Annotated in this window: 50 protein-coding genes, 1 pseudogene and 1 riboswitch (2 of these 52 running past the window's edge); of the genes and pseudogenes, 16 read left to right on the plus strand and 35 right to left on the minus strand. The window is 34.8% G+C overall.

What is annotated here, in order from left to right; genetic code table 11:
• Positions 1 to 1051: the 3' portion of an amino acid permease gene (locus A9G03_RS05520; protein WP_255307721.1), read on the plus strand. 398 nt of this gene lie to the left of the window's left edge; 1051 of the gene's 1449 nt are visible here — the last part of the coding sequence; its start codon lies off the left edge, out of view; it ends in the stop codon at positions 1049 to 1051.
• A gap of 122 nt (positions 1052 to 1173) precedes the next feature.
• On the opposite strand, the gene infA is transcribed toward A9G03_RS05520, so the two are convergent.
• From infA to bamD, 6 genes and pseudogenes are all read right to left on the minus strand, one after another.
• Positions 1174 to 1392 carry a translation initiation factor IF-1 gene (gene infA / locus A9G03_RS05525; protein WP_025315083.1) on the minus strand — a complete coding sequence of 73 codons (219 nt, stop codon included), beginning with the start codon at positions 1390 to 1392 and terminating at the stop codon, positions 1174 to 1176.
• 232 nt (positions 1393 to 1624) lie between these two features.
• Positions 1625 to 2281 (minus strand): nicotinate-nucleotide adenylyltransferase, encoded by a 657-nt coding sequence (nadD, locus tag A9G03_RS05530; protein ID WP_065798636.1) that lies wholly within the window; start codon positions 2279 to 2281, stop codon positions 1625 to 1627.
• Positions 2275 to 3279, minus strand: a complete 1005-nt coding sequence (gene holA / locus A9G03_RS05535; protein ID WP_065798637.1) for a DNA polymerase III subunit delta — start codon at positions 3277 to 3279, stop codon at positions 2275 to 2277. Before holA ends, nadD begins: the two co-directional genes overlap by 7 nt.
• 9 nt (positions 3280 to 3288) lie before the next feature.
• Complete coding sequence (gene lptE, locus A9G03_RS05540; protein ID WP_065634558.1) at positions 3289 to 3783, minus strand: LPS assembly lipoprotein LptE; 495 nt, start codon at positions 3781 to 3783, stop codon at positions 3289 to 3291.
• A gap of 34 nt (positions 3784 to 3817) precedes the next feature.
• A complete protein-coding gene (gene leuS / locus A9G03_RS05545; protein WP_065798638.1) occupies positions 3818 to 6400 on the minus strand; it encodes a leucine--tRNA ligase in 2583 nt (860 codons plus the stop codon).
• A gap of 281 nt (positions 6401 to 6681) precedes the next feature.
• A pseudogene (gene bamD / locus A9G03_RS05550) lies at positions 6682 to 7404 on the minus strand (outer membrane protein assembly factor BamD); the annotation flags it as partial.
• A gap of 93 nt (positions 7405 to 7497) precedes the next feature.
• Between bamD and rluD the strand changes: the two are divergent.
• Together rluD and pgeF are read left to right on the plus strand one after the other, a co-directional pair.
• A complete protein-coding gene (rluD, locus tag A9G03_RS05555; RefSeq protein WP_065634555.1) occupies positions 7498 to 8472 on the plus strand; it encodes a 23S rRNA pseudouridine(1911/1915/1917) synthase RluD in 975 nt (324 codons plus the stop codon).
• A gap of 13 nt (positions 8473 to 8485) precedes the next feature.
• A complete protein-coding gene (gene pgeF / locus A9G03_RS05560; RefSeq protein ID WP_082209410.1) occupies positions 8486 to 9256 on the plus strand; it encodes a peptidoglycan editing factor PgeF in 771 nt (256 codons plus the stop codon).
• A gap of 467 nt (positions 9257 to 9723) precedes the next feature.
• On the opposite strand, the gene A9G03_RS05565 is transcribed toward pgeF, so the two are convergent.
• Together A9G03_RS05565 and queD are read right to left on the minus strand one after the other, a co-directional pair.
• Positions 9724 to 10338 carry a 7-carboxy-7-deazaguanine synthase QueE gene (locus tag A9G03_RS05565; protein WP_065798640.1) on the minus strand — a complete coding sequence of 205 codons (615 nt, stop codon included), beginning with the start codon at positions 10336 to 10338 and terminating at the stop codon, positions 9724 to 9726.
• Positions 10335 to 10763: a 6-carboxytetrahydropterin synthase QueD gene (gene queD, locus A9G03_RS05570; RefSeq protein WP_065634552.1), complete on the minus strand. Its 429-nt coding sequence runs from the start codon at positions 10761 to 10763 to the stop codon at positions 10335 to 10337. The genes A9G03_RS05565 and queD overlap by 4 nt, the downstream gene beginning before the upstream one ends.
• Before the next feature lie 2 nt (positions 10764 to 10765).
• Positions 10766 to 10811: riboswitch (PreQ1 riboswitch) on the minus strand.
• Positions 10812 to 11568: 757 nt separating this feature from the next.
• Between queD and clpB the strand changes: the two genes are divergently transcribed.
• Complete coding sequence (clpB, locus tag A9G03_RS05575) at positions 11569 to 14139, plus strand: ATP-dependent chaperone ClpB (RefSeq protein ID WP_065635165.1); 2571 nt, start codon at positions 11569 to 11571, stop codon at positions 14137 to 14139.
• Between the two features lie 876 nt (positions 14140 to 15015).
• The gene (locus tag A9G03_RS05580; RefSeq protein WP_065798641.1) at positions 15016 to 15819 is read left to right on the plus strand and encodes a Cof-type HAD-IIB family hydrolase; all 804 of its coding nucleotides are present in this window, start codon (positions 15016 to 15018) and stop codon (positions 15817 to 15819) included.
• 37 nt (positions 15820 to 15856) lie between these two features.
• Here A9G03_RS05580 and A9G03_RS05585 read toward each other — a convergent pair whose 3' ends face one another.
• Together A9G03_RS05585 and A9G03_RS05590 are read right to left on the minus strand one after the other, a co-directional pair.
• The gene (locus A9G03_RS05585) at positions 15857 to 16618 is read right to left on the minus strand and encodes a DeoR/GlpR family DNA-binding transcription regulator (protein ID WP_065798642.1); all 762 of its coding nucleotides are present in this window, start codon (positions 16616 to 16618) and stop codon (positions 15857 to 15859) included.
• Positions 16611 to 17711: a hypothetical protein gene (locus A9G03_RS05590; protein ID WP_065635162.1), complete on the minus strand. Its 1101-nt coding sequence runs from the start codon at positions 17709 to 17711 to the stop codon at positions 16611 to 16613. The genes A9G03_RS05585 and A9G03_RS05590 overlap by 8 nt, the downstream gene beginning before the upstream one ends.
• Before the next feature lie 460 nt (positions 17712 to 18171).
• Here A9G03_RS05590 and A9G03_RS05595 point away from each other — a divergent pair, with 460 nt between their 5' ends.
• A complete protein-coding gene (locus A9G03_RS05595) occupies positions 18172 to 19779 on the plus strand; it encodes a hypothetical protein (protein ID WP_065798643.1) in 1608 nt (535 codons plus the stop codon).
• A 690-nt stretch (positions 19780 to 20469) separates the two neighbouring features.
• On the opposite strand, the gene A9G03_RS05600 is transcribed toward A9G03_RS05595, so the two are convergent.
• From A9G03_RS05600 to A9G03_RS05640, 9 genes are all read right to left on the minus strand, one after another.
• Complete coding sequence (locus A9G03_RS05600) at positions 20470 to 21009, minus strand: methylated-DNA--[protein]-cysteine S-methyltransferase (protein ID WP_065798644.1); 540 nt, start codon at positions 21007 to 21009, stop codon at positions 20470 to 20472.
• Between the two features lie 145 nt (positions 21010 to 21154).
• Positions 21155 to 21910, minus strand: a complete 756-nt coding sequence (locus tag A9G03_RS05605; protein WP_081297458.1) for a histidine phosphatase family protein — start codon at positions 21908 to 21910, stop codon at positions 21155 to 21157.
• 25 nt (positions 21911 to 21935) lie between these two features.
• On the minus strand, positions 21936 to 23270 hold the full coding sequence (locus A9G03_RS05610; protein WP_065798645.1) for an OprD family outer membrane porin: 1335 nt from the start codon (positions 23268 to 23270) through the stop codon (positions 21936 to 21938).
• A 131-nt stretch (positions 23271 to 23401) separates the two neighbouring features.
• Positions 23402 to 24202, minus strand: a complete 801-nt coding sequence (locus tag A9G03_RS05615; protein WP_065798646.1) for a histidine phosphatase family protein — start codon at positions 24200 to 24202, stop codon at positions 23402 to 23404.
• Positions 24203 to 24310: 108 nt separating this feature from the next.
• Positions 24311 to 25702 (minus strand): glycoside hydrolase family 1 protein, encoded by a 1392-nt coding sequence (locus A9G03_RS05620; RefSeq protein WP_065798647.1) that lies wholly within the window; start codon positions 25700 to 25702, stop codon positions 24311 to 24313.
• Between the two features lie 3 nt (positions 25703 to 25705).
• Positions 25706 to 27595, minus strand: coding sequence for a beta-glucoside-specific PTS transporter subunit IIABC (locus tag A9G03_RS05625; protein WP_065798648.1), 1890 nt, complete (start codon positions 27593 to 27595; stop codon positions 25706 to 25708).
• Between the two features lie 188 nt (positions 27596 to 27783).
• Positions 27784 to 28626 (minus strand): BglG family transcription antiterminator LicT, encoded by an 843-nt coding sequence (gene licT / locus A9G03_RS05630; protein ID WP_065633429.1) that lies wholly within the window; start codon positions 28624 to 28626, stop codon positions 27784 to 27786.
• Between the two features lie 181 nt (positions 28627 to 28807).
• Complete coding sequence (gene htpG / locus A9G03_RS05635; RefSeq protein ID WP_065633428.1) at positions 28808 to 30682, minus strand: molecular chaperone HtpG; 1875 nt, start codon at positions 30680 to 30682, stop codon at positions 28808 to 28810.
• Between the two features lie 300 nt (positions 30683 to 30982).
• Positions 30983 to 32350 carry a sodium-dependent transporter gene (locus tag A9G03_RS05640; RefSeq protein ID WP_218837095.1) on the minus strand — a complete coding sequence of 456 codons (1368 nt, stop codon included), beginning with the start codon at positions 32348 to 32350 and terminating at the stop codon, positions 30983 to 30985.
• Positions 32351 to 32813: 463 nt separating this feature from the next.
• Here A9G03_RS05640 and ubiG point away from each other — a divergent pair, with 463 nt between their 5' ends.
• The 3 genes from ubiG to A9G03_RS05655 all read left to right on the plus strand — a co-directional run bounded on the left by ubiG (position 32814) and on the right by A9G03_RS05655 (position 37152).
• Positions 32814 to 33530, plus strand: coding sequence for a bifunctional 2-polyprenyl-6-hydroxyphenol methylase/3-demethylubiquinol 3-O-methyltransferase UbiG (ubiG, locus tag A9G03_RS05645; RefSeq protein ID WP_065798649.1), 717 nt, complete (start codon positions 32814 to 32816; stop codon positions 33528 to 33530).
• 134 nt (positions 33531 to 33664) lie between these two features.
• On the plus strand, positions 33665 to 35131 hold the full coding sequence (gene guaB, locus A9G03_RS05650; protein WP_065633426.1) for an IMP dehydrogenase: 1467 nt from the start codon (positions 33665 to 33667) through the stop codon (positions 35129 to 35131).
• A 455-nt stretch (positions 35132 to 35586) separates the two neighbouring features.
• Positions 35587 to 37152 carry a hypothetical protein gene (locus tag A9G03_RS05655; protein WP_065798650.1) on the plus strand — a complete coding sequence of 522 codons (1566 nt, stop codon included), beginning with the start codon at positions 35587 to 35589 and terminating at the stop codon, positions 37150 to 37152.
• A gap of 354 nt (positions 37153 to 37506) precedes the next feature.
• Here the strand turns inward: A9G03_RS05655 and pgm are convergent, their stop codons facing one another.
• From pgm to A9G03_RS05670, 3 genes are all read right to left on the minus strand, one after another.
• Positions 37507 to 39144 carry a phosphoglucomutase (alpha-D-glucose-1,6-bisphosphate-dependent) gene (pgm, locus tag A9G03_RS05660; RefSeq protein ID WP_065798651.1) on the minus strand — a complete coding sequence of 546 codons (1638 nt, stop codon included), beginning with the start codon at positions 39142 to 39144 and terminating at the stop codon, positions 37507 to 37509.
• A gap of 83 nt (positions 39145 to 39227) precedes the next feature.
• On the minus strand, positions 39228 to 39740 hold the full coding sequence (locus A9G03_RS05665) for a hypothetical protein (protein WP_065798652.1): 513 nt from the start codon (positions 39738 to 39740) through the stop codon (positions 39228 to 39230).
• 22 nt (positions 39741 to 39762) lie between these two features.
• A complete protein-coding gene (locus A9G03_RS05670; RefSeq protein WP_065798653.1) occupies positions 39763 to 39957 on the minus strand; it encodes a hypothetical protein in 195 nt (64 codons plus the stop codon).
• Positions 39958 to 40125: 168 nt separating this feature from the next.
• Here A9G03_RS05670 and A9G03_RS05675 point away from each other — a divergent pair, with 168 nt between their 5' ends.
• Together A9G03_RS05675 and gloA are read left to right on the plus strand one after the other, a co-directional pair.
• Positions 40126 to 40626 carry a glycine zipper 2TM domain-containing protein gene (locus tag A9G03_RS05675; RefSeq protein WP_065633421.1) on the plus strand — a complete coding sequence of 167 codons (501 nt, stop codon included), beginning with the start codon at positions 40126 to 40128 and terminating at the stop codon, positions 40624 to 40626.
• Positions 40627 to 40869: 243 nt separating this feature from the next.
• The gene (gloA, locus tag A9G03_RS05680; protein WP_065633420.1) at positions 40870 to 41277 is read left to right on the plus strand and encodes a lactoylglutathione lyase; all 408 of its coding nucleotides are present in this window, start codon (positions 40870 to 40872) and stop codon (positions 41275 to 41277) included.
• Between the two features lie 154 nt (positions 41278 to 41431).
• Here gloA and gmk read toward each other — a convergent pair whose 3' ends face one another.
• The gene (gmk, locus tag A9G03_RS05685) at positions 41432 to 42055 is read right to left on the minus strand and encodes a guanylate kinase (RefSeq protein ID WP_065633419.1); all 624 of its coding nucleotides are present in this window, start codon (positions 42053 to 42055) and stop codon (positions 41432 to 41434) included.
• A gap of 733 nt (positions 42056 to 42788) precedes the next feature.
• Between gmk and A9G03_RS05690 the strand changes: the two genes are divergently transcribed.
• On the plus strand, positions 42789 to 44234 hold the full coding sequence (locus A9G03_RS05690) for a uroporphyrinogen-III C-methyltransferase (protein WP_065798654.1): 1446 nt from the start codon (positions 42789 to 42791) through the stop codon (positions 44232 to 44234).
• 10 nt (positions 44235 to 44244) lie between these two features.
• Positions 44245 to 45144, plus strand: coding sequence for a heme biosynthesis HemY N-terminal domain-containing protein (locus tag A9G03_RS05695; protein WP_065633417.1), 900 nt, complete (start codon positions 44245 to 44247; stop codon positions 45142 to 45144).
• Between the two features lie 48 nt (positions 45145 to 45192).
• On the opposite strand, the gene A9G03_RS05700 is transcribed toward A9G03_RS05695, so the two are convergent.
• The 11 genes from A9G03_RS05700 to A9G03_RS05750 form a co-directional block, all read right to left on the minus strand.
• Complete coding sequence (locus A9G03_RS05700) at positions 45193 to 45516, minus strand: AzlD domain-containing protein (RefSeq protein WP_065798655.1); 324 nt, start codon at positions 45514 to 45516, stop codon at positions 45193 to 45195.
• The gene (locus A9G03_RS05705) at positions 45513 to 46208 is read right to left on the minus strand and encodes an AzlC family ABC transporter permease (RefSeq protein ID WP_065633415.1); all 696 of its coding nucleotides are present in this window, start codon (positions 46206 to 46208) and stop codon (positions 45513 to 45515) included. The genes A9G03_RS05700 and A9G03_RS05705 overlap by 4 nt, the downstream gene beginning before the upstream one ends.
• Positions 46209 to 46772: 564 nt before the next feature.
• Complete coding sequence (locus A9G03_RS05710; protein WP_065798656.1) at positions 46773 to 47141, minus strand: hypothetical protein; 369 nt, start codon at positions 47139 to 47141, stop codon at positions 46773 to 46775.
• A 112-nt stretch (positions 47142 to 47253) separates the two neighbouring features.
• Positions 47254 to 48051 (minus strand): DUF3304 domain-containing protein, encoded by a 798-nt coding sequence (locus tag A9G03_RS05715; RefSeq protein WP_065798657.1) that lies wholly within the window; start codon positions 48049 to 48051, stop codon positions 47254 to 47256.
• Positions 48052 to 48163: 112 nt separating this feature from the next.
• Complete coding sequence (locus tag A9G03_RS05720) at positions 48164 to 48802, minus strand: DUF3304 domain-containing protein (protein ID WP_065798658.1); 639 nt, start codon at positions 48800 to 48802, stop codon at positions 48164 to 48166.
• Positions 48803 to 48974: 172 nt separating this feature from the next.
• Positions 48975 to 49694 (minus strand): uroporphyrinogen-III synthase, encoded by a 720-nt coding sequence (locus A9G03_RS05725; protein WP_065798659.1) that lies wholly within the window; start codon positions 49692 to 49694, stop codon positions 48975 to 48977.
• Positions 49691 to 50611 (minus strand): hydroxymethylbilane synthase, encoded by a 921-nt coding sequence (gene hemC, locus A9G03_RS05730; protein WP_065798660.1) that lies wholly within the window; start codon positions 50609 to 50611, stop codon positions 49691 to 49693. Before hemC ends, A9G03_RS05725 begins: the two co-directional genes overlap by 4 nt.
• A 108-nt stretch (positions 50612 to 50719) precedes the next feature.
• Complete coding sequence (gene purB / locus A9G03_RS05735; RefSeq protein ID WP_065633405.1) at positions 50720 to 52087, minus strand: adenylosuccinate lyase; 1368 nt, start codon at positions 52085 to 52087, stop codon at positions 50720 to 50722.
• Between the two features lie 47 nt (positions 52088 to 52134).
• Positions 52135 to 52782, minus strand: a complete 648-nt coding sequence (gene hflD / locus A9G03_RS05740; RefSeq protein ID WP_065798661.1) for a high frequency lysogenization protein HflD — start codon at positions 52780 to 52782, stop codon at positions 52135 to 52137.
• A 1-nt stretch (position 52783) separates the two neighbouring features.
• A complete protein-coding gene (mnmA, locus tag A9G03_RS05745) occupies positions 52784 to 53902 on the minus strand; it encodes a tRNA 2-thiouridine(34) synthase MnmA (protein WP_065798662.1) in 1119 nt (372 codons plus the stop codon).
• Positions 53903 to 54142: 240 nt separating this feature from the next.
• Positions 54143 to 54832 carry a LexA family transcriptional regulator gene (locus tag A9G03_RS05750; protein ID WP_065633402.1) on the minus strand — a complete coding sequence of 230 codons (690 nt, stop codon included), beginning with the start codon at positions 54830 to 54832 and terminating at the stop codon, positions 54143 to 54145.
• 152 nt (positions 54833 to 54984) lie between these two features.
• Between A9G03_RS05750 and A9G03_RS05755 the strand changes: the two genes are divergently transcribed.
• The gene (locus tag A9G03_RS05755) at positions 54985 to 55212 is read left to right on the plus strand and encodes a helix-turn-helix domain-containing protein (RefSeq protein WP_065633401.1); all 228 of its coding nucleotides are present in this window, start codon (positions 54985 to 54987) and stop codon (positions 55210 to 55212) included.
• Between the two features lie 47 nt (positions 55213 to 55259).
• Here A9G03_RS05755 and tpiA read toward each other — a convergent pair whose 3' ends face one another.
• A complete protein-coding gene (gene tpiA, locus A9G03_RS05760; RefSeq protein ID WP_065633400.1) occupies positions 55260 to 56024 on the minus strand; it encodes a triose-phosphate isomerase in 765 nt (254 codons plus the stop codon).
• A 100-nt stretch (positions 56025 to 56124) separates the two neighbouring features.
• Here tpiA and zapB point away from each other — a divergent pair, with 100 nt between their 5' ends.
• Together zapB and A9G03_RS05770 are read left to right on the plus strand one after the other, a co-directional pair.
• A complete protein-coding gene (zapB, locus tag A9G03_RS05765) occupies positions 56125 to 56370 on the plus strand; it encodes a cell division protein ZapB (protein ID WP_065633399.1) in 246 nt (81 codons plus the stop codon).
• Positions 56371 to 56451: 81 nt separating this feature from the next.
• Positions 56452 to 57671, plus strand: the 5' portion of a protein-coding gene (locus A9G03_RS05770) for a DUF2868 domain-containing protein (protein ID WP_065798663.1). The gene runs 85 nt beyond the window's last position; the window shows 1220 of its 1305 coding nt (coding positions 1-1220); it begins with the start codon at positions 56452 to 56454; its stop codon lies off the right edge, out of view.

Here is a 57671-nt window from a genome sequence, read left to right on the forward strand (position 1 = left end):
AAGTATCATCTTTTGTTTAAACTATATTTCTGTAAAAGGATTTGGTGAAGCCGAGTTTTGGTTCTCATTAATTAAAGTTGTCACAGTTATCGTGTTCATTGTGATTGGTTTGTTGATGATTGTTGGCATTTTAAAAGGGAGTGAAAACGCAGGTTGGCAAAATTGGACTATTGGTGATGCGCCTTTTGTTGGTGGTTTTTCATCGATGATAGGGGTTGCGATGGTTGTTGGCTTCTCATTTCAAGGTACGGAGCTAATAGGAATAGCGGCTGGCGAGTCAAAAGATCCAGAAAAAAATATTCCAAAAGCGATGAAGCAAGTTTTTTGGCGAATTTTACTGTTTTATATTTTTGCTATTTTGGTCATTAGCTTAATTATTCCTTATACAGATCCAAATTTATTACGTAATGAAGAAACTGACATCAGTGTCAGTCCATTTACCTTAGTTTTTCAGCATGCAGGACTATTATCCGCTGCGGCAATTATGAATGCGGTTATTTTAACATCGGTATTATCGGCGGGTAATTCGGGTTTATATGCCTCAACGCGGATGCTTTATGCATTGGCTAAAGAGGGGAAAGCCCCTAAAATCTTTTCAAGATTATCTTCATCAGGGGTACCTAGATTTGCACTTATCGCAACGACAATTATTGCTATGCTATGTTTTTTAACTTCGATGTATAAAGATCAAGAAGTTTATTTATGGTTGCTTAATATGTCAGGCATGACAGGTTTTATAGCTTGGCTTGGTATTGCAATTAGTCACTACCGTTTTAGAAAAGGTTATATTGCACAAGGATTAGATGTCAATAAGTTACCTTATCGTTCAAGCTGTTTTCCATTTGGTCCAATATTTGCTTTTGTTCTATGTTTGATTATTACACTAGGTCAAAATTATGAAGCATTTTTACAAGAGACTATTGATTGGAATGGCGTAATAGCAACATATGTCGGTTTACCACTATTTTTGGTAATCTATTTTGGCTACAAAATTGTGAAAAAGACCAAATGGGTTAAATATTCAGAAATGGATTTCTCACAAGTAAATTAATTAGCATAATAGTATTTAAGCTCTTTTTTCCGTCGACATAAGTCGACGGAATTTTATTAAAAAAGAGAATAAACCGTTTTAGATTTAATAATGATTAAATAACAATTCTGATGATAACGATATTAGCGACTACGGAATATGATACGTGCTTTAGATAGATCGTAAGGTGTCATTTCAACGGTAACTTTATCGCCAGTTAAAATGCGAATATAATTTTTGCGCATTTTACCAGAAATATGTGCAGTAACGACATGACCATTTTCAAGTTCAACACGGAACATCGTGTTTGGAAGAGTATCAAGTATGGTACCTTGCATTTCAATGTTATCTTCTTTTGCCATTGGGGCCTCTTATTAATAAATACAAATTAAATATACTCATATCATCATCCATTTATTCCCATATCATCTGGGGATAACGTGACAACTAAAAACTTTTTTAAAACTGCTTTTATCGACTTTTGTACATATAGATTAATTGACATTGAGTATAAGCTATAAAATCACTGAATTTATAATATATAAAGACAGCGGCAAAATAATGCCGAAAAAACTGACAGAAGTAAAGACCTTTCTAATTTTTCTTTGCATTATAAAGCCCTTGCTCACAAATATAATGCCATACTTTGGGTGGTAATAAATTTTTACAACTTTGTTGATTATGAATATTTTGTCTAATTTCTGTTGCTGATATATTTTCTAAAGGGGTATGTGCAAAATAGATGTAACCAGCTGGAAAATTATGCAAATCGTGAATATTGGTTGTTTGATGTTGAGTGATCCACGCTTGAAGTTCATTGTCAGTCGTATTTTCGGTATAACCTGGACGTCTACAAATAAGTAAATGGCAGTAATTAAGTAGTATTTTCCAATCTTTCCAGGTGGGTAAATTTAATAAAGAATCTTGTCCCATGATAAAGGCTAGACCAGAGAGCTTACCATGTTGGTGACGCCACTGTTGCAGTGTGTCGATAGTGTAAGAAGGTCGTGTTAAATTTTGTGGTAGTATTTCTCTGGTATCAATTGAAAATAACGGCATATCGCTTATAGCTAAATTCAACATAGCTAGGCGCTGTGTTGTTGTTGCTTCAGGCTGCGGTTTATGAGGGGGAATATGATTGGGTAATAAGCTAATTTTTGTTAAGCCAACCTCTTTTGCTAGCGCAATTGCTGGGTAAATGTGTCCATAATGAATTGGATCGAAAGTACCACCGAACAATGCTGTTAACATTTATTTAATCCCATAAATTGCATTGTTAAAGCCGATAGTGCATCCCACACTCGTAGTTGATTATCATGTTTCAAGCTGATTTCAATTTCAGTAAGTAGAGCCAGCGTTGAAAATAGATCTTTAATATCATTACGATTTAAATAATTGGTATACATTGCTCTTTTGTTTTGCCAAATTTTATATTCATCAAAAGTTTGTTTTAACGGTTTTGATGATAAACCTTTTTTTAGATTGATGATCAAAATCAGCTCACGTTGAATAATCCGGAGTAATATTAATGGTTCAAAATCATTCATCTTTAATTGCTGTAAAATGTGAGTTGCTCGCTTTGTTTTATGAGCAACCATTGCATCAATCCAGTGATACGGAGTAAATATGGCGGAATCATTAATATTACTTTCAACTTGATCATAAGTTATTGTTTGGTTTGTATAGAGTAACTTTAGTTGCTCAATAATTTGCGTTAATGCCAGTAAATTTCCTTCGTAATAATAACAAAGAAGATCGATAGCTTCAGGTTCAACCACTATTTGCTTTTGTTGAAGATGATTTTTAATCCATTGTGGTAATAAAGCTGTGTCAGGCGTAGTACAATTGACGACGACTAAATTATCGGATAATTTTTTATACCAAACTGCATTTTCCTGAGTTTTAGTAATTTTGGTTAAACTGATAATTAATGCAATATCAGGATTGAGTATTTCACTTAAACTATTCAGTTTCGAACTCGTCGCTGTATTGATTGTGTTTTCACCAAAATCTAAAAAAATAAGCGTATTGGTTGAAAATAGATTCATTGCATGACAACAATCATAGATAGGCTGCCAATCAGTTTGATTATCTATGCTAAATGTCAGTTGTTCATTAAAGCCAGCTTGTTTAAAAGCGGTTTTTAGCTGCGATTGGCTATAATATTGTAAATAAGGATCGTTGCCTAACAGTAGATAATAGGGCGATCCTAATTTTGTCGTAATTTGGTCTGCGTTGATTTTAATCATGTCAAAAAGTTAATTAACAGCATCAACCGATTTCAATTTTCGAATAATTTGCTTAGCTGCTTGTTTATACATTTCATCTTCAATTAAATCTTGCTCGGTTGTTTTAGCAAGTGCTGCTGTTGGGTTATCAAAAAATGTACGGAAAATACGAACACTAATTGGGTATACCTTTTCACTTGCAACAATAACTTGAGCGTCAACATTTAAGACTAATTGATATTCCGCCGCCTTACCATCTTGGTAAATAGATATCGTACTACGATCAATGGACTCTCTTATAATATTTAAAGAGGGATAATTGTGTGATACATCATTGTTAGCTAATGTAACTTTATTATCCTTTAATAACTCTTTAATATTTCTTGAAAGCTGTCCATAAGGATCATAACTGATATAAGCCATTGTTTTAAATCTTGCCGGTATTTCAGTTTCATTTTGTAGATGAAAACCACACCCCGTCAGTGATACTGCCATTAGCATAAATAAGGCTATATATTTTTTCATAAGTATTACCACCCATGTTTTAATTTTAACAGTATCAACCAACAACAAGATTTAATAATTTACCCGGCACATAAATAACTTTACGAATAGTAACGTCCGCTAAGTATTTTTGGATATTCGGTTCTTGTTTTGCTTGTGCCAATACCAAATCTTGGTCGGCATCAGCAGGTACGGTAAACTTACCACGTACTTTACCATTAATTTGCACAACAATCAGTTTTTCATCTTCGACCATGGCTGACTCTTCAGCTATAGGCCATGTCGCATTATCAATTGTTTCACTATGGCCTAAAGCTTGCCACATGACAAAACAAGCATGAGGCATCATTGGATAAAGCAAACGAACAATCGCATTTAAAGCTTCATCCATAAGCGCATGGTCTTGAGCTGATTCTTGTGGTGCTTTTTGCAAACGATTCATAAACTCCATTACCGCAGCGATAGCAGTATTGAAAGTTTGACGACGACCAATATCATCACTGACCTTAGCAATTGTCTTATGTAACTCACGTCTTAATGCTTTTTGATCGGCATTTAAAGCATTAACATCAAGTTTATCCGCACTGCCTTTTTGCGCATGTTCATAAACTAAACGCCAAACACGCTTAATAAAGCGATTGGCACCTTCAACGCCAGACTCTTGCCATTCAAGGGTCATCTCGGCTGGTGAGGCAAACATCATAAACAAACGTACAGTATCGGCGCCATATTTTTCGACCATTTCTTGTGGATCAATACCGTTATTTTTTGATTTAGACATTTTAGTCATACCGGCATGCACCAGCTCATTACCTTTGCTATCTACCGCTTTCACAATACGACCTTTTTCATCACGTTCGATTGTGACCTCCGTTGGTGATACCCAAATACGTTCATTGGTTGGGCTGGTATAATAAAACGCATCAGCTAACACCATACCTTGGCAAAGCAAACGCTTAGCCGGCTCATCTGATGATACTAGACCAAAATCACGCATTAACTTATGGAAGAATCTAAAATAAAGTAAATGCATAATGGCATGTTCAATACCCCCTACATATTGATCGACTGGCAACCAATAATTGGCAGCTTTTTCGTCTAACATGCCTTTGTCATAATGTGGACAAGTATAACGAGCATAATACCAAGATGATTCCATAAACGTATCAAAGGTATCCGTTTCACGCAATGCTGGTTGTCCATTAACTGTGGTTTTTGCCCAATTAGGATCGGCTTTGATTGGACTGGTAATACCGTTCATTTCAACGTCTTCAGGTAAAATAACTGGCAGCTGATCTTCTGGTGTAGGAATTGTGGTGCCATCTTCAAGGGTCACCATTGGAATTGGTGCGCCCCAATAACGTTGGCGAGAAACCCCCCAATCACGTAGACGGTAATTAACTTTACGTTCACCAATACCTAACGCTATGAGTTTATCGGCAATGGCATTAAACGCTTGCTCAAAATCAAGACCATTAAACTCACCCGAATTAAACAATATACCATGTTGAGTATACGCATTTTCGGAAAGATCCGGCGCTTTGCCATCTTGATCTAAAATTACCGGTTTAATTGGCAAATTGTATTTACTTGCAAACTCATAATCGCGTTCATCATGGCCTGGTACTGCCATTACTGCACCAGTTCCATATTCGATTAAAACAAAATTAGCAATCCAAACCGGAACTTTATCACCTGTTAATGGGTGAATAGCAAAAAATCCTGTCGCCATACCTTTCTTTTCCATGGTCGCCATATCGGCTTCGGCAGTTTTAGTATTTTTGCATTCAGCAATAAATTCAGCAATTTTGCTGTTATTTTGGGCTGCTAATTGTGCTAGTGGGTGTTCTGCCGCAACAGACACAAAACTCACCCCCATTAATGTATCAGGTCGTGTAGTATAAACTCGTAACTTATCCGCATAGTTTTCAACCGTAAAATCAAACTCTACACCTTCAGAGCGGCCGATCCAGTTACGTTGCATGGTTTTAACTTGTTCTGGCCAGTTTTCTAATGTATCTAAATCGTTAAGTAACTCTTCGGCATAATTAGTAATTTTAATAAACCATTGTGGGATCTCTTTGCGTTCAACGGGGGTATTACAGCGCCAACAGCAACCTTCAACCACCTGTTCATTAGCAAGGACGGTCTGATCGTTCGGACACCAGTTAACAGCGGATGTTTTTTTATAGACTAAACCTTTTTCAAACAATTTAGTAAAAAACCACTGCTCCCATTTATAGTATTCAGGACGGCAGGTTGTCACTTCACGATCCCAATCATAACCAAACCCTAATAACTGTAGTTGCTTTTTCATGTAAGCAATATTTTCATAGGTCCATTTAGCCGGTGCGGTGTTATTTTTCACTGCCGCACCTTCTGCCGGTAAACCAAAAGCATCCCAACCAATAGGTTGTAAAACATTTTTGCCATTTAAACGTTGATAGCGTGAAATGGTATCACCGATAGTATAATTTCGAACATGACCAAGGTGTAACCGCCCAGAAGGGTAAGGTAACATTGATAAGCAGTAATACTTTTCTTTTGAGGGATCTTCGGTAACATGGAATGTTTTATTTTCTTGCCAATGTTGTTGAACTTTGGCTTCAATCTCATCGGGGCGATATTGTTCTTGCATGACGAATTAATGTCCTATCTATTATTGCTAATAAAAATAATTTGCTAATTGTATTGGTTATTGTCACGTTTTACAAACGATATGTGAATGTATGAATAGATTTATTAAAGAGGATAATTTAGGCAACTCATTAATAAGATTAACAAACAGAGTAATTGCTAGCTAATAATTTTAGTGATGGGCGGGTAATTATCCCGCCTCTTACGGCTTTAGTTACCATTAAATACGCTGGTTAAGCGTGATAAAAATGAGCGCTGTTCTTCTTTAGGCATGTTTTCAAGATTTGCTTGAATAAGTGTATCGGTTTTTTGTGTTTCATTAGTTAAGCCTAGTTCATTATAGGCATCGCGCATTAACAGTAGACCTTGTTTAGTTGAATCAGTATCTGGAAATAACGCAATCATTTGGCTAACACGATTAATAACCGCAACATAAGCACCGCGCTGAGTATAATATTCCGCTATTTTAAGTTGATATCTTGATAGTCTATTTTTCAAAAATACCAAACGTTTTTGTGCATCAGCGGCGTAAATACTGGTTGGAAAACTTGAAACCAGATAAGTGAAATCTTTAAAAGCAGCGGTAGCAAAGTCAGGATCTCGGTCTGAACGATCAACATTGAACCAACCTTGGATCATATTGTTGTCTTGAGCCATATTGGCTAAACCACGCATATAAATAACCCAATCAATATTAGGATGAGTAGGGTTTAATTTTAAAAATCGGTCAACCGACGCGATAACTAATGGGAAATTAGCAGATTTATAATAAGCATAAATTAAATCAAGTTGCACTTGTTGCGAATAAGGACCAAATGGATAATTTTTATCCATTGCCTCTAATATAGTGATACTGGATTTTATGTTACCACTTTCTAGCTCGGTTTGAGCTTTGTTGTGGAGTTCTAATTCTGATACATTTTCAACATCAGGCTTTGTTGTTGTGCAACCAATTAACATGCCACTTAAAGCAATTGCTAACAAAGAGTGTAAACGTAGTTTCATTCAGTTCTCAATCCAAAATATAAATAAACATTAAAGTCTATGAATAGTATATAATACTCTAAAACATATCAGCTTAAAATAGATAAATTACATATGCTCGAGTTAAAATTATCAACAGAAATAGAACAAACACAACTCGGAATGCGTTTAGATCAAGCGTTATCCGAGCTTTTTCCTGATTATTCACGTTCCAGAATAAAAGAGTGGATTGTGAATAATAAAGTGACAGTTAACGGTATTATTGTTAATAAGCCTAAAGAAAAAGTACTAGGCGGTGAAAAAATTACCATTAGTGCAGAAATTGAGCAAGAAACATATCATCAACCTGAAAATATAAAATTGAATATTGTTTATGAAGATGATGATATTTTAGTTATTAATAAGCCGCGTGATTTAGTTGTCCATCCTGGTGCGGGCAATCCTAATGGCACCGTATTAAATGCATTACTTTATCATTATCCAGAAATAGCACGAGTTCCGCGCGCCGGTATTGTCCATCGCTTAGATAAAGATACCACAGGTTTAATGGTTGTTGCCAAAACAATCATTGCACAAACACATTTAGTTGAATCGTTGCAATTACGTGAAATTACGCGGGAATATGAAGCCGTTGCCATGGGCATTATTACCGCAGGTGGGACAATTGATGAGCCGATTACTCGTCATCCAACAAAACGAACACACATGGCGGTATTTCCAACTGGCAAACCCGCTGTTACACACTATCGGGTAATGGAAAAATATCGGCTCCATACGCGTCTACGTTTAAGACTCGAGACAGGACGGACACACCAAATACGTGTGCATATGGCTCATATTGCTCATCCATTAGTTGGCGATCCTCTATATGGCGGACGACCAAGACCACCAAAAGGTGCAAGCGAATCATTTATACAAACATTACGCGATTTTGATAGACAAGCCTTACATGCTGCTATGTTACGGTTATTTCATCCTATTACTGGAGAGCAGATGGAATGGCATGCACCTATCCCAGAGGATATGCAAAAGTTAATTTTAGCGCTTCAAGAAGATACCCAACAACATAAAGATGAATTAGATTGGTGAGGTGAGCATCATGATTAAATCGATTTCTCCTTATTGGCCAGCCCCGAAAAACATTCGGGCATTTACCACCACTCGAAAGGGTGGGGTAAGCCTAGCACCTTTTGAAAGTTTAAATTTGGGAAGTCGCACCGGTGATGATTTAGATCATGTTACGGAAAATTGTCGGCGATTAATTAAAGCAGAACAGATTCCCAGTGAACCTTATTGGTTAAATCAAACGCATAGTACAGTTGCACTAGATATTACTGAAGTTGAATTGCAACCTGCTATCGGCATTATTGCTAATGATAGGTTTGAAGCTGATGCGTCGTATACTCGGCAAGCTAAGCAGGTAAGTGTGGTGTTGACAGCTGATTGTATGCCAGTACTGTTTTGCTCGGTTAATGGCGATGAAGTTGCAGCGGCTCATGCTGGTTGGCGTGGACTTTGCAATGGAATTTTAGAACAGACTATTAAAAAGTTTTCATGTCCTAAAAATCAGATCCTTACTTGGATGGGGCCTGCTATTAGTGCAAAAAAATTCGAAGTGGGTGGTGAAGTGAAAGCACAATTTGAAGCAATTGATCCTCAAGCTGAACAGGCTTTTACATTGATTAACCAAACAGAACAAAAATACCTTGCGGACCTCTATTTAATCGCTAGACAAAGATTAACTGCTATGGGAATAAATAAGATTTTTGGTGGTAATTTTTGCACTTTTACTGAACAGGATTTATTTTTCTCTTATCGTCGTGAAAACAGAACCGGTAGGATGGCATCGATGATTTGGTTTGAAAATCCATAACCATCCTATAATTTCAAAAGCGGTAATATTGTGAATAATTATAATAATAAGGTATTAACCAGAATGATGAAATTTAATAATCCTCAGCCAAAAGCACGATAACAATTACAACAGAATTTCGAATTTGAAGATGTTTTAATGATTACCGAAAGACCTGTTACTTTTAGCTTTTTTGAACAAGATTGGCGATGTGCATAAACTAATTGCCTCCTTTTTTAAAATAGGATGATTCTTAGGGGGGGGACTCATTAGCGGCGATCTTTTTAGCGCATATAGCTAAGAAAATCATATATTGGATGAAAAAAGCGACAAAGTTTTAATAGAAAACTTTCTGACTCAGTCGTTATTCGTTGCGTGCAAGATGCATGAGATGATACAGAAATCTTTTGTAACAAAGCTTTAAATCAATACTGAAAATTCAAACAATATTACATTAATTTAAATAATTTAAAAAAATAGCTCATTTATCATTCGATATTCGCAAATTTATGGGTTTGAATGCTAAGTAACCATTTATTTTCCCTGCGCTGTTGATTTATTTTGCCGAGTAATTCAATGGTTTCAAACATGTTAAATTCACCATTTTTTTCACAAGGCGATAAAAAATAACGTTTGGCTTTGATATGTTTTTCCATGTAGCAGCAAAAAGGTAAAAATTCAGGGTGGTTTTCTGCCACAATTCGCACTTCATCTGCGGTGGATTGAACAATTTTTTGATAGCGTGTTTGATAACAGAACTTCGGGCTTAAGGCAATATAATCGATTAATGAATCGACTTTACCTAAACCATTACTTTCAATTGCAATAAAATAATTAGCTTGCTTAAGTGGTGCTAACAATTCGGGTAATGCTTTTACCATTGTTGGTTCGCCACCAGTAATAATAATATTTTTACTTTGGTAACTTTTTACTTTAGCTAATATGTCCGCTAACGTGTATCGTGTAAATTGACGGAAATTGGTATCACACCACTGGCAATTTAAATTGCAACCAGCAAAGCGAATAAAAATAGCTGGCATGCCTGTATTATAACCTTCGCCCTGTAAAGATTCGAAGATTTCAACAATGCGAAACTCTGTCATTTTTCGCTCCGATGATATTCACAATAAGAAGTGGGTGTTTCCCACAATTTAATCATCGAAACGGGTAGGTATTGTGACAAACAATCAAAAATAAATTTACTCATTGCTTCGGCAGTGGTCCGACAAGGAAAAGCAAAAGTTTTTCGATTCATTTCGTGTAATAAAGCCGCGATGCGACACTCATTATCATTATTTTGATTATAAAGATAAGCGTGATCGAGTGGATCAACAATATGCTGTTTGACAATTGACTTTAGATCTGCGTAATCCATCACCATATCAGCACTTGAACCATCGGCAATAAGGTTACCACTAATCTCAACCAACAATTTATAAGTATGGCCATGAAGGTTATGACATTTTTTATTATGCCCATCTAACATATGACAAGCATCAAATTGAAACTCTTTAGCTATTTTAAACATGTTTAATCCTAGTTTTTTTTCGTGGGATGGGTTACGAACCACGGTTAGATAATCTAACAAAATTGAGGGAAGCTAATATAAAATATTCCTACCGGTTTGTCATTTAAAATCATTATATTGAATAAACATGGTAAAGATTATATTTTTTATACTAGGTAAGTAACTTAAATAATATTAGTAATATAGATGCCAAAAATTTTGTTGGGTAATTAAAAATTAATTGTTATACCACTTCAGATTTTATAAAAAATAGCGCTAAATTATATTTTAATTAAAATTAATGCGTTTATACATCAGTCCTTAAAATTGTATTCAGAATTGAGAATAACTTTACGTTGTCGTATCAATAATTGATGTATAGAACGATTGTTGTGTTTTGTCGATTTAGTTAATTGGTAAAAATGTATCAAGTCGCATTGATTTTAACCCCGCTTTCCTTAATGATGATTCTTTTCTATACAATTTTAATTGTTTTCTGGTATTAATTATTCATTCAAATTGATGAGGTTGTAAGAGTACAACTAATCAACAAATTCTAAAAGCTAGTCTACCCAGCTAAACGAATAATATTAACGTTTATCACTCAATTTTTCTTAGTTTTTTCTTGGTCTGTAACAGGCGTGAATAAGGTTATTTTTATTTGAAAGTAATTTCATGATTTTTAACTTTTACTTTGATTTTAATCATATAAAAAAATTTTTTTTTAGCTCTTGAAATTTACTCTTCCACACTTATTTAGTGATCATGCAAATGGTTTAAATGTTTTATGCATTTATACCAAATTTATTGCTCAGGAGAGAATAATATGAGGTTAGATAAACTCACTAACAAGTTTCAACAAGCTTTAGCTGATGCACAATCATTAGCATTAGGTAAAGATAATCAATATATAGAGCCGGTACATGTGTTATCAGCAATGCTTAATCAGGAAGGTAGCAGTGTCAAACCATTATTGGCTGCAGCGGGAGCGAATGTTGCTGCTTTGCAACAAGAATTAACCCAAGCAATTGATCGATTGCCACAAGTACAAGGTGTGGGTGGTGAAGTGCTGCCTTCACAAGAGTTTGTTCGTGTATTAAATCTTTGTGACAAATTAGCGCAAAAAAATGGCGATAGTTATATTTCGTCAGAACTGTTTATATTAGCTGCTTTAGAAGAAAAAGGCAGTTTAGGTGATATTCTTAAAAAATCCGGTGTTACAAAAGACAGATTAAATCAGGCCGTCAGTCAAATAAGAGGAAGTGATAACGTGAACGATGCCAGTGCAGAAGATCAACGTGGTGCGTTGAAAAAATATACTATCGATTTAACCGAGCGTGCTGAACAAGGTAAGCTCGATCCTGTAATTGGACGCGATGAAGAAATCCGTCGTACAATTCAAGTATTACAACGTCGTACTAAAAATAATCCGGTGTTAATCGGTGAACCTGGCGTGGGTAAAACCGCAATTGTCGAAGGACTTGCACAGCGCATTGTAAACCGTGAAGTACCTGAAGGTTTACGTAATAAACGTGTGTTGTCTTTAGATATGGGCGCGTTAATTGCGGGTGCCAAATACCGTGGTGAATTTGAAGAACGTTTAAAAGCCGTTTTAAAAGATTTAGCCAAAGAAGAAGGGCGCATCATTTTATTTATTGATGAAATTCATACCATGGTCGGTGCAGGTAAAAGCGATGGGGCAATGGATGCAGGTAATATGTTAAAACCAGCATTAGCCCGCGGTGAATTACATTGCGTTGGTGCGACTACTTTAGATGAGTATCGTCAATATATTGAAAAAGATCCCGCTTTAGAGCGTCGATTCCAAAAAGTCTATGTGGCTGAACCAACTGTTGAAGATACTATTGCTATATTGCGTGGTTTGAAAGAACGTTATGAATTGCATCACCATGTACAAATTACAGATCCAGCAATTGTGGCAGCAGCTACGTTATCGCATCGTTATATTTCCGATCGTATGCTTCCAGATAAAGCGATCGATTTAATTGATGAAGCTGCATCAAGTATTCGTATGCAAATGGATTCAAAACCTGAATCATTAGATCGACTTGAACGCCGTATTATTCAGCTTAAACTTGAGCAACAAGCGCTTAAGAAAGAGTCTGATGATGCAAGTAAAAAACGACTTGAGATGCTAAACGATGAACTTGCTGAGAAAGAAAAAGAGTATGCGTCACTTGAAGAAGAGTGGAAGTCAGAGAAGGCTGCTGTTTCGGGTACTCAGACAATCAAAGCTGAGTTGGAAAAAGCACGTACTGAGATAGAACAAGCGCGCCGAGCTGGTGATCTTAATAAAATGTCTGAATTACAATACGGCAAGATCCCTGAGCTGGAAAAGAAATTAGCATCGGCAACACAGCTTGAAGGCAAAACCATGAAGTTATTGCGTAATAAAGTTACCGATAATGAAATTGCTGAAGTGCTTTCTAAATCAACGGGTATTCCTGTTTCAAGAATGCTTGAAAGTGAGAAAGATAAATTACTGCATATGGAAGATGCATTACATAAACGCGTGATTGGTCAAGACGAAGCTGTTGTCGCGGTTGCAAATGCAATTCGTCGTAGCCGAGCAGGACTTTCTGACCCGAATAAACCAATTGGATCTTTTTTATTCTTAGGACCAACTGGGGTAGGTAAAACTGAGCTTTGTAAATCATTAGCTAACTTTATGTTTGATAGTGAAGATGCCATGGTCAGAATCGATATGTCTGAGTTTATGGAAAAACACTCAGTGGCACGTTTAATTGGTGCACCTCCGGGATACGTAGGATATGAAGAGGGCGGTTATTTGACCGAAGCGGTAAGACGTCGTCCTTATTCTGTCATTTTATTAGATGAAGTCGAAAAAGCGCATCCGGATGTCTTTAATATTTTATTACAAGTATTAGATGATGGACGATTAACCGATGGACAAGGGCGCACTGTTGATTTCCGAAACACAGTGATTATTATGACATCTAACTTAGGTTCAGATTTAATACAAGGTCATGTTGAATTAAGTTATGACGAAATGAAAGCATTAGTAATGACCGTTGTAACGAAACACTTTAGACCAGAATTTATCAATCGTATTGATGAAACAGTGGTATTCCATCCACTTGGTCAAGAAAATATCAAAGCGATAGCTAGAATTCAATTGGCTCATGTGGAAAAACGTTTGGATGAACGTGGTTATCAATTGGATATCTCTGATGCAGCGTTAGAGCAACTTGCTAAAGTTGGTTTTGACCCAATTTATGGTGCAAGACCATTAAAACGTGCAATTCAACAGGAGATTGAAAACCCATTAGCACAACAGATCCTATCCGGTAAACTTGTGCCAGGTAAAACCATTCATTTGGAATTAGTTGGGGATAACATTGAAGCTAAACAATAATCAATTTTGAATATTGTTGAAAATAATACAATGTGAGCATATAAAAAGCCTGAAATTATTTTCAGGCTTTTTTATTTATAAATTAATCGTTATTGTTGAAAATTCTTTAAGTAAAGAGGGCTGATTTGAGAAAATTTAAAGATATATTCAGGCTCTTTTAATTTACCTTCTAAACGCATGCTTGATTCATAAATACAAATATCACTATCTTTAAAAAAATTACCTGAGAACTTAACTTTTGTCCTTTCTTTAAATTTGAAACTGTATCAAATAACGGTGTAGCAGGTTTAATTAATGTCTTATGAAACGAATATGAAAAAGGTTTTATTCTAAGTAGTAATATAAAATTTTTTTGCTATTTTAATTTTCAAAAGATCAAGAGCATTTTATTTAGACGTAATAGATTATCGTTCCAATCGATGTTTTGACTGTTAAAAGGGCGACATTGATATGCAGTTGTTCTATTTTTCAATTAACGCACTATTTTTTGCCTATTATCCGTTTTTGGGTTTGATTAATGAGCCGTAAACAAGCATTGATAAGCACGGTTTGATTAGCGGAATATTGAAGTATCGATTCAGGCTCTTTTCTATAATTGAATATCTTATTGCTTGTCATGCTCGATATTGATGCTTTTTATATGGCGGGTGATAATTGGTTTTTCGCTAACGTTTATTACATCTTTAGTTGCTTGTTAATGCTTATCATCTTATTAATTAATTTATAATTTATTAATCATTTTCTAAAAGGCTTTTTCAAGTGTGTTTTGATAAAGCTCAAAGTAAAAGCATTATTTAATCTTGCTAAATGCATCATAAAGCATCATACTAAATCAGATTGATAAAATATTCATTATTAGCATGAAAGGAAAAATATATGATTAAATTAATTATCAGTGATTTAGACGGGACTTTTTTAAACGAACAAGGTGATTATGATCGTCAACTATTTGCTAAAGTGTATAAGCAAATGACAAAAGAGAATGTCCATTTTGTTGCGTGTACCGGTAAACAGTGTGAGCGGGTCGAGGAACTATTTGGCGATTATAGTCAACATATTTGGATCGTTGGCGACAGTGCTACAGCAATTAAATTTAATGGAGAATTTGTCTATCGTTCCTTTTTAGCCAATGATTTAGGACAACGTATTATCAACACATTGGAACAAGCCAGCACCGATCATGTAATCATTGCCTGTACAGCAAAAGGGGCAGTGATTCGATCGGATTTACCAGCAAGATTAAAACAAAAAGTTCGTGGTTCTTATGCTTCCATTATTGAAGTTGATGAACTGAGTTCAATTTCTGATGATTTTATTAAAATCACGGTCTATGATGAAACAGGTCAATGCCCTCAAACGCGTATGCATTTAACCCCTTATGAGGATAACGTGTATATTGTTGTATCAGAAGCAAATTGGATTGATATCACCGATTATGATGTGCATAAAGGTAATACTATCAAGAAATTACAACACATGCTTAACGTAACTGTCAACGAAACTATGGCATTCGGTGATGGTTATAACGATATTGAATTGTTAGAACAAGCTGAATATAGTTTTGCCATGCGTAATGCATTTGAAGAAACGAAAGCAAAAGCAAATTTTATAACTGGCTATAATACTGATAGTGCCGTTTTGAAAACAATTCAATTGATATTAAATCTACAAGCAAAATAGCTAAAAAATAGATTCGGTCGACCTTCGAGCGAATCTATTAGGCGACCTCTATCTGTAAATCAACATGCTCAAAACCTTCAATTTTAGTTTCTCGACTGACGACAATGATATCAAGATCTTCACATGTTGCCACTTTATAACGAGCTATTTGTAACATTTTATCGGCTATTACAGCTGCGACAACTTCATTACTTTGGGCAATTACCTCTTTTTTAAAACAAGCATCTTCATAATAAACAGCACTTAATCCAGCTTGTGGATCAAGTCCACATACGCCAATAAATGTTTGATCAAAGACCATATTACGGATCTGATTTACCGTATCTGCACCCATGGTGCTGCCGGTTTGAGGATTCACTTTTCCACCAAGTAAAATAAGCTCACCCTGAGTTCGACTACTAAGTAGTGAAGCGATTTGAGGGGAATTTGTCACAATAGTCAACTCAATATTTGCAGGAATATAACTTGCCATTGTCAAATAGGTTGAACCTGCGTCAATAAAAATACAAGAATTGGCTTTGATCAGTTGAGCGCATCGTTTAGCAACCGATGATTTTTCACTAACGCTTTGGGTCATTCTGGTTTCAAAGCTTGCAGATTGTTTTAATTGACTGACCGCACCCCCATAAACACGTTTGCAGATACCACTGCGCGCAAGTTTTTGTAAATCGCGGCGAATCGTATGTTCTGATACACCAAGTAATTTAATTAAATCGGCATTGACTACTCGACCTTTGTCTTGTAATAACTGCTGAATATAAGATTGTCGTTGTTCAGGAAAAGCATCATAATCAATCATCTATCACTCCATCAATGAATTTACCTTTTTCCCACGCCATATTCTTGTGCAGTATATTATCTTCACCAATTACATTTGGATTTTCACGATTGATATTATTGCGGTTTAGTAAACAGGCATTATATTCGGCATCTAAACATTTTCGTTGGATTTTGTTGTCGATATTAATGATTTGACAACGATTTTTTTCAAAAATATATTGATAGTTTTTGTATTGATAAAAACTTTCTATTTTAGTCTGGAGCCTTTGTTGTTTATCATCCACGTCATAACAATTTTTGCTACCTATGGCAGATTTATCTTTGGGATTGAACTCTATATTACTACCCCATAGATGGGTTGGTGTAAATGTTCCCTTATCATTAATATAATAATCCAAGTTATCACCTTGCCTTGAACGGTATTTTTTGATAGCTAAATCAAGTATTCCATCAAAATTGATATCTTGTAAGTCGATGCTCATAAAACCATTATCACTATAGTTTAAATTTTCGATTTTTTGTAATAACCGATGGTTATTTTTCGCATAAACGTTAATGCCAACTAGTGTAATTTTATCCATTTTTTGTTTAGAAAAGACCGCAGTAAAATAGTGATGATCAGTTGACGCTAATTGTAATAATTCAACATTAGTAAATTGCGTATTACTATCTTTATCAATCACTAATTGTTGAGAAAGTTTTACCGGATATTGTTGATTATTGCTGCCATTAAACCAATAACCCTTTAATGTTCGATTTAACAATGTTGTTTCTTGATTTTGTGTTAGATGAATATCATTAAAGATAAAATAGTGACTTTGGTTTTTGGCTTTTATTTGTTGATTGTCAGGATCGATATAGAGATCGTGTGCATCATAAAGTTCTAAATTGGTTTGATTAGTTAACTGTGAACAGGAATTATTCAATTCACATCCATAGTTTAATTTATGCTGTATCTGTTTTGGATCATCATCATAAACCCAAAAAGCTTGACTTATCGGTTCTAGATATAAAGTCATTTGTTTATCTGCAATATTACCTTTATAAACATAGATAGTGCTAAATGCCGGTGAAGATACTATCAATAATAAAAGTAATATTATTTTTCTCATGCTTTTTATCTCTTAAATAATGTTGACTATGTAACATTCGTTATAATAGGGTTATTAAGGAATAAGTTTTTATCAACATATTACAAACTATTTTAATAATTGTAATGTAATTCTGCTTTTATGCAAAAGGATATAAACTAAATTAATATATCTGTATTTCAACTTAAAATCATTTTTTTAATTTTTGTATTATGTTATCTCTGAATCTATCAAGGATAGTATTAAAATTAAACGTCTAGAGTAAAGACAAATGTCACTCCATTTGAATGAGAACTTAACAATTCTTTACTGAAAAGCTCATTACAAACTCAATTAACTATCTTAATATAATACGCTAAAATTACTTTAGTATAAATTGATACTAAAGGTTTAGAGCAAAATTAATTGATGATTAAATTAAACTCAATCATATGAATTTTAAAGAAAAATTTAGATATTCACTACAAGGATTGGTAAAAATATGTTAAAATGTGGTCTTAATCGGGCATCGGGCATCGGGCATCGGGCATCGGGCATCGGGCATCGGGCATCGGGCATCGGGCATCGGGCATTATTAAATAGTCTAGTTACAAAAAGTCATCGGGCCAGCGAATTATCCTCGCACTTATCGTCTTTTAACTCTTTTATTTCATCTTTAAAATTTTTATATCCCTTCAAACACTTTTCGAGCAAAATTTCGTTAACTAATTCATATTTAATAGATTATTTTAAATTAATTCAATCGAAATTAACTCAAAGCTCATTATTCATATTTTTTGTTTTATTGACGATTCATCCAGTGCAAGCATTAAGTACAACAACAGCGAAAGCGATAGAAGGCAGTGCGCCAGAAGTGATAAATATCGATTTGGCAGCGAATAAACAAGGATTTACGGTTAATGGTATTTTTTACAGTGAAGCAAGCAACAATATCAAGGGTGATGTAGTTAAGGAATTTAGTGGTGATTTAAGCCCTGCTAATTTTGTCGTTAAGAATTTTTACTATAATTCATTGGATAACACATTAAATTATGCGGATAAAGATGGTGATGGGATAGATACATCAAAGCCATTTTTACTCTCATTTACCAGTAAACAGTGGTATGACGGTAATGGAAAATTAATTACAGATACTAGTAAAACGATGGGGTGTGGAAGTAATTATCCGATGCCACTAACGCTTGAAATAACAACACAGGTAAAGACCTATTCTAAATATGGTATCCCTCGGGAAAGTGATTATGTGCCAATAGTAAAACGTTATCAAATTTCTTCTAAACCTCAACTTTGTTATGCTAAACCTAATGCAACAATTGTTAACAAATCTAATCAATGGATTAGTTATAATGCTGATGGCAGTGGTGAAGCTTGGAATGATGTTAATCGTACCAGTCGTCATCCGATTCACGGTGGTGGTTTTACGGCAGATTATGTTCCAGATATGGGATTTAAGGTCAATCCTACTGTATCGAAAGCGACGTTTCCAACAACTGGTTTTCCTGGTGCTAAGTTTCAGTTAGTTATGTCAGGTGCACAAACTGATTATAGTTATAGTATATCAGCTAACCCTGGTGGGCAGGTTTCGGTTGATCCGCAAGGATTTGTTAAAATCAAAGATAAACCGACTGGTAATGTAACAGTAAGTATTGTCACCAAAAGAGATAACTCCAAAGTTTTTACTTATACCTTTAATCCAACAAGTATTTGGATAATTCCACAAGGTAGTAATTATATGGATTTTGAGAGTGCAAAAAATCGATGTGGTGGTATCCAAAATATACCGGCTATTTCACTGTTTACTAATTCACCACAAAATAATATAGCGCCTAATGTTGATTGGGATACTAGTATGAACACCTTTACACGGGCGATAGGACAAGGCGTGTTCCCAGAATGGGGATTTACAAATTTTGCTGCTTATCCGGATTCGCAATGGGGTAACTTTGTACAAGCTTTGGATGGAAAAGCATTCTATTGGACATCTAGTGTTCATCTTACTGGTAGTTATATGTTTGTTGCTGATGCAAGAGCAGGTAATGTAAATACTTATTCTGTTACTTATCAACATTTAGTTGCCTGTAAAGGCTAAATAATTTTTACAATGGTATATTTGATCTCATTATGATGGTTAGTGCCATCTACTAATGGGCTATGCAACTTACAATGGTAAGAAAAAAAGCATTGTGATGATTATATTATTAGAGAGAAAACAAAATTTTGTCTTGTCGCTAAGCGACAAGCAAAATTTTTTAAAATGAATGCATAAAAAATAAACAGATAACGGTGCTTTATTGATAACTTAGCAACAGTTAAAAGATATTTCAGTTGAGCGTAGATAATAATTATAGATAACTGTGCTAAACAGATAAATTTTTTAACTTAATTCACTTAAATTTATATTGGAATTAATCGCTAACTTTTTACCATTTTCATACAAAACTGCGCTATTTCACTATAACTATCTAACTACTAGGTAAATTTACACTATAGGTTATATAGTCATTTTATTCTTTAAGTTATGTATGATGAAAGTAGCGTATTGATAAATAATAGAATATTAATGCTGTTTTTAATTTGTAAGTGGGATTTTTAGTTCAGACTTTACCACAATAAATCAAGGCAAATGTTTAACAGGAAAGCGATTAAAAAGCACCATAATCTTCAAGCAATCATCGCGATAAATTAATGTTAATTTGATAGATAAGGTTATTTTTTCAACCATTAAAAACGGGGTAGTTTAGTCATCTGATTTATTTTTAGTTGATTATTATTTTAACTTTTAAAGGGCTGTACCTTTATTAGGATTAAAAAATTGTGTCATATCTAATCCTTCTATTTCAAGTAGTTTAATTTTTTTATCTATTCCACCAGCATAACCGGTTAAATTACCATTGGCACCAACAACTCGATGACAGGGAATAATAATGGATATAGGATTATGACCAACCGCACCGCCAACGGCTTGGCTTGACATGCTAGCCTTATTTGTTTGTAGTGCAATTTGTTTGGCTATATTGCCATAGGTGATTACTTGTCCGTAAGGGATCTGACACAAAATTTGCCAGACTAAGTGTTGAAAAGGGGTACCGTGTGGAGCGAGTTCAAGTTGCTTAATGTTAGGTTTTCTTCCTTCAAAATAATCATCGAGCCATTTTTTTGTCTGATTAAAGATGGGTAGGTTAGCATGATATTGTTTTTCAGCTTTTAGAATGGTACCGAAATATTTTTGTCCTTCAATCCAAACGCCAACTAATTTATTTTGTTGACTTGCTAGAGTGATTAAGCCCATAGGTGATTGGTATTGAGATAGATAAAACATGCTGACCTTTTTAATGTTGTCACGTAAAATGATTGATTAATTATGCGGGTTTATTGTCACAAATTCTATCAGTTTTTGAATTGCAAAAAGTATGTTGAGTTAAAGATACCCCAATGTTGAGGGGGCACCTTTTAACTGTTAGATATTATTGTTTGCCTTTTTCGACATAACTCATATCACCTAAACTTTCAACAATAAATTTGCCATCATCGGTATAACGAATTTTAGTTACACTTGCATTACCTAAACCTGCAGTTATCGGTTTATCTAGCATCTCTTCAACCATTGCCATAATTGCCAAACCATGCGATACGACTAAAACGTTACCGCCCCCTTGTGCTTTGGCTGATTCTGCAATCATTTTTAATGATTCTTGCATGCGAGTTTTTACTTTATTATAGTCTTCGGCTTCACCTGATTTTTCAACTGCAGCAATCGCGTCGATCATTTTTTTAAGTGTTACTTTACCTTTTGCTAAATCGTCCATAAGATCTTTATCAGATGCGTAACCTAAATGTTTTGCTGCCGGATTCCACATATTAGGGTCAAGATCACCTTCAAATTCGCCAAAGCAATTTTCTCGTAATTTTTCCATTTCATTTATTTGTACTGGCACACCTTTTGTTTCGAGAATGATACGTGCGGTTTGCCTTGCTCGTCCTGAATCACTAGAATAGACCGAAATAAAATCAACATCTTTTAACCCTCGACCAAGTTGCTGAGCAACTTCAATACCGGGTTTGGTTAATGGGGTATCAGACCACCCCTGAACACGATGTACATTATTGAACATGGTTTTACCATGTCGAGTAACATAAAGATAGACATCTTGAGCAAAAGCATTTGTTATAGTAAAGATAAATACCAATAACAAACTTGAAGATTTTATTAATTTTTTCATAAAAAGTACCTCATCTTGTTCTGATTCATAATAAGTTAAAACGGTATTCTGCAATAAATTCAGCACCTAAGAACTGTGCAGTTTGAGATTTACCATTTCGTAAAATGGGTGTGCGATTTTTATGTTTATAAGACCATCCGGGCCCAACCATTGCCCAAAGGGTTAACCCTTTTAAACTATTATTGGTAGGGATCCATTTGGTAAACAGATTAAATTCGCTTGAACGTACGGTTGTGTGCCTGAATTTAAACTCCCCATAATTTGCAGTTAAACCAAGCGTTAAATCGGGATATAGCTTATAATCAATGATTGTTGATAATGCTCGTTCGCCATGTCGTAAATAATCTTCGCCTGCTTGCGTCATAGACATAAATGTACCGCGTGAGTGGCTAGACATATGGCGATGATAATAGCCTAACTGTCCTTGACCTTTTTTAGCATCAGTATAGGCAATGCCAATTTTAGCTCCCCACTTATCATCTTGCCATTTGACATCAGCGGCATAGTGATTGGCATGTTTATCAAAATAACGTTTGCTCAGTGCCATTTTTTTATAATTATCTAGCGATTTGGTAAAATATAGTTGGGTGCCAATTGTTAACTTATCGATTGGTTTAATGCTACCTAAAAAGATTTGACGGCGTAAATAGTCTTTGCTTTCACCAATGGCATATTCAACGCTGTAAAATTTATTTTTTAGTGAAATATCGCCTGTGGCAATATAATCAATGGTGTGTTTGCCATCACGACTTTTAAACTGTTTTTTATCGGGAGAGTCGCGAGAAATTGAATGCGTTATATAAGCCCCTTTTAATGCCACTTCACCGTAATTTAATGTTGCGCTATAGCCTTGATAAGTTGTTGGCGATAGGCGAGTAGTATTAGAAATAACCCCAAAGTTTTTCATTGTATGCCAGCCGATATTACCATTAAGATTAACATCAGCTACTTTCGCTTTTAATTTGACATAACGTTGGCCTATTTTAGTGTAGCCACCGGCATTGCTACTTTTGGCTTTATTGCCTTTATTGTAAAGTACGCCTCGACTTGCAAAGTGATCACTGGCAGCTAAACGAAATGCTCGATAAAAATCAGCATTTAAACTAATAAAATCAGCCAAATAACCGGATTGATAACTTACTGCAACGCCATGCCCCCATGCATTGTGAACTGTTTTTGGATTTTCGGCTTCTTCTTTTAAATACTTCCAATAGTTTTTAGTTGATAGCACGATTTTGGTATCTTTAAAAAATTCATTATCAGCTATTGATTTAGGTTCATATTTTGATGTCGATTCATTAGCTACTACAAGACTACTCGTCAAGCTAAAAAGTATAACAGTGAGGTATTTTAATTTCATTCCTAAATTCCTAAAGTGTTTATATTCAAAATTTAAAATAATTAATATTTATAAGTTTTTATTTTTTACTAAACATTTAGGTTTTGCCTGCCATGGCAGTAACAATCCAATCTGCTCAATTTTTTGTCGGTCTAATTTTTTAAGGTAGATTTACCTTTTTTAACATAATCCATGTTGCCTATTTCAACCACGTTGTATTGGCCGTTTTTGTAAACAATTTTAACGACTGTTGCATTCGATAATGGTTTATTTTTATTGCTGTTGTCAGTAAGATCAGAAATCATTACTTGCATCGACATTCCAGATGAAATCGCTAACACATTTTTTTGGTGATGTTTGATTGCATTATTAACGATAGTCTTTAGCGCTGCTTGTGTACGCTGTTTAACTTGTTGATAATCTTCGGCTTGATGTTTAGGATCTGATTTGGCAATAGCATTAGTCAATGCAGCGACAGAAATCTCACCTTCTTTATAGCTTTTATAAAAACTTTCGACTGATTTATACCCCAAAGAATCCATACTGGCGTTAACCATTTTGGCATTCGACCCACCTTCAAAACCACCATAAAATACTTCACGTAAACCTTTTAGTTCTTGTATTTTATAATCTTTTACCCCTTTTTGTGCTAGCAATACTTGCATCGTTTCGCGCTGACGACCTGCATCACTGGTATAGTAAGCATCAAATTTAATATCTTTAAGGCCTTCACCTAAATAGCGAGCAACTTCAATACCTTGTTCAGTTAAAGGTGAGTCAGCCCATCCTTGAACCAAATCATAACTATTGAAAAGTGTTTTTCCATGACGAGCAAAATAGATTGTGATAGCGTCTTGTGATGTATTAGATGATAATTGAGCACAACTCGTGATTAATAGGCTAGATGCAATCAAATTTACGGTAACAAGTGCTTTTATGATTATTTTTTTCATATTCTAGTTCTAACTTTCTAGTAAAGTAGCTAACGATTCTGCCTTAACACAATAATTAACTACTTTTTAACTCGCGATTAGTCAATGTTAGACTAATCGTTTTATAGTTTATTTTAATGTTTCACCATTTGAGGCGATGATAGATTGATACCAATAAAAACTTTTCTTTTTGTAACGCGTTAAGCTACCGGAACCATCTTGATTAAGATCGACATAAATAAAACCATAACGTTTGGTCACTTCTGCTTTTGAGGCACTGATAAGATCAATTGGTCCCCAACTTGTGTAACCCATGACTTGCACACCATCATTGATTGCTTCTCGAATTTGCACAAGGTGATCATTCATATAATTAATTCGATAGTCGTCGTTGACAGTGCCGTTATCCTCAAGTTTATCTTTAGCGCCTAAGCCATTTTCGACAATAAATAGCGGTTTTTGATAACGTTCATAAAGCATATTAAGTAAATAACGAATACCAATAGGATCGATTTGCCATCCCCATTCAGAGGCTTTAAGATAAGGATTTGGCACCATATCTAGAATGTTACCTTTCGTTTTTTGTGAGTCATCAGCTGTCGCGCAGCAACTCATGTAATAACTAAATGAAACAAAATCGATCGTTTCTTTAAGATCTTCATGATCTTGCTCTGTTATTGTCAGTTTAATATTGTTCTCTTTAAAAAATCGTTGCATATATGTTGGATAGTATCCACGCACTTGTACATCACCAAAAAATAACCAACCATGATTTTCTTGATGAGTAGCCCATACATCTTCTGGTTTTGGTGTAAGTGGGTAGGCAACAGCACCCAATAACATATTACCGATTTTTGCATCAGGAATGATGTTATGGCATAGTTTTACTGCTCGGCTACTCGCGACAAGTTGATGGTGAATCGCTTGGTAAATTTGTGCTTTGCTGCTATTGCGAGCAAGCCCAACACCGGTAAACGGTTCGTGTAATGACATATTGATTTCATTAAAGGTTAACCAAAGTTTTACTTTATTTTTATAGCGTTCAAAAACTGTTTTAGCATAAAGGGTAAAAAAGTCGATCACTTTACGGTTTGCCCAGCCACCATATTGTGTAACTAAGTGGTAAGGCATTTCGTAATGAGATAAAGTGACTAATGGTTTAATATTGTGTTTTATCATTTCATCAAATAGCTTATCGTAAAAAGCTAGCCCTGCCTCATTAGGCTGAGTTTCATCGCCATTTGGAAAGATCCTAGTCCATGCAATAGATGTGCGTAAACAGGTAAAGCCCATTTGTGCAAATAGTGCAACATCTTCCGGATAGCGGTGATAAAAATCGATTGCTCGATCTTTAATACTAGTAATGTTATGTTCATTACGATCAACAATATCACCAAATAGTCCATTAGGTGTACAGTCCGAGGTCGATAGCCCTTTGCCATCTTCACGAAATGCCCCTTCTACTTGATTGGCGGCAATCGCACCGCCCCATAAAAAATCTTCAGGAAATTTTGTTGACATGTTTTACTCCTTATTTGTCGATAATGCCAATAATGCATCACCAATTTGAATATTATCTTGTTTAAAAATACATTGAATATCTTGATAATCATCTGTATTTGTAATGATAATTGGTGTCGTGACTTCAAATCCAGCTTGTTTAATAGCATCTATATCAAAGCTAACAAGTAGATCACCTTTTTTGACTTTGCTGCCAGCTTGTACGTGAGCTTCAAAGTATTGACCATCTAATTTAACAGTATCAATACCAATATGAATTAAAATTTCAGCACCAGAATCAGTTTGTAATCCAATTGCGTGTTTAGTTCTAAATAGTGATACGACTTCACCATCATCGGGTGCAACAGCTTGACCAATTGTTGGAATTATCGCTACGCCTTTGCCCATTAGTTCATTGGCAAAAGTAGGGTCATTAACTTTATTTAAAGTAATTAACTCACCTGTCATTGGGCTAAACAAGGTAACGTTGCTGGCATTAACTTTATCATGTTGTTTTTCAGTTTGTTGCTCGTTTTGTCCGATTAGGTCGCGTTTATCTTTCGTAATTCCAAAAAGATAAGTAGCAATCAAGGCAAGTGTAAATGAGATTAAACAACCCACAACGACCGCATAAAATCTTTCATCGATACCTTCAGCAGGAATTAATTGTAAAAATGAAAAGATACTAATAAAACTAAATGAGTAAATTACCGTATGGAAGTAACCCACAATACCGCCACCAACTGTAGCGGCTAGACATCCAATCACAAATGGTCTTTTTAATGGTAAATTAACACCGTAAATAGCCGGTTCCGTTACCCCAAAAATGCCCGATAAAACTGATGAGCTTGCCAACGCTTTAAATTGTGGATCTTTTGCTCTTAGCATTACCGCTAAAACAGCACCAACTTGTGCAAAAACCGCTGGGAATAAAATTGGTAGCATAAAATCTTCGCCACTGATAGATAAGTTATTCATGGCGAAAGGGACTAATCCCCAATGAATACCAAAAATAACCATCACTTGCCAAACTGCAGCTAAAATCATTGAGGCAATAATTGAGTTGAGTTGATATACATAAATAATACCAGCAGCTACAATATCGCTTAAAAATGAGACCACAGGACCAATAACTGCAAAGGTTAATGGCACAGTAATTAGTAACCCAAGCAGGGGAGAAATAAACTTTTTAAACGAGTCATGTAATATTTTATTAAAGCTCTTTTCTAATAAGCAATAGAACCAACTCGCTAAGATGATTGGAAAAACTGAAGATGCATAGGGAATAAGATTTATCGGAATAGAGAAGAATTCCGTTTTAAGCGCTAAAGCACCCCCCATCATATTGACTATATTGGGGTGGACTAAAGCCCCGCCAATTGCCATACCAACATAAGGGTTACCACCAAATTTTTTCACCGCAGAAAAACCTAAAATTAGTGGTAAGTAGTAAAAAGGCGCATCAGCAATGGCAAATAAAAAATTATAGGTTGGTGTCGCAGGCTGAACCAGATTCAATACTTGCAATAATGATATAAGGCCTTTTAAAATACCGCCCGCAACGATGATAGCTAATGCAGGGATAAATATACCAGAAACTAAATCAATTAATTTAGATAAAATGCCTGATTTTTTACCCGATGAGCTGTTTGGTTGAGAAATTTCATTTAATTTGGTTAACTCCATAATATCGTTGAACACATCAGCGACATTGTTACCAATAACGACCTGAAATTGCCCACCACTTTGCACTACAGTAATCACACCTTTTTGTTTTTTTAAAATATCGGCATCAGCTTTATTATCATCTTTCAATACAAAGCGTAATCGAGTTGCACAATGCACTAAACTGGTAATATTCTCTTTACCGCCAACATGTTGAATAATTATTTCGGCAAGCCCTCTGTTTTTCATACCTTATCCTTATTAAAAGCAAAAAAAAAACCTAACCGCCTTTGTTCAAGGCGGTTAGGTTTTGCTTGCATAATTCATTGCTATATTATGCAATAACAATCCAAAAATTATGGAGTTAGGCTAACATAAATTGCAACTAGTGAATATATATTTTTAAAAGTCATCACAAAAATGTGATCTGTTTCACATTATTGCTTTTTAAGTTCATTACGTAATCGTTCAATGTGAATGGTTAAATATAAACTTTCATCATCAGTAAGTGGATGTTGGTATTGTTGAATTAGATGTAAGTCTATTTGTTTAGTACAAAGGTAAGCATGTTCATATTTTTGCCGTATTATCTGATACAATGAAGCATCTTGTTGTACTTGTTTGCTTTGGCTTAAAATTCGGTGAGCAAAAAATTTTAAATGCGTTATAAATCGCTGATAAGATAAGCTGTCTTCATCATATTCGAAGTTAAAATGATATTTTACAATATTAAGAATTTCACGCATGATTTTTGTCATTGTCACAATATTCGGCATGGTATCATTTAGTTGTGCATTAATAATATGAAAAGTGATAAAGCCGGCTTCATCTTCTGGTAATTCGATATTTAGGCGATCTTTTATTACCGATAAAGCATATAAACCCATCTGGAATTCTTTAGGATAAAGTTTTTTAGTTTCCCATAAAAAGTTATTTGGGATGTCGAATCCTTGCTTGTGACGCTCTATAGCAAAATGAATATGATCTGTGAGTGAAATATAAATACTATCTTGTAGTTTACCTTCCATAAATTGTTTGGCATGATTAATAATAATTTCTGAAGTGGTGAGTACTTCAATTGGAATTTCAGAAAGTAATTCAGCAAATTTGGGCAAAGTTTCTTTATTGGTTAATGAAAACTGCTTTTCAATTAGGGTAGAATCAATTAAATCACCTTCACGTTTTTTAAAGCCAACGCCTCTGCCTGTTATAATTAATTCATTGCCTTTTTCATCAAGGGTAACGACTACATTATTATTAAGTATTTTATGAACTTTCATAGCTTAGGATTTAATTTTTCGGTTAAAGTATTATGAATAGCTAATCGAAAATAGAAAGTTAAAATATCAAAAAATGTGATATTTATCATAATTCCAATAAAATATTATTGCTTTTTGATGAAAAATAAAAACCCGATACTTTGCAAATATCGGGTTTACACTTTAAGCTAAGATTATAAGATTATTGTGCAAGTAACTTATTCATGGTCTGAATAAATTTACTTGGATCACTTAGCGAACCTTTTTCGGCAAGCAGTGACTGATCTAATAATAATTCGATCCAATCTTTAAAGGCAGCTTCATCTTGGGTATCAGCAACGCGTTTAACCAAGCTGTGATCAGGATTGATTTCGAATGTATATTTTATCTCTGGCGCTTTTTGTCCTGCTGCTGCAAAGAGTTTAGCCATTTGTGTTGTCATTTCATCAGCTGCGGTAGTAACAATTGCTGGCGTATCAGTTAAGCGATGTGTTAATTTGACTTCTTTAACTTTATCACCTAATACTTTTTTAACTCTTTCAATAAATGGTTCAAGTTCTTTTTCAACTTGTTTTTGCTCTTCACTGTCTTGATCGGCTAATTTTTCGATTGATTCGTCTGATTTGCTGATTGATTGGAATTGTTTACCATCAAATTCAGTTAAATTGCTCATCATCCATTCATCAATACGATCAGAAAGTAATAAAACTTCAATGCCTTTTTTACGGAATAACTCAAGATGAGGACTATTTTTCGCTGCGCCATAACTATCAGCAGTAATATAGTAAATTTTTTCCTGACCATCTTGCATACGGCTAATGTAGTCTTCTAATGAGACAGTTTGCGCATCACTATCAGTATGGGTTGAAGCAAAACGCAATAATTTAGCTATCGCTTCACGATTAGCGAAGTCTTCACCTGTACCTTCTTTTAATACTAAACCAAACTCACTCCAGAATTGTTGATACTGTTCTTTGTCGTCTTTTGCTAATTTTTCAAGCATCTGTAATACACGTTTGGTACACGCATTACGTAGACTTTGGGTAATTTTATTGTCTTGCAGAATTTCACGCGATACATTTAGTGGTAGATCATTTGAATCAATTAATCCTTTCACAAAACGTAAATAGTTAGGCATAAATTGTTCTGCATCATCCATAATAAATACGCGTTGAACATAGAGTTTTAAGCCGTGTTTGTTATCACGATTCCACATATCCCAAGGTGCTTTAGATGGGATATAAAGTAAACTAGTATACTCTTGTTTACCTTCAACGCGATTATGACTCCAGCTTAAAGGATCGGCAAAATCGTGAGAAATATGTTTATAAAACTCTTTATATTCTTCATCAGTAATTTCAGATTTGCTTCTTGTCCAAAGCGCTTGAGCTTTATTAACTTTTTCCCATTTAACTTCTTTACTTTCTTCGTCTGTGGTTTGTACTTCAACAGGAAGAGAAATGTGATCAGAATATTTACTGATAATCGAGCGTAAACGCCAGTCATCTAAAAACTCTTTTTCATCGTCTTTTAAATGTAAAGTGATTTCTGTTCCTCGGGTTTCTTTATGATCATCAGAAATAGTGTATTCACCTTCTCCCGCTGATTCCCACATGACAGCTTCATCTGCATTTGCAGTAGCAGCGCGCGTTCTAACCGTTACTTTATCAGCAACGATAAACGCGGAGTAAAAACCGACACCAAATTGACCAATTAACTGACTATCTTTAGCTTGATCACTACCAATTGATTCTAAAAATGCTTTGGTACCTGATTTAGCAATAGTGCCAAGGTTTTCAATGACTTCGTCACGAGTCATACCAATACCGTTATCCGAGATTGTTAGCGTACCAGCATCTTTATTGGTTGAAATACGTACGCCTAGTTCACCATCACCGGCGTATAGATTTGGGTTTTCTAATGCTTTAAAGCGAAGTTTATCAGCAGCATCAGATGCATTAGAGATTAGTTCACGTAAAAATATCTCTTTATTAGAATATAAAGAGTGGATCATTAAATGAAGAATTTGTTTAACTTCGGATTGAAATCCTCGTGTTTCGGTTCCTTGCTTACTCATTGACTAGTACCTCTTACTCTATTAAGTAAATTCAATTAACGATTGTGACCATAATGATTGTTAACTGATTGTTATACTTTAACAATTATTTTCAAAAAATATCAATACAATAAGGCATTAACGTTAATCGAATAACATTGTTTTAAACATATGATTTATTGTTGTATTGCTATATGGGAATAAAAAAATAGTTTTCAATAGAAGTTTGCAAATTTAGTCGGTAGTTTGCTGGTTTTTTGTAAAGTTGCCAAAAAAAAGCCCTGACATTACTTCAGGGCTGATTAACAACATTTCTAATGATTATTCTGGTGTAAATCCAAAAATAAGAATAGCGATAATTGCTACCGGAATAACAAATCGTGTTAATAACGTCCAAACCATAGTCCAGAATGGATTTAAGTTGAGCTCTTGACGGATGCGTTTTTGATTCATCATCCATGCACCAAAAATAACAGTACCAAGTCCTGTGACCGGCAACATAATTTTACTGGTTAAGTAGTCAAGAATATCAAAAATATTTTTGCCAAATAGTGTGACATCGGCCCATTTGTTGAACGATAAAATACAGGCAATACCTAATGCCCAAATAATGATACTACTAACAGCGGTTGCTGTTTTGCGGCCCATATGTGTTTTTTCTTCTAACAATTCAACTGTTGGTTCAAGTAAAGAGATAGAAGAGGTTAACGCGGCAAAAGTTAAAAAGATAAAGAATAAAATACCTAAAATTAAACCACCACCCATATTACCAAATGCAATTGGTAATGTAACAAATATTAAGCCTGGACCAGAACCTGGAGTCAGATTATTAGCAAAAACTAATGGGAAAATAGCTAAGCCAGATAAAACAGCAACAATAACATCTAATATTACTACTGTACGGGCGGTTGATAACAAGTTAACATCGTGTCCTAAGTAAGAGCCATATGCCATCATAATGCCCATACCTAATGATAGACTGAAAAATGCATGTCCTAATGCCGCTAAAATAGCTGTGCCGTTTAATGCTGACCAGTTAGGTGAGAATAAGAATTCACAAGCCACACCAAAAGACGGTCCACTTGCATAAGCCGCATAACCAACTAAAACTAATAGTAAAATGCCTAAACCTGGCATCATTATTTTACATCCACGTTCTAAGCCGGCGCCGACACCTAATGCCACAATAAATGCAGTTGCAAACATAAACACGGTATGCCAAGTAAGTAGGCTAGTCACATTACCAAGGAAGTTAGTAAAAATTTGACCGGTAATTTCGCCTGTTGCGTTTTCAAATGTCCCTTCTGCTGCTAGCACAATATAATCTGTAGCCCATCCACCGATTACACTGTAAAAAGATAAAATTAAAAATGAGCCAAGTACACCTATAATACCAACCCAACGCCATGATTTAGAACGTCCTTCAGAAGCGGCGACATCTTCCATTGTGTGAATCGGATTTTTTTGTCCACGACGACCAATCAACCATTCTAAAACTAAAATTGGTAGTCCAATCATGAACATGAACAGTAAATAGGTGAGTACAAATGCTGAACCACCCATTTCACCTGCCATATATGGAAACTTCCAAATATTACCTAGACCCACTGCAGAACCAGCCGCTGCAAGCATAAATCCCATGCGAGAGCTCCACTGTGAGTGATTTTTCTTCATAGTACCTGTACTCATGAATATTTTTTCCTTTACTCTTAATTAAACGTTTAATTTTAGTGTAAACAAATGCTCAAAAAGCTTTTTTATTAAATAAATTAAGCGTTAGATCATGCCATGAAACCAAGCTATAAACAAGAAAACATTACTTTATTTACTATATCTGTCTAAAATTTTAGCTTGACGTTATTAGTAAATTAGCATCTATTACTGAATAATTTCCATATTAATTATTCTATTAGATTGACTTTTCTCATTAAATTAATGTCAGTAAATATAACCCACAAGTAGAATATAAAAAACTTATTTTGATAATAAAAATAAAAGATAGAGTGAGTGTATAGCTAGCTGTAATCTCTATTAGGTTTTTATTATAGTCGTCATAATTAATGAAATGAGAATAGTTTGGGCTATTTGTTGATAATTACTGATAGTTAGAATATAGTAATTTTCAGTTTTGATAATTTTATAAAACATAATCATGTCACAAAATATCGATATTAATGAAATCAATAAATTTTCACAGATGGCTGCCCAATGGTGGGATCCCAATGGTAAATGTAAGCCACTACATATTATTAATCCATTACGCGTAGACTATGTTAAGCAAAAATGTGGCTCATTAGAGCAAAAAAATGTATTAGATGTAGGCTGTGGTGGGGGTATTTTATCTGAAAGTTTAGCTAAACTCGGTGCTAATGTTACGGCAATCGATCTTGCTGATGAATCATTACAAGTAGCTAAATCTCATGCACAACAAAATGGTCTTTCTATTACATATTTGAAACAGACCGTTGAACAGCATGCTGACCAAAAAAGTGATTACTATGATATGATTACGTGTATGGAATTATTAGAACATGTTCCCGATCCCTTTTCTATCATTAACGCTTGTGCAAAATTACTTAAACCTGGCGGAAAACTATTTTTATCAACTATTAATCGCAATTATAAAGCTAAAATGATGTTGATTTATGGTGCTGAGTATATTGCAAGACTAGTCCCAAAGGGCACTCATGACGCCAATAAATTTATTCGTCCGTCAGAGTTAATGCTATGGGTAGAACAATCAGGTTTAGAGGTTAAAGATATTATTGGAATGGAATATCATCTACTTAAAAATCAATTTACATTAGGATCGAATGTCGATGTAAATTATATTATGATGGCGCAAAAAGAGGTTAGTAACAATTGTTAACAAATTAAATTTTTTATATGGTTGTGAACAAACACTCAATAAAATATTAAATTTAACTAGTTTTTCATAAAAAAGAAAGGTAGAATACGTCGGCAATATTTTATCAACAATTCAACTCAATGGTGAATATTGTCATGTCTCGTATCGTAAAAGAAGCCCTCACATTTGATGATGTGTTATTAGTTCCCGCTCACTCATCTGTATTACCTAACACTGCTAATATCAGTACTCAATTAACGAAAACAATAAAACTTAATATTCCAATGCTTTCAGCTGCAATGGATACTGTTACCGAATCCGATCTGGCTATAGCCCTTGCTCAAGAAGGTGGAATTGGTTTTATTCATAAAAATATGCCAATAGACGTTCAAGCAAATCATGTCAAGCGTGTTAAAAAGCATGAAAGTGGTATTGTACAAGATCCAGTTTCAGTGTTACCAACAGCAACAATACAGCATGTTATTGATCTTGCTAAAGAGTATGGCTTTGCCGGTTTTCCTGTTGTTACAAAATCGCAAGAATTAGTGGGGATTATTACTGCTCGGGATGTGAGATTTGCCACCGATTTGTCGTTACCTGTTACTGCGGTGATGACTCCTAAAGAACGTTTAGTAACCGTCAATGAAGGTGAAAAACGTGAAAGTGTTCTGCAAAAAATGCATGAGCACCGTGTTGAAAAAGTATTAGTTGTTGATGATAAATTCCACTTAAAAGGCATGATCACCGTTAAAGATTACAACAAAGCAGAGCAAAAACCGAATGCTTGTAAAGATGAAAAAGGACGCTTGCGTGTCGGGGCTGCGGTAGGTGCTGGTGCTGGAAACGAGGAGCGCATCGCTGCCTTAGTTGAAGCAGGTGTAGATGTGCTGTTAATTGACTCTTCACATGGTCACTCCGAAGGCGTTCTTGAACGTATTCGTCAAGCTCGCAAAGCGTATCCTGATTTACAAATAATAGGTGGTAATGTTGCAACTGCCGAAGGTGCAAAAGCCTTGATCGAGGCGGGTGTGAGTGCTGTTAAAGTTGGGATTGGTCCTGGTTCAATTTGTACAACGCGTATTGTCACTGGTGTGGGCGTGCCACAAATTACTGCGATTATGGACGCTGTAGAAATGGCTCAAAAATACAATATTCCAGTTATTGCCGATGGTGGCATACGTTTTTCCGGTGATATTGCTAAAGCGATTGCAGCAGGTGCTTCATGTGTTATGGTTGGATCGATGTTTGCTGGAACCGAAGAAGCACCCGGCGAAATTGAATTATTTCAAGGTCGAGCTTATAAATCTTATCGTGGAATGGGGTCATTAGGTGCAATGGCGAAAGGTTCTTCAGATCGATATTTCCAAACTGATAATGCTGCTGATAAATTAGTACCTGAAGGGATTGAAGGACGAATCGCTTATAAAGGTTTATTGAAAGAAATCGTCCATCAACAAATGGGCGGATTACGCTCTTGTATGGGGTTAACTGGTTGTGCCACTATTGATGAATTACGCACAAAAGCTAAATTTTATCGTATTACTGGTGCGGGCATGAAAGAAAGTCACGTACATGATGTACTTATTACTAAAGAACCACCTAACTATCGTGCAGGTGTTTAAAATCTAATAATACAGGGATCATTGAGCAAATGATCCCAATCTAACATGATTAACTCTCTATAAAACAATGTATTATTTTTAAATAAATTGTTTCAGTCATTGCATATTTGTATTTCCTACTCTTGACGAATCTAGACAAAATTTAAATATCAATCTATCTGTTATATTCTTTAAAAACTCAAAACGTTTGCCTAATTTACTATCAATCATTTAATAAATCTCACAGTTTGCAAGTAAGATGTCAAAAAATTGTAAACTTAAAATAATTAACAATCATTGACAATTTTTAACTCAAATAACCGTTACAGGTGATATTAATTATTTTATGATACCCAAATCATTTATGTTTTTATAGTATTGAAATATATTAAGAAAATTAAGTTTCAAATTAAACAAAAATAACCTTATAGATTTCTGCCAAAAACAACTATATCGTTACAAGGAGCGGTAAAAATATGATTAAAAAGGGATATCGTTTTATATTATTTAGTCTTAGATTTTGTTTGATCCCCAGATCTAAAGGTTTAACAAGAAACCTATTATTTACTTACTCTAAAGCGACGTTATTAAAACATTTTTCTATTTCTCTTAAACTTGTTAACAAACCTATACGTTTAATGCGTAATACGCTTGATCTTCATCTCTTTTTTAAAAAGACAACCATAATACTTGTTGGCTTATTGCTATTACCTGTTACTTGTGCCAACGCATTGATCGCAGCGACAGCGAAAGCAATAGAAGGGAATGCGCCGCAAGTCGCCAATATAGATTTGGCCGCTAGTAAACATGGATTTACCGTAGGTGGTGTATTTTATAGTGAAGCAAGCAGCAATTTGAAAGGGAATGGAGTTAATCTTTTTGACGGTAATTTAAAACCATCAAGTTTTTCAGTTAAAAACTTTTACTATGATTCGTTAGATAATAAATTAAATTATGCGGATAAAGATGGCGATGGGATAGATACTTATAAACCTTTTCTACTCAGTTTCACGAGTTCTAAATGGTATGATGCAAATGGTAAAGCTTTAACAAATATTAGTCAAAGATTGGCTTGTGATAATGCTTATACGCTGCCATTAACCTTAGAAATTACCGCACAATTAAAAACTTATTCTAAATATGGCATTCCTAAAGAAAGTGATTATGTGCCAGTGACTAAACGTTATCAAATTTCTCATAAACCGACAGTTTGTTACGCACAACCTAATCTAGCAAACGATTCAAGTAATAATACCGAATATCAAGATTTAGATGGTCCCGATTGGGGCAAAGGAAAAGGATTTATTCCACAAGATATTAATACAGCTGCTAAAAATTTTCCAAGTACCGGTTCAGATAATTTAAGATTTTATTTGTTATTAAGTGGAATAACACCGCAAGAAGTCGTCAATATCAATGGTAGCACAATTAAATCAAGTTCAGGTGATGTTACGTTATTGCTATCAGCGGAAAATACGCCGGGTTGGGGTAATAGTACTAGTGTAAGTGGGGTAAAAATAGTACTAAAAGGACCAACAACTTCAACTGCCCCTAAAAGTTTTTCTCCTGTTACTTTTCAGTTATATTCTGACAAAGCTAAGCAGAATAAACTCTACAGTTTTACTATACAACGTTGGTATATCACCCCATCAGCCGATCTTGTTTCAAATCAAAATGGCGCAATATCTTATTGTCGAGGCATTGGTTATCGACTGCCGAGTGTGGCTGATTATACTAATGCTAATACTTCGATGTGGTCTGGCGGAATACCGGGTCGTAATATAAATGGTTACCGTCGTCAATTAAGTTATAGAGGAACGAACGGCAAATGGATAGGCGGATTATTTAACGAATGGGGAACCATGTTTAATCAACCTATTCATTATCCTGGCACAAACTGGGCAACAAGGCATCCTATTGATTGGTATTGGACTATCGATACTTATCAAGGTAACCCATTAAGAATTGATGCTGGTGATGGTGATATGTGGTATGACGATCCAAGCTATAGCTCACATCAAATTGCTTGTGTTAGTCCATAACTGTGATGATATTATAGCCTCAATTTTGTTATTAGTTGTTTTATATACTGAATTGAGGTGGGGTATTACAAAAATAAAAAAACACATTTTGGCTTTATAGACAATTTACCACTTTTCAGATAATTTTGTTGTGTGCTTTATACTCTAAAAAACTTGATAATCGAGCCCCTGATGAGGACAAGATTGCCAACAAACTTAGAATCTATCATTTTAAAATGAGTGAAGTAAAAAATTTGCCCAGACACAAATAGTGATCTGGGCAAAACTTTTATTGCGGTACAAATTATTATGAACACGACAAACAACTCAATAACCTTTGCTGATTTTAAGCTAAATCAGCAAAGTATGTGACAGTTATTTGATAGCTTTGGCAACAATTTCTTGCGCTTCTTTTTGTAATGTTGCTAAATGATCGTTACTGATAAAACTTTCAGCATAAATTTTGTAAGCGTCTTCTGTACCTGAAGGTCTAGCTGCAAACCAACCGTTTTCAGTTATCACTTTTAATCCACCAATCGGTGCATTATTTGCCGGCGCCGTGGTTAAACATTGGGTAATTTTTTCACCTGCAAGCTGATCTGTCGTTAACTGGCTGGCATCAAGTTTAGCTAATTTTTGTTTCTCAGTAAAAGAGGCCGGTGCTTGGAGCCGTCCATAATATGAAACACCAAATTTTGCTTCAAGTTCTTGGTATTGTTCTTGTGGATTTTTTCCTGTTTTTGCCGTCATTTCAGCTGCTAGCAAACATAAAATAATACCATCTTTATCTGTTGCCCAAACTTTTCCATTTGTTCTTAAAAAAGAGGCGCCAGCACTCTCTTCACCGGCAAAACCTAATGTTCCATTGTAAAGACCATCAGCATACCATTTAAAGCCAACTGGATATTCTAAATATTTTTTATTAAGGCTATTAGCAACGCGGTCGATCATTGAACTCGTTACTAATGTTTTACCAATAGCTATGTCTTTATGCCATTGTGGACGATTTTGGAATAAATAATTCACACAAACCGAAAGGTAAGCATTTGGATTCATCAATCCTTTTGGCGTTACAATACCATGACGGTCAAAATCGGTATCGTTACCAAACGCTAAGTCAAACTTATCTTTTAATTGCAATAATCCCGCCATTGCCCAGCGGCTAGAACAATCCATTCTAATTACTTCATCATGATCGAGGTGCATAAAGCTGAAAGTTGGATCGATTTTATTGTTGACAATATTAAGTTTGATACCATATTTGTCAGCAATTCTTGGCCAATAGGTGATACCAGCTCCCCCTAATGGATCAACGCCAATATTAAGATCAGAAGATTTTATTAATGCTAAATCTAAAATGTTTTCAAGATCATTTACATAATCAGTTTCGTACTCTTTAGTATGTATGTAAGAGGAGTTAATCGCTTTTTCTAAAGAAACACGTTTTACACCATTGAGTTTATTTTTTAGTAATTCGTTAGCGCGATTTTCGATTTGCTTAGTGATATGCGTATCGGCAGGACCACCATTAGTCGGATTATATTTAATACCACCATCTTCAGGCGGATTATGCGAAGGCGTAATTACAATACCATCAGCCAATTGTGATTGTTTGCCAAGATTATAGGTTAAAATAGCATGCGAAATAACTGGAGTTGGAGTAAATCCCCAATCGCGGGCGATAACAACGGTTTGTTCATTAGCGACAAACACTTCTAGTACTGATTTTAATGCTAACTCTGACAAAGCATGAGTGTCTTGACCAATAAAACATGGACCGGTGATATTATTTGCCTGACGATATTCTGCTATAGCTTGAGCAACGGCTAAAATATGATCCTCATTAAAGGTACCTTTGTTAGAACTACCGCGGTGACCTGAGGTACCAAAAATCACTAATTGACTTGCGTTCTCTATATCAGGGCTAATGCTATAGTAATTATTTCTTAACGCTTCAACGTCAATGAGATCAGACGGTTCAGCTAATAATCCTGCCCGGCTATGGTTTGCCATTTTATACTCCTCTTTCATAAATTATCTATTTATATCTATGCTACAAGCTATAGTTGTTTATTCTTTAATAAAAGCATGTGATTTTATTTGTTCTGCGATGAAAAAATTTCAATCACTCGATTAATCATATTTTCTGATATACCCATATCACTCATAATTGATTCAATAATATAGACTTTTCTGGCAGTATTGGTATTGCTGATCACCCAATACGGCGTGCCAATTACTTCACGCGGCTTTGTATTTTTACCGGATGTTTCTAATGACTCTTTATCTTTTGCCAAATATTGCCGTTTACTGCCATGCAATGATGTAGCCGCAATTGAAAATAAAGCTGGGTTATAATTGTAAAGCGCACCAAGCAACAGAATGAACCGATTTATAATTGATTTTTCATTAACAAAAGTATCACTCGTTAGTAAGTCATTAAATAAGGTATATTGATTGTTTGCTTGACTGGTAGTATTAATTGTTGTTTTTACAGGTTGATTGATCTTTAACAAACGACGCAAAATACTTGATGCATCTTCACCAATATGTTTAGTTTGTGCTGCAATAAATTGATATAATTCTTCGTCTATTTCGATAGTTTTCATTATGTTAATTATGCCTATTAAGTTATTTTACGGGACACCCTTGCGCTGCAATCGCAATATTGTCGAGTTGATGCAAATTATTGCCTGCATTATCTGATAAACAATCTTTATTTTTACTCTCAACAATTGCTTCATTATCTTTTTTTTGTTGTTGATTGGTATCATGGCAGGCACATATCATAACTGATAATATTAATTGAAAAAATAACCGTTTCATATACTTATTGTATGGTAGATAAACTATTAACCTGAGTATAACTCAACTTGCTAAGAAATAATATTATCTAGTGATAAAATAGTGAAAATGATATTGTCGTTTTTATAAAAGAATATTATGCTAAAAAATAGTATGAGCATGCTCATACTCAAATTATATGAGGAATAAATTATGAAAAAAATCGTCACTTTAGCTATTTTAGCAGCAATTTTAACGGGTTGTGGTAATAGTGATATATATTCTGGCGATGTTTATACAACAGATCAAGCAAAACAGGTTCAACAAGTTAGTTATGGTACAGTTGTGTCTGTTCGCCCAGTGAAAATCCAAACTAATGCCTCTGATGGTAGAAGTGAAAATATTTTAGGTTCATTAGGTGGTGCAGTACTTGGTGGCGTTTTAGGTAACACTGTAGGTAATGGTACAGGGCAAGCTGTAGCGATTGCAACGGGAGCAATCGGTGGTGCAGTGTTAGGTAGTGCAATTGAAAATCAAGCTAGCCAAACTAGTGCAGTTGAGCTAGAAATTCAGCGAGAAAACGGCGGTAACATCGTTATTGTGCAAAAAGGATCTGCTAATGATTTTTTTGCAGGGCAAAAAGTACGTTTAGTCAGTAATGGTAAACAAATTAGCGCATCGCCTCGTTATAATAGCGAAATTAAGAAGTAATTTTCCCTTTTTTCTAAATAAAATAGACTTTGCTTGTTAGCGTTCTAAGCGAAGTCTATTTTCGCAAAATTATTCATTTAACTATCTGCAGTAAGTCGTTCACCAATAAAATCTTTACGCTTTCTCTTCAATCCACATCATATATTATCAATATGCAAATTCAGGCATAAAAAATTTGATTGGCTCGTTATGAATATATAAAATTATTGAAATCATCATTACTATAAAAGGAACAATAAAGCGATGCGTATATTACATACAATGATTAGGGTCGGAGATTTACAACGATCAATTGATTTTTATACTCGTGTAATGGGAATGCGTGTGTTAAGAACCAGTGAAAATACTGAGTACAAATATTCATTAGCATTTGTTGGTTATGGCGATGAATCAACAAGTTCGGTAATCGAGTTGACTTATAACTGGGGTACAGACAGCTATGAGCATGGTAGCGCTTTCGGGCACATTGCTATTGGTGTGGATGATGTAGCAAAAATGTGCGAAGACGTTAAACAAGCAGGTGGTAAAGTGACTCGCGAAGCAGGACCGGTAAAAGGTGGCACCACCATTATTGCTTTTGTTGAAGATCCTGATGGTTACAAAATAGAATTAATCCAAAATAGCCATGCAGATAAAGCATTAGGTAATTAATCAATTATTTAAGTTGATATCGCCGAATAAAATCGGCGATAGATTAGCTGATTGATGATGATTAATTCATTTTAATATTCATAGTTAACGGTCAACAATGATAAAAAAATATAAATCAATTTGCGCTATTGATTGCATCATAACAGATGCATAATTATTTGCTGAGTAGCTCTTTTAGTAATTGTTGATTGCTAATACTTTGTTTTTGTTGTTCTAAGCTAGCTGCAGTAATAATGGAATTTAATGCATTTAATGAACAATCGAAATCGTCATTGATAATCACATAGTCATACTCGTTATAGTGTGAAATTTCAGCCTGCGCTTTTTGCATCCGTTTTTGAATCACATTGGCGTCATCTTGTCCTCTTTTTACTAAGCGGTTTTCAAGCTCTTTTAAAGAAGGCGGTAAAATAAAGATACTTTTTGCTGACGGCATTTTTTTTCTGACTTGCTGCGCGCCTTGCCAATCAATATCTAAAAATACATTGATACCTTGCGATAAACTTTCTTCAATTTCGGCTTTTGACGTGCCATAGTAATGATCGAAAACATGGGCATATTCAACAAAAGCTTGATTATCAATTAACGATTCAAAGTGCTTATGATCGATAAAGTAATAGTGTTGGCCATGTTGTTCGCCCGGTCTAGGGTCGCGAGTGGTATGCGAAATTGAGACTTTAGCCGGATGTTGATTATTCTGTGCTAAATAAGCCCGAATTAAACTTGATTTACCCGCACCACTTGGTGCTGAAATAATAAACAAGGTTCCTGTATACATAAAATTTTATCACTTAGTAAGAAAAGGTTGATTAGATAACTAAATTAGATAACTAAAACGAAATAGAGATATTATAACAAAATAATTTGCTGGATTGTGGTATAGCGAACATAAAATTACTTATGTTTATACTTGATGTAATGATATGTTATTAAAATTATTGCAATGTAATGAGTTAACAGTATGCTGACGATACATCAAAACGACTATAAAAAATAATTAAATTTTATTATGTGGATCAGAAAGATAAATTTGATCAACTGCTAATTTTAGCAGCAATTTTTTATGGTATGGATATCACAATATAGTTTTGATGAAAGTATAAATAAAATACTACTCAAAAAATAATAATTGCAAAAATTTTATGTGCCATATGCATGTCTTGGTTATCTTTATTTAGCAATAAAATTTTTAAGTATCATTTAATCTATGGTAAATAATATAGCCCATATACCCCTATAACACTATTTCTATTCGTTTAACCACGTTATATCAAGCAGCGAAAGGCTAAAGATAAAATCACTGGTCAATGTTGAAAAACATAATATTAATTAGAAAGGATAACAATTAATATGACAAATACTAAAATAAAGAGATTAAGTTAATCAACAAAATCAATTTAAAAATAACTAATTAAAATGATTTGATTTGTTACTAATCAAATTTTAGTTAAAACTGTGATGACTCTATGTCATAATACTGTCATTTAAACCAAAGCTAAGTGGAGTGAATTATGCCATTAAAATATTATGGTGCTAATGCAACGCTTTCAACAATAAATACGACCTCATTTAGCCTTTCACCTATAATAAAAACTGAATATAAAGCGAATAAGACTATGACTGAAGATAAAAAAATGCCAATAAATGCCCAATCTAGTCCTGAAGTTGAAAAAAAATCCAATTTATCAGCTACTAAAAATAATTCAAATAAAGTGCCCACATCAAAGTTAGCCATCTTGGCGATTGCTTTAACCATTGGTTTAGGCGGCTTTGTTTTTTATCATGGACATTTGCAAGTCGAAAATCAAAAAAAGACAATTGCAAGTCTACAAGTTGAACTTGCCAATTTGAAACAAAGTACCAAAGATAGTATTGTTCATGATTTGCAAAATAGCATCACCGATGCGGTAAACAAGCAAAACCAACAATTTTCATCTTTGGAACAGCGAGTTGATCGCCAACTTAATGACCAACAAAAAAATCAACAAGAGTTAACCAATCAAATCAATGATGCTTCAAAATTAAATGAACAAAATTTCCATAATTTAAACGAGCGCCTTTCGGCTATGTCAACAACAGATAACAGTGTGTGGTTGATATCTCAAGCAAATTATCTGGTACATTTAGCGGGTAGAAAAATTTGGAATGATCAAGATTATTCAACCGCTCGATTATTGCTTAAAAGTGCAGATGAAAGTTTAGCGCAAGCTGATGATCCTAGCTTGATACCGGCAAGACAAGCGATTAATCAAGATATTACTTCACTGTCAAAAGTCAGTTTTATTGACTATGATGGTATTGTGATGAATTTAATTGGACTTTCTGAATCCCTAACAGAGTTACCGTTGGTTGGAAATTACAAAGAAATAGATTTAGGGATGACACAATATAATGATGACATATCATCAGCGCAATCAGTTAATGCTCCATCGACTTCAAAAGAAATAACCGAAGAGCCAACAGAGAAAAATAATCATCACGAAATAACGTCGTCTGTTTTCGATTGGTCAAAAAATTTATTAACTAATGCTGAGTCATTTTTAGATAAATTCATTACCATTGAAAAAATTGATGAAAATGAGAAAAATTTTGCAACTTGTTTATCTAAAGCTCAAAAAGATGAAAAACAGATTGTGAGATGTCAAATATTGAAAACACCACTAAATTTAGAACAATCACTCTATTTACGTGAAAATATTCGTTTTCGTTTATTGATTGCAGCTCAGGCTGTACCAAGACATCAAGATCTTGTTTACCAACGAGCTTTGAGTGATGCTGCATTATGGGTTAATGCTTATTTTGATGGTAATGCGCCTGATGTTAAGGCTTTCTTAGATGATCTTGAGAATTTACAAAGTCAATCAATCAGTAATCAATCTGTTCCAGATAAATTAGCAAGCGCGACGGAATTAGAAAAATTAATGCAATCGCGTGTGCGTTCAATGTTGGCTAAATAGGAGAATAATAATGCTAAAAATATTGATTATTTTCTTAGTGTTGGTGGCGGGTTTTTTGTTAGGTCCGTTATTACAAGGTCATCAAGGTTCAGCCGTTTTTGAAGTTGCAAATTATAAAGTCAGTATGTCATTTAATTCATTTGTCATACTTGAGTTATTAGCTTTATTTTGCTTATATATTGTTTATTGGTTTTTAAAGAAAATTTTTAATTCCAAAACAATTTTAGGGGAATGGTTACGTTCAAAATCACCTAAAAAAGTTGTTAAACGGCTTGAGATGGCACAAATTTCACTTCTTGAAGGCGATTATCAACAAGCTAGTAAGTTTTTTATGAAATCAGCTAAAGTGTCGAACAATTCGGCATTATCTTATTTGCTTGCTGCACAAGCGCAAATAGATAATGATGAATTGGTTTCAGCCAATCAATCTTTGGAACAAGCTGCACAAAACTGTCAACCTAATGAGATATTTGCTTTCAAACTGGTACAGATACGTTTACAAATTAAAAACCGTGAATATGCTTTAGCGCGAAAAACAATAGAGCAGCTATTGAATGAAAAACCACGTCATCCAGAAGTATTAAGACTTGCCGATCAACTCTTTTATGATATGGGTGATTATCAAGCTGTGATAGATTTAATGCCTGCTATGTACAAAGTTAAGGCTTATAGTGAATCTCAATTAGATCAATTTAAACAAGCCGCTTATATTGGTCGTATTAAGCAATTGTCAGCTGATAGCGATCCATTAGCATTAATAAAATGGTGGAAATCACAGCCTAAAGCAATTCTAAATAATATGGCTTACCAAAAAGCAATGGCGAATTACCTTAATCAAGTAGGACAAACAGCCGAAGCTAATAAGATTATAAATGCTATCAATAAGCTTGAAAATAAAGAGAGAACATAATAAGCAGGGCGGTTGTCCTGCCTTTTTGTGAAATAACAACTACAACTATTAGTTCATAAAGTAACGAATTACTGACATCGCACATATGCCTGTTACCACAATTAACATTAGGTTTTTTGTTAATAATGCCACAATAATTGTTGGAATCGCCGCTAAGCAATATTCAAGATTAAACTCAGGAAACGAGCCAGATCTTACAATAAACAGATTTTGTACAAATAAAGCAGTTAATATACATATCGGAACATAGGATAAAAATCGAATTACCATATCAGGTAATTGTAATTTTCGTACTAATATGAATGGAATAATTCTGGGTAACCAAGTCACTAATCCTGATCCTAATATAATCAGTAAACTATAAATACTCATGCTTTACGCTCCATGGCAACGCCGATAAAACATCCCGCAAACGTACTGACCAGTATTGCCAATTCAGCGGATAAAAATCGTAATAAAAAAATTAATACAATAGTTACAGTCAACATTGCTAATAACCGATTTTTCATGCTTTTATTTTTATCACTTATAAGTTGTAAATATAAAAGACCAATAAACATAGCAACTAAGGCATAATCTAAGCCAAACTGTGCAGGATCGGGTAACCATTTACCAATTAATGCTCCAATCAAACAAGATAAAATCCAAGCAAAGTAAGCGGTTAAATTCAGGCCATGCATCCATGCACAATTGATTGTTTTTTTATTCGCAATTGCATTCATTGCTACCGCAAAACTTTCATCGGTTAATAAGCTACCTATCGCAATATTATTCAATAAAGAATACTTTTTAAACGTTGGTGCAGTTGCCATGCCCATTAAAAAATGGCGAGAATTAACTAAAAAAACAGTAAAAATAATTGCTGAAATTGGTGTTGCAACAATCATTAAACCGGTAATAATAAATTGCGCCGCACCAGCATAAACCATTATCGCCAATAGCGTGACTTCTAAAATTGATAAATTTGCTGCTTTACCTACAGCTCCAGCTGCAATGCCAATACCAATATAGCCAAGTAATGTTGGAATGCATGCTCGAACACCGTCATTAAATGTTAATGCCATCGTACTCTCGTTATCGTTAAATTTTTATAATTCAAAAAATATAGCTAATCAATTAGTAAGTATTTTCGCTTTTATAATATCAAAAGCAATTATTTATTGAGTAACAATATTTGTTAAACTCATTCTATTTTTAAATTTTTAGTTACTTAACCGATGTATTTTTATTTTATTATCGATTAATTCTTTTCGGTATTAATCGGCCATTTGCCTTCTGCATTTAGTTGTTTGATATCACATGGCAGAACTACCTGCGGCATCTTCAATTACGTGGTTTTTATGGTATCCATTTTGGATTTATTTTTATGGTAATTCGCCATTGATGTGATACTTGTGCCGGCATACACAAATTTTGGCAAAATAGTTTTACGTTCCGAATTGCGTCCTTACGCTATGGTGACATGTGTGATGAATATTTACTTACAAGGTAAAAATGTATCGCGATATTCGTGACTTTACCAAAATCACTGCTGGCTGATGGGGGGGGGGTGGTGGCAATGGCATTTTGGTCGAATCACTTTCATCATGAGCTAAATTCATGCTAAATTAATTTAACGCGTTTATTCTCTAACCTAGATATGGTAAGACTACCCAATAAATCTTCATTGTCATACTGGACGTCCATTTAGCTCTTAATGCCGCAGTGCTACAGTTTGATCCGCACCATCCCTTTGCCACATCATAGTCATCAATTCCTGATGTATCAGGAATGCAACCACCACCAATACTGCCACCACTAAGATTTTCATAATTATATTCAATCGCTTCTACTGGTGCAGCATAGGCTTTATTTTTACCGGAAGTAATACCGACAAATGGTTCAAACTGATTTGAACAACCAGTTATTGCTAGTGGTACAAGCAGTAAGGTAAGCCAGCGCCAGTAGGTTTTTAATTTAGCACTTTGAACGGTTTCTGTTTGATTTGTGATCTTCATGACTCTTTCCTTATATCGCTTATTTTTTATCGCTCACATCAGCATTTATATCATTTTATTTTTTGTTGTAATGATTATTTTTTAAGTTACTTTATTGTTTTGTTGTCACCGACTATTTTTTATCACTACTAACGGGTAATTTACCGTCTTGTTCTAATTGTTTGATATAACGTGGTAAAATGATTTGTGGGATTTTTTCTCGTTCGGCTTTAATGGCATCCATTTTGGCTTTGTTTTTTCGATAATCTGCCATTGATTTAATGCTTGGACGCGGCGTGCATAGTTTTTGGCTTTCAGCAAATAGTTTCCAGTGTACTGGATTACGTCCTTCTTCTATGGTGCCATAAGTAATAAATATCTGATTACATGGTAGAAAGTGCACGGTAATATTAGCGACCTGACCAAAATCATCACCAGCTGACGGTGGTGGCGGTGGCAAAGGTATTTCGGTAGAATAGTATTCATCATATTGATGAATTAAATTGGCTTCGTTTCTATCAACATTTAAACCTGCTGTATTTAAAATTCTAGGTTTCCAGCCTGGATAGGGTAATAATTCCCATGAAATCTGCATGGTCATGCCAGGTGTCCAATGCGCACGCAGAGCAGCTGCGCCACAGGTTGAACCACCGCCATAGCGTTTTTTACCAACGTCATAATCATCAATTCCTGATGTATTGGGAATACAACCACCACCAATACTGCCACCACTAAGATTTTCGTAATTATATTCAATCGCTTCCACTGGTGCAGCATAGGCTTTATTTTTTCCGGAAGTAATACCAACAAATGGTTCAAACTGATTGGAACAACCAGTTATTGCTAGCGGTACAAGCAGTAAGGTAAGCCAGCACCAGTTAATTTTTAATTTAGCACTTTGAACGGTTACTGTTTGATTTGTGATCTTCATGACTCTTTCCTTATTATCACCTATTTTTTATTGTTCACATCAGGGCTTATATTGTCTTATTTTTGCTTTAGTGATTATTCTTTTAGGTGCTTTATTGTTTTGTTGTCACCGACTATTTTTTATCACTACTGACAGGTAATTTACCTTCTAGTTCTAATTGTTTGATATAGCGTGGTAAAATCACTTGTGGGATTTTTGCTCGTTCGGCTTTAATGGCATCCATTTTGGCTTTGTTTTTTCGATAATCTGCCATTGATTTAATGCTTGGACGTGGTGTGCATAGTTTTTGGCTTTCAGCAAATAGTTTCCAGTATACTGGATTACGTCCTTCTTCTATGGTGCCATAAGTAATAAATATCTGATTACATGGTAGAAAGTGCACGGTGATATTAGCGACCTGACCAAAATCATCGCCGGCTGACGGTGGTGGTGGAGGTAATGGTAATGGGATCTCTGTACTATAAGATTCATCATATTGGTCAATAATATCTGATTCTTTACGGTCAATTACTACCCCTGGTAGATTTAATATTTTGGCTTGCCAGCCTGGGTAGGGGAATAATGTCCAAGAAATGCGCATTGTCATACCTGGCGTCCAATGCGCACGCAGAGCAGCTGCGCCACAAGTTGAACCGCCACCGTAGCGTTTTTTACCAACATCATAGTCATCGATTCCTGGCGTATCAGGAATGCAACCACCACCAATACTGCCACCATTCATATTTTCATAATTATATTCAATCGCTTCCACTGGTGCGGCATAGGTTTTGTTTTTACCGGAAGTGAGCCAACAAATGGTTCAAATTGATTTGAGCAACTGGTAAGTAGTAGTGGAGAGATTAAAATGAGTAAGCTGAGTTTCATTTTCCATCCTAATTTTTAATAAAATATGCAACTTATTAAACTTTTATCGTTTTATATAGTTATGAGTAGTGTAACTCGACAACATTTAAAAGATTTTGATTATTTGCGCCATTTACTAATAAAACTTTTTGCCATTGGTACTGTTTTGCCGCGTTAAATATTCGTTGGCTAGTTACCAATAGTTGAGTCAGCTGTTTATGTTGAGAACTGCTGTATCGTTCGAGTTGATTTAAGTGTTCTAAGCTAGTGATAATGATTATTTGTTTAGCTATATTACTCGATAAAATATTAGTTGGGTAATTTATTGGCTCGCGATAATAGCATTCAATTGATTTTACATTGGCTTTTTGATTAGTCAGAGTTTGTGCCAATAATTGTCGACCTGTGTTACCACATAAAATTAAAATAGTATGGTTTTGGACTGATTGTTGTTGAATTTTGGCTAATAGTCCTTCGCTGTTTTCTTGAGCGGGATAATTGACTGTCGCCGTTGTTAATTGGTTAAATAATTGTGCTGACTTTTTGCCAATTGCAAAATAACGAATGTCAGTCGGTAAGGTTAACTTGGGAAGATAGTTGTTAATAATATAAGCGACTTGTGGTGAAACGACAAGCACCATATCATTAGGATGAAGTTTATTGAGTTGTTCTTGTAAATTTTGAAGATCGTGTCCGGGTAAAATTTTAAAAAATGGAAGATGTTGTGCAGGCAAGTTTGCTTGGTTTAATAATTGTGTTAGTTGTTCACCCTCAGGTGTGGGTCTAGTGACAAAAATCATCCGTCCTTTAATTCCTGTAATATAGATTTGGCACCTTGTTCTAGTAAATGTTCAGCCAGTGTTTGCCCTATTTTTTCTGGTTCACTAATGCTACCTTCTACTATTGCTTTGATAATTTTAGAACCATCAATACTTCCAACTAGACCTTGTAATAATAATATATCATTGTTTAATTGGCTATAGCAGGCGATAGGGACTTGGCATCCTCCTTGTAAAGCTTTATTCATCGCTCTTTCAGCTTCGATGCAAATCCGGCTATTTTTATCATCAAGTACAGATAGAATTTCTAACAATGGTTTATCATTTGCTCGAGTTTCAATACCAATGGCTCCTTGACCAACGGCAGGTAAAATTAAATTGGTATCAATATATTGTTTAATTCTATCTTGTAATCCTAAGCGCTTTAGACCAACAGATGCTAAGATAATTGCGTCATACTCTTGGTTATCAAGTTTTGCTAAACGAGTGCCAACGTTACCACGAAGATCTTTAATGTGTAAATGGGGGTATTTAGCGCGTAACTGACATTGGCGGCGTAAGCTTGATGTACCGACAATTGCGCCTTTAGGTAGTTCATCTAAATTGGAATAGCGATTAGAAATAAAGGCATCACGCACATCGTCTCGTTGACAAATTGTCGCAAGGGTTAAGCCTTCAGGAAATTGTGCAGGAATATCTTTTATTGAATGAACCGCAATATCGGCTTGGTTAGTTAATATAGCTTGTTCAAGCTGTTTAACAAAAAGACCTTTACCACCAATTTTGGCAAGTGGACTATCAAGAATGATATCGCCTTGAGTCATCATTGGTATAAGCTCGACAGTTAAATTTTTATGTGCCAAAAGTAGATTTTGTTTAACAAAATTAGCTTGCCATAAGGCTAAAGGACTTCTTCGAGTTGCAATGCGAATCTTCAATTGATTTTCCTATTGTATAACTAAGTATAGTGATTTTTTAGTTTAAATTAGTTGATAGCTTAGTCTGAAAAGCAAAATGCTATTACTATTCAGACTATTTTTAAATGATTAAAGCTTATCTACAAAATTCACCGCATAACCAATGTAATTAGCCGGTGTTAGCTGTTTTAATCGAGTTTTTTCGTCTTCAGGTAAATCTAAGGATTCAATAAACTGTTTTATGCCCTCAGCATCAACTCGTTTACCACGTGTTAATTCTTTCAATTTTTCGTATGGCTTTTCTATACCATAGCGGCGCATTACAGTTTGGATCGGTTCAGCTAATACTTCCCAATTACGGTCAAGTTCGTCAAGCAAGTATGTTTGGTTAACTTCTAACTTATTTAGGCCTTTTAAAGTTGATTGGTAAGCGATAATCGCATAGCCAATTCCAACACCTAAGTTTCGTAATACAGTCGAATCGGTTAGATCACGTTGCCAGCGAGAAACCGGTAATTTACCGCCTAGATGATTCATAATGGCATTGGCAAGACCTAAATTTCCTTCTGAATTTTCAAAATCAATTGGATTGACTTTGTGCGGCATGGTTGATGATCCGATTTCACCAGTTACAGTTTTTTGCTTGAAGTGATTTAAAGCAATATAGCCCCAAACATCGCGATCGAAATCGATCAAGATAGTATTGAAACGCGCAACACAATCAAAAAATTCAGCGATATAATCGTGTGGTTCTATTTGGGTTGTGTAAGGATTCCATTTTAGACCTAATGAACTAACAAACTCTTCGCTTAAATTGTGCCAATCAACATGTGGGTAAGCAACCATATGGGCATTATAGTTACCGGTAGCCCCATTTATTTTTCCTAATATTTCAACGGATTGAAGCTGGTTTAATTGGCGTTTTAATCGATAGACAACATTGGCAAACTCTTTCCCGATAGTTGTTGGTGTAGCGGGTTGTCCATGGGTTCTAGATAGTAAAGGTAAGTCACAATACTCTTTTGCTTGCAACGTAATTTTATCAATTACTTTTTGCCAATAAGGAATTAAAACAGTCTCTTTTGCTGTTTTTAGCATTAAAGCATAAGATAAATTATTGATATCTTCAGAAGTGCAAGCAAAGTGAATAAACTCATTAATAGCATGGAGTTCTTCATTAGTACTGACTTTTTCTTTAAGAAAATATTCAACGGCTTTTACATCGTGATTGGTTGTTTTTTCGATCGCTTTAATGCGTAATGCGTCGTCTTGATTAAATTGTTCAATAATTTGGTTTAAATGATGAGTAGCTGACTGACTTAGTGCTGGAATTTCAGGAATATTCTCTTGTGAAGCTAATTTTTGTAACCAACGAACTTCAACTTCAACGCGGTATTTTAATAATCCAAATTCGCTAAAAATGGTACGTAATTCTATTGTTTTATCACCATAACGACCATCAATAGGTGAAAGGGCTGTAAGTGCAGATAATTCCATCGGTTCAACTCCGTGACTCTATTTAAGTATCATATTGAAAATATAAATTAAATTGTTGTATTGATATCTTGTAATAATTGTTGTGCCGCATTATTGATTCGTTTACGACAAAATAAAAACTGTAATCGACCACCTCCAACTTGATACCATAAAATTGCAGAACGAACACAACCCAGTAGCGATGTTCTTACTTTAGCTTGCACTAGTGAGTTTTGTAAAAATTCTGGTTTACCTATAACTTTTATTTTGGTCGCTAAAGGACTAATAATATCGGAGTAGATCCCCGCTAATGAGTATGATAAATCTTCAATATTGCTATTAATGGTATCAATATTTGTATCAGGATAAAGACTTGCAATGCGTTTAAGTCGCTGATCGATCTTATCTAAAGCATCATTATTTTTTAATAATTTGCTGGTAATATTTAATGTACCAAAAAGATAACGAATAATTTCGATCTGCTCTTTCTGTCCAGAAGATAGCAATTGGATTAGTGTTTGTAATCCTGTTTTTATGTTTTCAAGTCCATCATAAACATCTGCTGTTGTTCTGGGCGAAGTTTCAAACACGCTTTTAATTGATCGTTCATAAAGTGCGTTACTGCATACACCTGTATTGGCCAGTTGAGGAATTAATATCGCACTTTGAGCAACACCAGCAAGGGCTATAGCAATATGATGATATTTATTATTCATTCTAAAACTCCTTATTGCCCATAATTCTCTCTTCTATAATACCACCCCCAAGGCAAACTTCACCTTGATAAAAAACAGCGGATTGTCCTGGTGTTACGGCGGCAACAGGATGGGCAAAGATCACTTCAATTTTATCCTCAGATAAAGGATTTACACGGCAAATAATATCTTCTTGGCGGTAGCGAGTTTTTACCGTGCAATTAAATGGCTCAGTGATGACTTGCCTATTTACCCAATGCAATTGACTGGCAATTAATCCATTTGAAAATAGGGCAGGATGATCGTGTCCTTGCGCTACAATTAATTCATTATTGATAAGATCTTTATCAACAACATACCAAGGCGTATCATCGGCTTGTTTTAAACCACCAATGCCAAGTCCTTTACGTTGTCCTAATGTGTGATACATCAAACCTTGATGTTGACCAATGACTTTGCCATCCACGGTTCTGATAGGTCCTGATTTAGCCGGTAAATAGCGTGCGAGAAAGTCAGTAAATTTACGTTCGCCAATAAAACAGATTCCTGTTGAGTCTTTTTTGGCAGCAGTGGCTAAACCTAATTGTTTCGCTATTTCACGAACTTTAGGTTTTTCAAGCTCACCAACAGGGAAAAGGCTTTGATGAATTTGTGCTTCGCTTAGTGTGTAAAGAAAATAGCTTTGGTCTTTATTGTTGTCGATGCCTCGCAATAATTCGACTTTGCCATTGTGTTCACGTTTGCGCACATAATGTCCTGTTGCAATAAAATCTGCACCAAGATCTTCGGCTGCATATTCCAAAAATGCTTTAAATTTAATTTCTTTATTGCATAAAATATCGGGATTAGGGGTTCGACCTGCTTTATATTCAGATAAAAAATGTTCAAATACATTGTCCCAATATTCAGCGGCAAAATTGATTGTGTGTAATTTAATATTCAATTTATCACATACGGCCTGAGCATCAGCTAAATCAACTGATGCAGAACAATATTCTTCTGTGTCGTCTTCTTCCCAGTTCTTCATAAATAATCCAACAACTTGATAACCTTGTTGCTGTAATAAATATGCTGAAACAGAAGAGTCAACGCCGCCAGACATGCCGACAACAACTTTTTTGGATGAATTTAAATTTGGCATAATAACAAAATAATTAGACTAAAAAATTAGGTTAATTCTATCATATTTGGATAAAAAAGCATAAAGCTATACCAGTATCAATTTGGCTAATTCTGCAGAGCTTTTTGCAATATTTGGGCGTTCATAATATTTTAAACATTTTTAAACGTGATTTTTGTTCGATATTTGCGCGGAAAAAAACGAGTTTTTCTTTTTTGAGTCACTCATTCAATCATGAATAAGTGACTTTATTTACTATAGTTAATTTAGTTTTTTCAAAAGATAAACAACATGACCAATAATTTCAAAATCGAGTGGTGAATTCTTATCAACCATAATAGTTGGATATTTCGAATTGTCACATAATAAGGCTAAATTAGAACCTTGATTTTGAATTCGCTTTATACTGATTTGGTCATCGTACTGCACTGCATACAAATAACCATCAATAGGTTTGCAATATGTTTTATTAATGATAAGAATGTCATGGTTTGCGATTGTAGGTTCCATGCTATCACCTTTAGCCCATACCGCTGTTAGATCATCATTATGACAATCTTGATGTTTAAGTAAGCTCGTTTCGAAAGGAATAGATTGAATGTCGGCTAAAGAATTACTCGTTTTATTTAGGTTGTGGAAAGGTATATTTATTGATCCTCGATTTTGCGATTCACTTAACAATCTACATTCGCCTTTTCCTGTTGCTAACCACTCTATTGGAACTTCACACTTGTGCGCAATAATGGCCAAGCGATTAAGTGAAGGATAAGTTTTACCAGATAAATAATCTCGGATCACTGCTTCAGACATGCCTACTTTTTTAGCAAAAGCATTACCTGATAGTCCTTCTAATACTAATGTTAATCGATTTTTGAAATTTATTACTCCTGTGTTTATTAAAATCGACGTTTTTTCTTGCTCATTAAGTGTTTTAAAGTTCTTTTTGTTCATTTTCTATTCCATTTCATGTGTTTTTTTTGTTTTTGTAGTTTTGTTTCGTTTTTTTATATGTTATTCTCTGCCGGTAAATTCATATCAATTCAGCGTTGTAATACCGATAATCATTACAATAGCAAAAAAATTAACCAATAGAGGATCTCATAATGAGAGAACAAGATCAAGACTGGTCACCATCAAGAGTCGTGGGCGAAATTAAAATTAGAGGTGGAAATTTAAGAGCTTTATCGAGAGCAAGTGGATTACAAGCTGATACTTTAAGAAATGCACTATATCGTCATTGTCCTAAATACGAAAGAATTATTTCTGAATATTTGCAAGTTCCGGTCGAAACTATTTGGCCTTCTCGTTATGCCCCAGCTGGAAAAAAATAGTTTACATAAAATTCTATAAAAAAGACGCCCTTGCAGGCGTCATTAAATTATTTTTTAGCTTGTTCTGCTGCTTTTACAATCGCTGCAAACGCATCGGCTTTTAGCGATGCACCACCGACTAATGCACCATCAATATCTGGCTGAGTGAATAACTCTGCTGCATTTTTATCATTTACTGAACCACCGTATTGGATGATAACTTGCTCAGCAACATTAACATCTTGTTTAGCAATATGTTCACGAATAAATTTATGTACAGCTTGTGCTTGCGCAGGCGTAGCTGATTTACCTGTACCAATTGCCCAAACCGGTTCATAGGCAATAACTGCACCATTAAATGCTTGTACACCTAATGCTTTGATAACCGCGTCAATTTGACGAGCACAAACCGCTTGTGTTTGTCCTGCTTCGTTTTCAGATTCTGTTTCACCAATACAAAGTACTGGCACAAGTCCTGCATCTTTTAACACGCCAAATTTTTTAGCAATATACTCATCTGATTCTTTATGATAAGTGCGTCGTTCTGAGTGCCCAATAATAACATGTGTTACACCAATTTCTTTTAACATGTTAGCTGATACTTCACCCGTAAATGCCCCTGAAAGATTCACATCTACATCTTGCGCACCTAAAATGATATTTGAACCGCCCAACTGATGTTTAACAAAATCAAGATAGACAACTGGTGGTGCTATAGCGATACTGCATTCAATATCAGTAGATAACTCATTTCTAAGTCCTTCTACTAAGTTTTTAGCCATATCAATGCTACCATTGAGTTTCCAATTCCCCATGACTAGTGGTTTACGCATAATTTTCTCCAACTTAAAGTTTAAAATAGTGTTGATTTTAGAATGAATTCGCTATAATGGTTTGCATTATACACCAAATATTTTGAGCTTGAGGAAAAATATGTCATTAGAAATTTTGAACCAATTAGAAAATAAAATTCAACACACTGTTAATACAATCACTGCTTTGCAACAAGAAATTGCAACATTAAAACAAGGTAATCAAGAGTTAGAACAATTAATTAATGATAGTTCTGACGAAATGAAAGCATTGCGAGACGAAAACGAAAAACTTAAACAAGATCAACAAATATGGCAACAACGTATTCAAACTTTATTAAGTAAAATTGGTGAAATTACACAATAAGTTGTTATATCTAATTGTTAACGCGACATATGTCGCGTTTGTTTTTGTTATTCATTAAAGTGATGGCGAAAATTATACACAATGCGTGAAGAGTTAAAATCATTATGGATTGCTCAAACTATTCATTTAATTGAACAAGAATCTGGGCGTTTTGCGGATCAAGACATTAATCGACAAGTAAGAGCTTCTCAAACTTCATCTATTAATCGCATTGTGATGCGTGCATTAATGTTGTCTAAAAAAAATGGCTTATTTTCAGCCCAACAGACGTTATTACGGGCAGCAAATCTCTCTTTTATTATATTAATTTTTCTTTCTATTATTCTTGGTGCCTCATTGGCGTTAAGTGCCTTAAGTCAAAATCCGATTAATTTATATTGGGCGTTATTTAGTCTACTTGGCGTGCATTTAATTACCTTAGTGGTTTGGTTGATTTCTTTTTTCTTTTTTTCAAATTTGGGTGGCAGTATATTGGTTTACTGTTGGTTATGGTTAACTAAAAAATTTTCACAAAAAAAGACTGTACAACAACTTATTCCCGCTTTTGTTGAATTATTTGGTGGTCAAATTCGCTGGTTAATTGGTTTTGTGCTCAATCTTTTTTGGACTTTTATATTAACGAGTGCACTGGTGGTATTAGTTGTACTGTTTTCAACTGAACATTATCGTTTTGAATGGAAAACAACTTTATTAAGCTCTGCTACTATTGTTGATTTAACGCATTATTTAGGTTCGATACCTGCTTTAATTGGTTTTGCCATCCCTAATGATGATGTTATTCGGGCGAGTGAGCACGCATTAAATGCTGGTGATGCGCGTTTTGCTTGGGCAGTATGGTTATTAGGTGTATTTATTGTTTATGGCGTAGCTGTTCGATTTTTATGTATGATAGTTTGCGCTATTAATTGGTTGATTTGCAGTCGAAAAGTGAAATTGGACACAAAACATCCACATTTTCAGGTTTTAGCTAACGAGCTACAACCTATTTTAGTGAATGTAGAAGATGAAGATAAGCATGGTGAGCGTTCCAGAAATTATTTACCTTATCACTATATTGAAAATGCAAAGGGATCTTTTTTAGTCGCAATTGATATCACTGAAAACTGGACCCCACCAAATTCGGTTACGTTTTTAGGTTTTTTAAATACGCGAGAACAGCGTCGCAACATTTTAGATTATTTGCAATTAACGCCAGCTAAGAAGTTATTGATTGCTATTGATACCGATAGAGCACCAGACAGAGGAATGTTAAATTTAATTAATCAGCTTATGAATAAATCACAGCAAAATCGCCTTTGGTT

The sequence above is a fragment of the Gilliamella sp. wkB171 genome, assembly GCF_001693755.1.
GTDB classification, from domain to species: Bacteria; Pseudomonadota; Gammaproteobacteria; order Enterobacterales; family Orbaceae; genus Gilliamella; species Gilliamella apicola_F.

Excerpts from the sequence above, each read along its gene's own strand:
- infA (WP_025315083.1), bottom strand. The coding sequence starts at position 1,392 with ATGGCAAAAGAAGATAACATTGAAATGCAAGGTACCATACTTGATACT.
- nadD (WP_065798636.1), bottom strand. The coding sequence starts at position 2,281 with ATGTTAACAGCATTGTTCGGTGGTACTTTCGATCCAATTCATTATGGA.
- holA (WP_065798637.1), bottom strand. The coding sequence starts at position 3,279 with ATGATTAAAATCAACGCAGACCAAATTACGACAAAATTAGGATCGCCC.
- lptE (WP_065634558.1), bottom strand. The coding sequence starts at position 3,783 with ATGAAAAAATATATAGCCTTATTTATGCTAATGGCAGTATCACTGACG.
- leuS (WP_065798638.1), bottom strand. The coding sequence starts at position 6,400 with ATGCAAGAACAATATCGCCCCGATGAGATTGAAGCCAAAGTTCAACAA.
- rluD (WP_065634555.1), top strand. The coding sequence starts at position 7,498 with ATGCTCGAGTTAAAATTATCAACAGAAATAGAACAAACACAACTCGGA.
- A9G03_RS05565 (WP_065798640.1), bottom strand. The coding sequence starts at position 10,338 with ATGACAGAGTTTCGCATTGTTGAAATCTTCGAATCTTTACAGGGCGAA.
- queD (WP_065634552.1), bottom strand. The coding sequence starts at position 10,763 with ATGTTTAAAATAGCTAAAGAGTTTCAATTTGATGCTTGTCATATGTTA.
- clpB (WP_065635165.1), top strand. The coding sequence starts at position 11,569 with ATGAGGTTAGATAAACTCACTAACAAGTTTCAACAAGCTTTAGCTGAT.
- A9G03_RS05580 (WP_065798641.1), top strand. The coding sequence starts at position 15,016 with ATGATTAAATTAATTATCAGTGATTTAGACGGGACTTTTTTAAACGAA.
- A9G03_RS05585 (WP_065798642.1), bottom strand. The coding sequence starts at position 16,618 with ATGATTGATTATGATGCTTTTCCTGAACAACGACAATCTTATATTCAG.
- A9G03_RS05590 (WP_065635162.1), bottom strand. The coding sequence starts at position 17,711 with ATGAGAAAAATAATATTACTTTTATTATTGATAGTATCTTCACCGGCA.
- A9G03_RS05595 (WP_065798643.1), top strand. The coding sequence starts at position 18,172 with ATGTTAAAATGTGGTCTTAATCGGGCATCGGGCATCGGGCATCGGGCA.
- A9G03_RS05600 (WP_065798644.1), bottom strand. The coding sequence starts at position 21,009 with ATGTTTTATCTATCTCAATACCAATCACCTATGGGCTTAATCACTCTA.
- A9G03_RS05605 (WP_081297458.1), bottom strand. The coding sequence starts at position 21,910 with ATGAAAAAATTAATAAAATCTTCAAGTTTGTTATTGGTATTTATCTTT.
- A9G03_RS05610 (WP_065798645.1), bottom strand. The coding sequence starts at position 23,270 with ATGAAATTAAAATACCTCACTGTTATACTTTTTAGCTTGACGAGTAGT.
- A9G03_RS05615 (WP_065798646.1), bottom strand. The coding sequence starts at position 24,202 with ATGAAAAAAATAATCATAAAAGCACTTGTTACCGTAAATTTGATTGCA.
- A9G03_RS05620 (WP_065798647.1), bottom strand. The coding sequence starts at position 25,702 with ATGTCAACAAAATTTCCTGAAGATTTTTTATGGGGCGGTGCGATTGCC.
- A9G03_RS05625 (WP_065798648.1), bottom strand. The coding sequence starts at position 27,595 with ATGAAAAACAGAGGGCTTGCCGAAATAATTATTCAACATGTTGGCGGT.
- licT (WP_065633429.1), bottom strand. The coding sequence starts at position 28,626 with ATGAAAGTTCATAAAATACTTAATAATAATGTAGTCGTTACCCTTGAT.
- htpG (WP_065633428.1), bottom strand. The coding sequence starts at position 30,682 with ATGAGTAAGCAAGGAACCGAAACACGAGGATTTCAATCCGAAGTTAAA.
- A9G03_RS05640 (WP_218837095.1), bottom strand. The coding sequence starts at position 32,350 with ATGAGTACAGGTACTATGAAGAAAAATCACTCACAGTGGAGCTCTCGC.
- ubiG (WP_065798649.1), top strand. The coding sequence starts at position 32,814 with ATGTCACAAAATATCGATATTAATGAAATCAATAAATTTTCACAGATG.
- guaB (WP_065633426.1), top strand. The coding sequence starts at position 33,665 with ATGTCTCGTATCGTAAAAGAAGCCCTCACATTTGATGATGTGTTATTA.
- A9G03_RS05655 (WP_065798650.1), top strand. The coding sequence starts at position 35,587 with ATGATTAAAAAGGGATATCGTTTTATATTATTTAGTCTTAGATTTTGT.
- pgm (WP_065798651.1), bottom strand. The coding sequence starts at position 39,144 with ATGGCAAACCATAGCCGGGCAGGATTATTAGCTGAACCGTCTGATCTC.
- A9G03_RS05665 (WP_065798652.1), bottom strand. The coding sequence starts at position 39,740 with ATGAAAACTATCGAAATAGACGAAGAATTATATCAATTTATTGCAGCA.
- A9G03_RS05670 (WP_065798653.1), bottom strand. The coding sequence starts at position 39,957 with ATGAAACGGTTATTTTTTCAATTAATATTATCAGTTATGATATGTGCC.
- gloA (WP_065633420.1), top strand. The coding sequence starts at position 40,870 with ATGCGTATATTACATACAATGATTAGGGTCGGAGATTTACAACGATCA.
- gmk (WP_065633419.1), bottom strand. The coding sequence starts at position 42,055 with ATGTATACAGGAACCTTGTTTATTATTTCAGCACCAAGTGGTGCGGGT.
- A9G03_RS05690 (WP_065798654.1), top strand. The coding sequence starts at position 42,789 with ATGCCATTAAAATATTATGGTGCTAATGCAACGCTTTCAACAATAAAT.
- A9G03_RS05695 (WP_065633417.1), top strand. The coding sequence starts at position 44,245 with ATGCTAAAAATATTGATTATTTTCTTAGTGTTGGTGGCGGGTTTTTTG.
- A9G03_RS05700 (WP_065798655.1), bottom strand. The coding sequence starts at position 45,516 with ATGAGTATTTATAGTTTACTGATTATATTAGGATCAGGATTAGTGACT.
- A9G03_RS05705 (WP_065633415.1), bottom strand. The coding sequence starts at position 46,208 with ATGGCATTAACATTTAATGACGGTGTTCGAGCATGCATTCCAACATTA.
- A9G03_RS05710 (WP_065798656.1), bottom strand. The coding sequence starts at position 47,141 with ATGAAGATCACAAATCAAACAGAAACCGTTCAAAGTGCTAAATTAAAA.
- A9G03_RS05715 (WP_065798657.1), bottom strand. The coding sequence starts at position 48,051 with ATGAAGATCACAAATCAAACAGTAACCGTTCAAAGTGCTAAATTAAAA.
- A9G03_RS05725 (WP_065798659.1), bottom strand. The coding sequence starts at position 49,694 with ATGATTTTTGTCACTAGACCCACACCTGAGGGTGAACAACTAACACAA.
- purB (WP_065633405.1), bottom strand. The coding sequence starts at position 52,087 with ATGGAATTATCTGCACTTACAGCCCTTTCACCTATTGATGGTCGTTAT.
- hflD (WP_065798661.1), bottom strand. The coding sequence starts at position 52,782 with ATGAATAATAAATATCATCATATTGCTATAGCCCTTGCTGGTGTTGCT.
- mnmA (WP_065798662.1), bottom strand. The coding sequence starts at position 53,902 with ATGCCAAATTTAAATTCATCCAAAAAAGTTGTTGTCGGCATGTCTGGC.
- A9G03_RS05750 (WP_065633402.1), bottom strand. The coding sequence starts at position 54,832 with ATGAACAAAAAGAACTTTAAAACACTTAATGAGCAAGAAAAAACGTCG.
- A9G03_RS05755 (WP_065633401.1), top strand. The coding sequence starts at position 54,985 with ATGAGAGAACAAGATCAAGACTGGTCACCATCAAGAGTCGTGGGCGAA.
- tpiA (WP_065633400.1), bottom strand. The coding sequence starts at position 56,024 with ATGCGTAAACCACTAGTCATGGGGAATTGGAAACTCAATGGTAGCATT.
- zapB (WP_065633399.1), top strand. The coding sequence starts at position 56,125 with ATGTCATTAGAAATTTTGAACCAATTAGAAAATAAAATTCAACACACT.